Origin of the sequence: Oceanicaulis sp. UBA2681, assembly GCF_002354675.1 — a bacterium.
Classification (GTDB): domain Bacteria; phylum Pseudomonadota; class Alphaproteobacteria; order Caulobacterales; family Maricaulaceae; genus Oceanicaulis; species Oceanicaulis alexandrii.
The window spans coordinates 408,360-454,217 of the sequence record NZ_DEMB01000003.1; the positions used below are offsets into that span (position 1 = coordinate 408,360).

At 64.3% G+C, this 45,858-nt stretch carries 43 protein-coding genes and 1 tRNA gene; 32 read left to right on the forward strand and 12 right to left on the reverse strand.

Features of this window, described 5'->3' with window-relative positions; translation table 11 throughout:
* The 20 genes from B3M53_RS02775 to B3M53_RS02870 all read left to right on the forward strand — a co-directional run.
* A partial coding sequence (locus tag B3M53_RS02775; protein ID WP_286799605.1) for a hypothetical protein occupies nucleotides 1–204 on the forward strand: 204 nt, incomplete at its 5' end.
* Between the two features lie 79 nt (nucleotides 205–283).
* Complete coding sequence (locus B3M53_RS02780) at nucleotides 284–1,183, forward strand: J domain-containing protein (protein ID WP_273019570.1); 900 nt, start codon at nucleotides 284–286, stop codon at nucleotides 1,181–1,183.
* A gap of 70 nt (nucleotides 1,184–1,253) precedes the next feature.
* A complete protein-coding gene (locus tag B3M53_RS02785; protein ID WP_156861499.1) occupies nucleotides 1,254–1,541 on the forward strand; it encodes a PepSY domain-containing protein in 288 nt (95 codons plus the stop codon).
* Between the two features lie 15 nt (nucleotides 1,542–1,556).
* A complete protein-coding gene (locus B3M53_RS02790) occupies nucleotides 1,557–2,243 on the forward strand; it encodes a response regulator transcription factor (RefSeq protein ID WP_273019572.1) in 687 nt (228 codons plus the stop codon).
* Nucleotides 2,240–3,640, forward strand: coding sequence for a sensor histidine kinase (locus B3M53_RS02795; RefSeq protein WP_273019574.1), 1,401 nt, complete (start codon nucleotides 2,240–2,242; stop codon nucleotides 3,638–3,640). The genes B3M53_RS02790 and B3M53_RS02795 overlap by 4 nt, the downstream gene beginning before the upstream one ends.
* 53 nt (nucleotides 3,641–3,693) lie before the next feature.
* Entirely contained in the window at nucleotides 3,694–5,028 is a 1,335-nt protein-coding gene (locus tag B3M53_RS02800; RefSeq protein WP_273019576.1) for a hypothetical protein, read from the forward strand.
* Between the two features lie 42 nt (nucleotides 5,029–5,070).
* Nucleotides 5,071–5,721 (forward strand): DUF938 domain-containing protein, encoded by a 651-nt coding sequence (locus tag B3M53_RS02805; protein WP_022701832.1) that lies wholly within the window; start codon nucleotides 5,071–5,073, stop codon nucleotides 5,719–5,721.
* Nucleotides 5,718–6,677 (forward strand): tetratricopeptide repeat protein, encoded by a 960-nt coding sequence (locus tag B3M53_RS02810; RefSeq protein ID WP_273019578.1) that lies wholly within the window; start codon nucleotides 5,718–5,720, stop codon nucleotides 6,675–6,677. The genes B3M53_RS02805 and B3M53_RS02810 overlap by 4 nt, the downstream gene beginning before the upstream one ends.
* Entirely contained in the window at nucleotides 6,674–7,174 is a 501-nt protein-coding gene (ccmE, locus tag B3M53_RS02815; protein ID WP_273019580.1) for a cytochrome c maturation protein CcmE, read from the forward strand. Before B3M53_RS02810 ends, ccmE begins: the two co-directional genes overlap by 4 nt.
* On the forward strand, nucleotides 7,171–9,138 hold the full coding sequence (locus B3M53_RS02820) for a heme lyase CcmF/NrfE family subunit (RefSeq protein WP_273019582.1): 1,968 nt from the start codon (nucleotides 7,171–7,173) through the stop codon (nucleotides 9,136–9,138). The genes ccmE and B3M53_RS02820 overlap by 4 nt, the downstream gene beginning before the upstream one ends.
* A complete protein-coding gene (locus B3M53_RS02825) occupies nucleotides 9,135–9,506 on the forward strand; it encodes a cytochrome c-type biogenesis protein (RefSeq protein ID WP_022701836.1) in 372 nt (123 codons plus the stop codon). Before B3M53_RS02820 ends, B3M53_RS02825 begins: the two co-directional genes overlap by 4 nt.
* Nucleotides 9,507–9,577: 71 nt before the next feature.
* Nucleotides 9,578–10,783: a bifunctional alpha/beta hydrolase/OsmC family protein gene (locus B3M53_RS02830; RefSeq protein ID WP_273019584.1), complete on the forward strand. Its 1,206-nt coding sequence runs from the start codon at nucleotides 9,578–9,580 to the stop codon at nucleotides 10,781–10,783.
* 136 nt (nucleotides 10,784–10,919) lie between these two features.
* Nucleotides 10,920–12,398 carry a Do family serine endopeptidase gene (locus B3M53_RS02835; protein ID WP_022701838.1) on the forward strand — a complete coding sequence of 493 codons (1,479 nt, stop codon included), beginning with the start codon at nucleotides 10,920–10,922 and terminating at the stop codon, nucleotides 12,396–12,398.
* Between the two features lie 61 nt (nucleotides 12,399–12,459).
* The gene (locus tag B3M53_RS02840) at nucleotides 12,460–13,131 is read left to right on the forward strand and encodes a response regulator transcription factor (protein WP_022701839.1); all 672 of its coding nucleotides are present in this window, start codon (nucleotides 12,460–12,462) and stop codon (nucleotides 13,129–13,131) included.
* 62 nt (nucleotides 13,132–13,193) lie between these two features.
* A complete protein-coding gene (locus B3M53_RS02845; protein ID WP_273019587.1) occupies nucleotides 13,194–14,588 on the forward strand; it encodes a sensor histidine kinase in 1,395 nt (464 codons plus the stop codon).
* Nucleotides 14,589–14,633: 45 nt separating this feature from the next.
* Nucleotides 14,634–17,516 carry a bifunctional [glutamine synthetase] adenylyltransferase/[glutamine synthetase]-adenylyl-L-tyrosine phosphorylase gene (locus tag B3M53_RS02850; protein ID WP_273019589.1) on the forward strand — a complete coding sequence of 961 codons (2,883 nt, stop codon included), beginning with the start codon at nucleotides 14,634–14,636 and terminating at the stop codon, nucleotides 17,514–17,516.
* Nucleotides 17,517–17,601: 85 nt separating this feature from the next.
* On the forward strand, nucleotides 17,602–18,153 hold the full coding sequence (locus B3M53_RS02855; protein ID WP_286799608.1) for an EF-hand domain-containing protein: 552 nt from the start codon (nucleotides 17,602–17,604) through the stop codon (nucleotides 18,151–18,153).
* Between the two features lie 25 nt (nucleotides 18,154–18,178).
* Complete coding sequence (locus B3M53_RS02860) at nucleotides 18,179–18,832, forward strand: RNA polymerase sigma factor (RefSeq protein ID WP_273019593.1); 654 nt, start codon at nucleotides 18,179–18,181, stop codon at nucleotides 18,830–18,832.
* On the forward strand, nucleotides 18,829–19,248 hold the full coding sequence (locus B3M53_RS02865; protein WP_273019595.1) for a hypothetical protein: 420 nt from the start codon (nucleotides 18,829–18,831) through the stop codon (nucleotides 19,246–19,248). Before B3M53_RS02860 ends, B3M53_RS02865 begins: the two co-directional genes overlap by 4 nt.
* Entirely contained in the window at nucleotides 19,245–19,823 is a 579-nt protein-coding gene (locus tag B3M53_RS02870) for a periplasmic heavy metal sensor (protein WP_273019597.1), read from the forward strand. The genes B3M53_RS02865 and B3M53_RS02870 overlap by 4 nt, the downstream gene beginning before the upstream one ends.
* 22 nt (nucleotides 19,824–19,845) lie before the next feature.
* Here the strand turns inward: B3M53_RS02870 and B3M53_RS02875 are convergent, their stop codons facing one another.
* The 3 genes from B3M53_RS02875 to B3M53_RS02885 form a co-directional block, all read right to left on the reverse strand.
* Nucleotides 19,846–22,386 carry a PAS domain-containing sensor histidine kinase gene (locus B3M53_RS02875; RefSeq protein WP_022701846.1) on the reverse strand — a complete coding sequence of 847 codons (2,541 nt, stop codon included), beginning with the start codon at nucleotides 22,384–22,386 and terminating at the stop codon, nucleotides 19,846–19,848.
* A gap of 75 nt (nucleotides 22,387–22,461) precedes the next feature.
* A complete protein-coding gene (locus B3M53_RS02880) occupies nucleotides 22,462–23,034 on the reverse strand; it encodes a response regulator (protein ID WP_022701847.1) in 573 nt (190 codons plus the stop codon).
* Between the two features lie 73 nt (nucleotides 23,035–23,107).
* Complete coding sequence (locus B3M53_RS02885) at nucleotides 23,108–23,656, reverse strand: hypothetical protein (RefSeq protein WP_022701848.1); 549 nt, start codon at nucleotides 23,654–23,656, stop codon at nucleotides 23,108–23,110.
* A gap of 148 nt (nucleotides 23,657–23,804) precedes the next feature.
* Between B3M53_RS02885 and B3M53_RS02890 the strand changes: the two genes are divergently transcribed.
* A complete protein-coding gene (locus B3M53_RS02890) occupies nucleotides 23,805–26,411 on the forward strand; it encodes a cation-translocating P-type ATPase (protein WP_273019600.1) in 2,607 nt (868 codons plus the stop codon).
* 40 nt (nucleotides 26,412–26,451) lie between these two features.
* A complete protein-coding gene (gene pyrC / locus B3M53_RS02895) occupies nucleotides 26,452–27,495 on the forward strand; it encodes a dihydroorotase (protein ID WP_273019602.1) in 1,044 nt (347 codons plus the stop codon).
* An 84-nt stretch (nucleotides 27,496–27,579) separates the two neighbouring features.
* On the opposite strand, the gene B3M53_RS02900 is transcribed toward pyrC, so the two are convergent.
* Together B3M53_RS02900 and B3M53_RS02905 are read right to left on the reverse strand one after the other, a co-directional pair.
* Nucleotides 27,580–28,635 carry an NAD(P)-dependent alcohol dehydrogenase gene (locus B3M53_RS02900; protein WP_273019604.1) on the reverse strand — a complete coding sequence of 352 codons (1,056 nt, stop codon included), beginning with the start codon at nucleotides 28,633–28,635 and terminating at the stop codon, nucleotides 27,580–27,582.
* Nucleotides 28,636–28,758: 123 nt separating this feature from the next.
* Nucleotides 28,759–30,225, reverse strand: a complete 1,467-nt coding sequence (locus tag B3M53_RS02905) for an aldehyde dehydrogenase family protein (RefSeq protein WP_286799612.1) — start codon at nucleotides 30,223–30,225, stop codon at nucleotides 28,759–28,761.
* Nucleotides 30,226–30,426: 201 nt separating this feature from the next.
* Between B3M53_RS02905 and dusA the strand changes: the two genes are divergently transcribed.
* Complete coding sequence (gene dusA, locus B3M53_RS02910) at nucleotides 30,427–31,425, forward strand: tRNA dihydrouridine(20/20a) synthase DusA (protein ID WP_273019608.1); 999 nt, start codon at nucleotides 30,427–30,429, stop codon at nucleotides 31,423–31,425.
* An 84-nt stretch (nucleotides 31,426–31,509) separates the two neighbouring features.
* The gene (locus tag B3M53_RS02915; RefSeq protein ID WP_273019610.1) at nucleotides 31,510–32,328 is read left to right on the forward strand and encodes a sulfite exporter TauE/SafE family protein; all 819 of its coding nucleotides are present in this window, start codon (nucleotides 31,510–31,512) and stop codon (nucleotides 32,326–32,328) included.
* A 12-nt stretch (nucleotides 32,329–32,340) separates the two neighbouring features.
* Here the strand turns inward: B3M53_RS02915 and B3M53_RS02920 are convergent, their stop codons facing one another.
* Nucleotides 32,341–32,538, reverse strand: a complete 198-nt coding sequence (locus B3M53_RS02920) for a DUF1289 domain-containing protein (protein ID WP_273019612.1) — start codon at nucleotides 32,536–32,538, stop codon at nucleotides 32,341–32,343.
* A gap of 130 nt (nucleotides 32,539–32,668) precedes the next feature.
* On the opposite strand from B3M53_RS02920, the gene B3M53_RS02925 reads away from it, so the two are divergent.
* Complete coding sequence (locus tag B3M53_RS02925) at nucleotides 32,669–33,949, forward strand: NupC/NupG family nucleoside CNT transporter (RefSeq protein WP_273019614.1); 1,281 nt, start codon at nucleotides 32,669–32,671, stop codon at nucleotides 33,947–33,949.
* 313 nt (nucleotides 33,950–34,262) lie between these two features.
* On the opposite strand, the gene B3M53_RS02930 is transcribed toward B3M53_RS02925, so the two are convergent.
* Nucleotides 34,263–34,985, reverse strand: a complete 723-nt coding sequence (locus tag B3M53_RS02930) for an acyltransferase (RefSeq protein ID WP_273019616.1) — start codon at nucleotides 34,983–34,985, stop codon at nucleotides 34,263–34,265.
* A 23-nt stretch (nucleotides 34,986–35,008) separates the two neighbouring features.
* Here B3M53_RS02930 and B3M53_RS02935 point away from each other — a divergent pair, with 23 nt between their 5' ends.
* The 4 genes from B3M53_RS02935 (at nucleotide 35,009) to B3M53_RS02950 (ending at nucleotide 38,830) form a co-directional block, all read left to right on the forward strand.
* The gene (locus tag B3M53_RS02935) at nucleotides 35,009–35,281 is read left to right on the forward strand and encodes a DUF3253 domain-containing protein (protein WP_160091996.1); all 273 of its coding nucleotides are present in this window, start codon (nucleotides 35,009–35,011) and stop codon (nucleotides 35,279–35,281) included.
* A complete protein-coding gene (locus tag B3M53_RS02940) occupies nucleotides 35,274–35,870 on the forward strand; it encodes a uracil-DNA glycosylase family protein (RefSeq protein WP_160091995.1) in 597 nt (198 codons plus the stop codon). The genes B3M53_RS02935 and B3M53_RS02940 overlap by 8 nt, the downstream gene beginning before the upstream one ends.
* A gap of 162 nt (nucleotides 35,871–36,032) precedes the next feature.
* Entirely contained in the window at nucleotides 36,033–37,100 is a 1,068-nt protein-coding gene (locus B3M53_RS02945) for a Leu/Phe/Val dehydrogenase (protein ID WP_160091994.1), read from the forward strand.
* A gap of 140 nt (nucleotides 37,101–37,240) precedes the next feature.
* Nucleotides 37,241–38,830, forward strand: a complete 1,590-nt coding sequence (locus B3M53_RS02950; protein WP_273019620.1) for an ABC-F family ATP-binding cassette domain-containing protein — start codon at nucleotides 37,241–37,243, stop codon at nucleotides 38,828–38,830.
* Here the strand turns inward: B3M53_RS02950 and B3M53_RS02955 are convergent.
* The 3 genes from B3M53_RS02955 to B3M53_RS02965 are packed head-to-tail and all read right to left on the reverse strand — an operon-like array spanning nucleotide 38,805 to nucleotide 42,531.
* The gene (locus tag B3M53_RS02955; protein ID WP_273019622.1) at nucleotides 38,805–39,899 is read right to left on the reverse strand and encodes an ABC transporter ATP-binding protein; all 1,095 of its coding nucleotides are present in this window, start codon (nucleotides 39,897–39,899) and stop codon (nucleotides 38,805–38,807) included. The two genes, B3M53_RS02950 and B3M53_RS02955, sit on opposite strands and share 26 nt — an antisense overlap.
* Nucleotides 39,896–41,485, reverse strand: coding sequence for an ABC transporter permease (locus B3M53_RS02960; RefSeq protein ID WP_273019623.1), 1,590 nt, complete (start codon nucleotides 41,483–41,485; stop codon nucleotides 39,896–39,898). The genes B3M53_RS02955 and B3M53_RS02960 overlap by 4 nt, the downstream gene beginning before the upstream one ends.
* Nucleotides 41,482–42,531 (reverse strand): extracellular solute-binding protein, encoded by a 1,050-nt coding sequence (locus tag B3M53_RS02965; protein WP_273019625.1) that lies wholly within the window; start codon nucleotides 42,529–42,531, stop codon nucleotides 41,482–41,484. Before B3M53_RS02965 ends, B3M53_RS02960 begins: the two co-directional genes overlap by 4 nt.
* A 289-nt stretch (nucleotides 42,532–42,820) precedes the next feature.
* Here B3M53_RS02965 and B3M53_RS02970 point away from each other — a divergent pair, with 289 nt between their 5' ends.
* Nucleotides 42,821–43,495: a DUF4386 domain-containing protein gene (locus B3M53_RS02970; protein WP_273019627.1), complete on the forward strand. Its 675-nt coding sequence runs from the start codon at nucleotides 42,821–42,823 to the stop codon at nucleotides 43,493–43,495.
* A gap of 58 nt (nucleotides 43,496–43,553) precedes the next feature.
* Here the strand turns inward: B3M53_RS02970 and B3M53_RS02975 are convergent.
* Nucleotides 43,554–43,628, reverse strand: a tRNA-Val gene (locus B3M53_RS02975).
* 293 nt (nucleotides 43,629–43,921) lie between these two features.
* On the opposite strand from B3M53_RS02975, the gene B3M53_RS02980 reads away from it, so the two are divergent.
* The gene (locus tag B3M53_RS02980) at nucleotides 43,922–44,140 is read left to right on the forward strand and encodes a phosphoglycolate phosphatase (RefSeq protein WP_022701867.1); all 219 of its coding nucleotides are present in this window, start codon (nucleotides 43,922–43,924) and stop codon (nucleotides 44,138–44,140) included.
* Here the strand turns inward: B3M53_RS02980 and B3M53_RS02985 are convergent.
* Nucleotides 44,137–44,832 (reverse strand): HAD hydrolase-like protein, encoded by a 696-nt coding sequence (locus B3M53_RS02985; protein WP_022701868.1) that lies wholly within the window; start codon nucleotides 44,830–44,832, stop codon nucleotides 44,137–44,139. The two genes, B3M53_RS02980 and B3M53_RS02985, sit on opposite strands and share 4 nt — an antisense overlap.
* Before the next feature lie 130 nt (nucleotides 44,833–44,962).
* Between B3M53_RS02985 and B3M53_RS02990 the strand changes: the two genes are divergently transcribed.
* Nucleotides 44,963–45,858: NTP transferase domain-containing protein (locus tag B3M53_RS02990; protein ID WP_286799618.1), on the forward strand; the 896-nt coding region annotated here is incomplete at its 3' end.

Sequence of the window (45,858 nt, forward strand, 5' to 3'; positions counted from 1 at the left end):
GTGCCGCTGGGCGAGGCGTGGGAAGCCTATGAGGTGGAGTTGCGTGACCTGAACGGCGCTGTCATCGCGCGTTGGTCGACGGCTTCGCCGCAGCTTGTTCTCTCCCTGTCCGAGCTGCCGGCGGATCTGAGCGGTTGCAGCTTCAGCGTCCGGCAAGTGTCGGAGCGGTATGGCGCTGGGCTGGCGTCGGTCTTGCAGGTCTGAGGCGGAACGCACAGATGTGACCCGTACGGGTGCGGCCCGGTGCTCGCCCGACCTGCAAGAGACTGCTATCACAACGGCCATGATAACTGACCCCTATGCGATTCTGGGCGTGTCCCGCACTGCGAGCGCCGACGAGATCCGGCGCGCCTACCGCAAGCTGGCGAAGGCCTTGCACCCTGACGCACGTCCGAATGACAAGGTGTCCGAAGACAAGTTCAAGCAGGTCACCCAGGCCTTCAAGCTGTTGTCAGACCCTGAACAGCGCGCCCGGTTTGACCAGGGCGAGATTGATGCGGCGGGGCAGGAACGCCCGGCCTATCATTTCCGCTCGCGCCCCGGCGGCGCCCCTGGCGAGCGTGGTCCCAGCGGCCGGTTCGAGGATCTGGGCGATATGTTCTCTGATCTGTTCACCGATTTTGGCGCCTCCCGTTCCCGCGGGCAGCCCATGCGCGGCGCAGAAATCAAGGCGCGCCTGAATGTCAGCTTTGAAGACGCCATGCGCGGCGCGAAAAAGCGCGTTACGCTATCCAATGGCAAGTCCCTGGAAGTGGGAGTCCCGGCAGGTGTGGAGAGCGGCAAGGTTCTGCGCCTGCGCGGCCAGGGACATCCCGGTCGCGATGGCGGCCCGGCGGGGGATGCGCTGATCGAGATCGTGATTCAGGAGCATCCCTGGTTCCGGCGTGAGGGCGACAATATCCGGCTCGATCTGCCGATTTCCCTGAAAGAAGCGTTGTTCGGCGGCGCGGTGCGCGCGCCCACAATCGACGGCATGGTCGAGGTCCGCGTGCCTGCGGGCGCCAATTCAGGCGCCCAGTTGCGGCTGCGCGGCAAGGGCGCGCCCAAGGGAGAGGGCGAGCGCGGCGACCAGATTATTCGTCTGGTCATCGACGTGCCGCTTAACGATCCTGACCTTGAAGCCTTTATCGAGGACTGGACGCCTCCGAAGGATTATCATCCGCGAAAGCGTTTCATGTCATGATGTCTCTCTCATGCGCGTTTCTGAATACCGTTCAGCGTGCGTTCAGCCCGGATCCGTCATTAAGCATGTCATGACACGAATTCTCACACTTCTCCTGACGCTTGTTTGCGCGGCTTCCCTGATGGGGGCGCCCGCCCATGCTGCGGTCCACAAGGATCAGGCCTATAGCGAGGCGCAAGCCATCGTGCCCATGTCGGTGGCGGTCTCCGCCGTGCGTCAGGCTTATCCGGGCGCCGAGGTTTTGTCCGGCCGGCTCGTGAATGGTGAGAACCCCTATTACATGATCCGGATACTGACCCGTGAGGGCAGGCGGCTTGATGTGCGTGTGGATGCGCGATCAGGCCGTGTGCGCCGATAACGGGAGGAGGCAGACATGCGAGCGCTTATCGTTGAAGACGATCCTGACCTGCGTCGGCAACTGGCTGATGTGCTGACCCATTCGGGCTATGCGGTGGATACCGCAGCGGATGGCGAAGACGGCCTGTTTCTGGGCGAGACCGAGCCCTATGACGCTATTGTGCTTGATCTAGGCCTGCCCAAGCTTGATGGCGTGACGGTGCTGGAGCGCTGGCGTGAGGCGGGCATGTCCTCGCCGGTGCTGATCCTGACGGCGCGCGATCGCTGGAGCGAGAAAGTCGCCGGGTTTGACGCCGGGGCGGATGATTATCTCACCAAGCCCTTCCATCCCGAAGAATTGCTGGCGCGCCTGCGCGCTCTGACCCGCCGGGCGGCGGGACACGCCACCTCCACCCTGATGTGCGGCGATCTGAGCCTGGACACCCGCGGCTCGCGGGTCTTCCTGGGCGACCAACTCATCAAGCTGACCTCGCACGAGTTTCGGATGCTGAGCTATCTGATGCATCACCGTGACCGGGTGATTTCCCGCACCGAGCTTGTGGAGCATATCTACGATCAGGACTTTGATCGGGACTCCAACACGATTGAGGTTTTTGTCGGTCGCCTTCGCAAGAAGATCGGCTCCAATCGCATCGAAACCGTGCGCGGGCTGGGCTACCGGCTGGTGGATCCTGGCGAAGCCAAGAGCTCGGCGGCTGAGTGAGCGAAGACGCTTCAGCGCCGCGCCTTGTCACCCAGGGCTCCATGGTGCGTCGTCTGGTTCTGACGGCGCTGGGCTGGGCGCTTGTGCTTCTGGTGCTGGGCGCTGTGTCGCTGACGGCTTTGTTCCGACAGACGGTTCTGAGCGATCTTGAAGATCGTTTGTCGGGCGTGGCGGACGCGCTGATTGCTTATGTGGAGGTCAGCGACTCTCTGAGCTTGCGTCTCGATGAAGAGCTGATCGACCCACGGTTCTCCCAGACTTTTTCAGGCCGTTACTGGCAGGTGTCGCTGGACGCCGCTGGGGATGTGGCGCCCTTGCGCTCGCAGTCTCTGGCGGATGCGTTGCTGATGGCGCCGGATAAGGCTCGCGCCGAAGCGCTCGCCAATCCCGGTCGTCCGGTCAGCGCCGCGAGCAAGGGGCCTGATGGCGAGCCGTTGCGTCTGGTGATCCGGGCCATTTTGATCGACGACGTGCAAGCCCCTTTGCTTGTAATCGCCGCTGAAGACCAAAGGCCCGCGAATGCGCGCATCATGCGCTTCGGCCTGGCGTCAGCGGGACTGTTTCTCCTGTTCGCCGTCGCGCTTGGGCTCGGCGTTTTCGTACAGGTTCGAGTAGGCCTCGCGCCTGTCTTGCGCATGGGACGCGCCGTGGCTGATGTGCGCGACGGGCGCAGCGAACGTGTCAGCGGCATTTATCCCGCCGAGCTAATCGCGCTGGGCGGAGAGCTGAACAAGCTGCTCGACCATTCCCAGGAAGTGGTGGAGCGCGCGCGGACCCATGTGGGCAATCTGGCGCATGCGCTGAAAACCCCGATCACTGTGTTGTCAAACGAGGCGCGCGATCAGGACGGGGCGCTCGCCCGACAGGTGGACCGGCAGACGCGGCTGATGTCTGAGCAGGTGGAGCACCATCTGCGGCGTGCACGCGCCGCCGCTCATGCCCGCACGATCGGCGCCCGGGCGCCGGTGGAGCGAACGCTCGACGATCTGGGCCGCACCTTGCAGAAAATCTACGGGCGGCAAGGGATTGCGCTGGACTGGCGCTGCGAGGGCAGAATCGTCTTTCGCGGCGAGAAGCAGGACCTTGAGGAATTGCTCGGCAATCTGATCGACAATGCCTGCAAATGGGCCGCCAGCAAGGTCAGCATCATCGCCAGCGTTCGTGACGGCCAGCTCTATCTCTGTGTTGAGGATGACGGTCCCGGACTGACGCCTGAGCAAAGCCAGACCGTGCTGGCGCGCGGCGTGCGCCTGGATGAACAGGCGCCCGGAACCGGGCTTGGCCTGGCCATTGTGGCGGACCTGGCGCGTGCTTATGACGGCGCGCTAGAGCTCGAAAGGTCCAACATGGGCGGGCTCAAGGCGTGTTTGTGGTTGCCAGCGCTTGTGGAAAGCTGACATTAACCGCGTTCAGTTATTTCTGCAGTCACAGTTTTTGCCTTGGTGATGACATGGGGCCGCTCTCCGCGGGGAAAGTCGAGAAATTATCCATTCTGCTTGCCCACATGCCTGTGGAGCGGGTGGAAGGTCTTGTCGACCTTGCTCAGGAAATTGATCCGGGCATGGCGCGCATGCTCGAATTCTGCCGATATGGCGCTGACGGCGCCGCCAGTCGGCTCTTCTTCCTGCCCCTGCAGGATGTCATCGGCGACAGCACGATCGTCGAGCCTTCAAAGGCGCTGATCCCCGAAAGTCTGCTGGTGCCGTTGTGGAACTGGATCAGCGATCTGGACCCCGAAGCGGCGAAGGCCGCCATGGATGCTGCGTCGTCCTTTACGGACAAGCCAGTCGATGAGCCCTTGGATGAAACGCGCGCGCGCGTCGCCGCCGCGATGCTGAGGACGCTGGACGAAGTCGAGCATGAGCCGAGGGAAAGCAAACGCCTGCGCCAGCAATTGGGCGTGACCCGTTTTGACGAAGTGCGAAACATTGCTGGCATGCTCAACAGCATCCCGGCCTTGCGTGACGCCTTGGACGGTCTGCCCGACGAGATCGAGGAAATGGGGGATGAGGTTTGTGCGGAGTTGCGAGATCGCTATGAGCAAGCCATTGAGGAAAAACCTGAATCCGGCGTCTGGGTGCTCTTGATGATTATGGCCAAGGTCTACAAGCCTTGGCGCATGCTGCGTGTTTTCGAGCGGATTGCCCGGCGGGAAGACGATTTCCTGCTGACCCATACGGACATGTCCAGTATTGGCGACGCCCTGCTCGGCGATGCAGAGTTTCATCTGAAAGGATTTCAATCCGCGCCTCGGACTCCTGAGGCGGTGGAGAGCGCCGTGAAAGCGGTGACGCAATTTGCTGCCGTGACTGTCGGCATGACCCGCGAAATCGGCATTCGCAAGGACGGCGCCTGGGGGAGGCGGCTTTTTGAATTGAGAAACGCCGCCAGCCAGCAGATGGAGCGTATTCATGAAGAAGCCCGACGTCTGTTCGAACGGGCCTTGCCCGAGACAGGCCCGAGGCGTCGCTATAAGGACATTCCGCACCCTGGTGAGCCCGCCTTTGACGAAGCGGAAGCTGTATGTGCGTTCCTGTATCGCGTGAAAGACGACGCCGCGCGCGCGGCGGTGGGCAATGCTCACGCCTTGTTGTTGGAAGAGTTCAAGGACGCCACTGAAAAACTGGGTGAAGGCATTCTCGCCAGACTGCGGCGCAATGTCTCTGATGACGAAGAAGCGGACCTGGTAAGGCTGCGCGAAGTCACGCGTATTCTGGATATTCTGGGCATGAGATCGGTCGGTGAAGTCCTCCTGCGCCGAGCCGCCGCAGCCCAAGCGGCCTAATGCGCCTTCAAAGCGGGCGGGGGACAGTCTATCTACCCCTGCATGACCGATAAAACTGCTCCCATCGCATTGGAAGATCGTGGCCAGGTTGGCGCGCGCTTGAGCTCGCCGAGCGCCGCACGCAATCGTGGTCCGATCATGACAGCGCTTAGCGCACGCTTGCCTCAGGGCGCGCGTGTTCTCGAGATCGCCAGCGGCACGGGCGAACATGCTCTGGCCCTGGTGACCCACCGCCCCGATCTGAGCTGGACGCCAAGCGACCCGGATCCGCAATCGCGCGCCAGCGCTGACGCCTGGGCCGAAGACGCTGATGGCCGGATGCAGCCTGCGCTGGCCCTTGATGTTTGCGCCACCGGCTGGTGGGACAGGCTCGAGACTGTGGACGCCATCTATTGCGCCAACATGATCCATATTGCGCCCTGGGACGCCGCGCGTGGGCTTTTCTCCGGCGCCGCACACCTTTTGTCGGACGCGGGCGCGCTTTATCTGTACGGGCCTTACCAGGAAGGGGAGGCGACCGCCCCCTCCAATCTCGACTTCGACGCCAGCTTGAAACAGCGCGACCCGCGATGGGGCGTCCGGCCGCTGGCGGATGTGGACGCCCTGGCGGGCGAACATGGGTATGTCAGGGTTGAGCGCGTTGAAATGCCGTCCAACAATCTTCTGCTGACCTTCCGGCGAGGCGTCGCATGATCGGTTTCATTCTGATCAGCGCCCTGATCGGCGCGCTTGCGGCCTGGCGCCTCGCCATGCCGTTTTTCAACGCGTCCGGGACCGAGGGGAGCAATCGAATCCTCGCTCTGGCGGCGGTACCTGTCGTGCTTTTGGGGGCGCTGGGGCTTTATTTCATCAATGGCGAACCCGAAACGCCCGGAGCGCCCTATAGCGAAGTCGCTGCGCGCTTGAATGCGACGGACCCCACACAGCTGACGCCCGATGAACAGGAAGCGCGTTTGCGGGCGATTTTGCGAGAAGATCGCGATGATCTTCAGGCGCTGACCTTGCTGGGCCGGTTTCTGGCGCGCACCGAACGCGAGCTGGAAGCGGTGACGTTTTTCACGCGGGCGCTGCAAATTGAAGAGGATCCCCGCATTCTCTCTGATCTTGGCCAGGCGCTGGTGGTGCTCAATGACGGTCAGGTCACGCCCGAAGCCGAACGCGCCTTTGATGCGGCTTACGCGCTTGACCCGACATTGCCCGAGCCTCCCTTCTTCTTGGGCGCAGCCTATTACGCTCGCGGAGATCGCAACGAAGCGGCCCGGATCTGGTCTGACATCATTGCACGGCTGGATGCAGGCGATCCGTTCCGCGCCGCCATTGCAGCCCGCGCCGCCGATCTTCTATCTCGGCCTCAGGGGGGACCGGGCTCTGGCGGCGCTGCGCCCTTTGCGGACGCCATCGCGGCAGGCGCAGCGCCTGAAGATCTGGCGAACATGATGGTGGACCGGCTCGAAATGCGTCTGGAAGATGATCCTGACGATCTGTCAGGCTGGCTGACGCTGGCGCGAGCGCGCTGGATGCAGGACGACCCTGAAGCAGGGGCTGCGGCGCTGGAAAGCGCGCGCGCCCGGTTTGAGAACAATCCCGGCGCGCTGGCCCTGATTTCAGCCATGCAAAGCGCATTTTCCCGTGAGGAGAACGACGGATGAGAAAAGCCCAGCGACGATTGATGATCACCCTTGCAGCCGGCGTGGTTTTGGTGGGGGCGGCGGCGCTGGCGATGACCGCGATGCGCGACGCCATGGTGTTTTTCTATTCGCCCGCCATGGTCGCTGAAAACCCGCCGCAAGCCGGCCAGCGTGTCCGTGTCGGCGGTTTGGTGCTCGACGGATCGGTAGAGCGTCCCGCTCGCGGCGGCGCGAACTTCACCATTACTGACGGCGCCGGCGAAATTCGCATCGCCTATGGCGGCTCGCTGCCTGACCTGTTCCGTGAGGGGCAGGGCATTGTCGCCGAAGGCGCGTTCAGCCCTGAAGGTCAGTTCACCGCCGACACCGTGCTCGCCAAGCATGATGAATCCTACATGCCGCCTGAAGTCGCCGCCGCCTTGCGCGAGTCGGGCATGTGGCACGAAGAGACCGGTGACCATTCCGGCTATGGCGGCGCGAGCGGCTATGGTGACGCTGAGACGGAGCAGCCCTCATGATCGCGGAACTCGGCCGTTATCTCATCGCGTTGGCGCTGCTGGCGAGTCTGGTTCAGATGATCACCGCCTGGCGCGGCGCGGATCAAGGTGGACGCGGCGCCTTTGCTGAAGCCGGACGCGCCGCTGCGGAAATCGGCATGCTGGCTGCGGGCGCAGCGATGGTTCTGCTGATCGCAAGCTTTTTGCGGTCTGATTTCTCGATCGCGTATGTGGCGGCCAATTCTTCGGTCGACAAACCGCTCGCTTACAAGATCGCGGCCAGCTGGGGCGGTCATGAAGGCTCGATGCTGCTGTGGTGCCTGATCTTGACGGTGTTCGGCTATGGCCTGGCGCGACGCGGCCCTCAAGAGCCGGGATTGCGATCTCGCGCGGTCAGCTTTCAGGGCCTGTTGCAAACCCTGTTCTACAGCTTTCTCGCTTTCGCCTCTAACCCGTTTGAGCGCGTGTCCCCGGTCCCGCTTCAGGGCGCAGAGCTGAACCCGATCCTGCAAGACCCGTTGCTCGTGATTCATCCGCCCATGCTCTATGTGGGCTATGTGGGTCTCTCTACGGCTTTCGCCATCGCGGCGGCGGGCCTGATGCAGAAAACGCCAGGCCGGGCTCTGGCGACGGCGATCCGCCCCTGGGCGCTGGGCGCCTGGACCGCGTTGACGGCCGGCATCGCGCTGGGCGCTTTCTGGGCATATTACGAGCTCGGTTGGGGCGGCTGGTGGTTCTGGGATCCGGTCGAGAACGCCAGCTTCATGCCCTGGCTTCTGGGCGCGGCGTTGATCCATTCCTCCATCGCTACAGAGAAGCGTGGCGCGTTTCCGGGCTGGACGGTCTTTCTGGCGCTACTGGCGTATATCCTCTCCATTCTGGGCGCGTTTTTGGTGCGTTCGGGCGTGATCACCTCGGTGCACGCCTTTGCGCTCGATCCCGAACGCGGGGTCTGGATTCTGGGCATGCTGGGCGTGTCGGCCGTGGCCGGGTTCCTGCTGTTCGCATTGCGGGCCGGATCGCTCGGTGAGGGCGACGGGTTTGAACCCACCAGCAAGGAAGCGCTGATCGGCGCCAATAACCTGCTGCTCGCCGCCACCTCCGGTGTGGTCCTGGTGGGCACGTTGTATCCCATGCTGCTGGAGATGCTGGGCGGGGCGACCATCTCGGTCGGCGCGCCGTATTTCAACGCTGCGGCGACGCCGCTCTTGTTGATCGCGGCTTTGCTGATGCCCATCGCGCCTTTCCTGCCCTGGGCCAATGGCGGGTTGAAGAACGCCGTGTCGCAAATGCGTGCGGCGCTGATGCTGATCCCGGTCGCGGCCGTGATCGTGGCGCTGCTGATGGCGGGCGCCAGCCCGCTGGCGATTGTGGGCGGCGCCATTGGCGTCTGGGCGATTTCCGGCGCCGTGATGGATCTGGGCCAATCGCTGCCGGTGGCTATGGCGCGGGGTCAGAAACTGATGGTGACGGGCCGGGTTCTGGCTCATGCCGGGGTGGGGTTCATTGCGCTGGGCGCTGCGGCGGACGCCTCGCGTCCGCCCGACCAGAATCTGGCGCTGGCGCCGGGGGAAAGCGTCGAGATCGCCGGGCGTACCCTGACGCTGGACGGCGTCCGCCGGGCGGACGGGCCGAACTATATGGCGGATCGGGCGCGTCTCGTGATTGATGACGGCGAAGGCGGCGTTATGGAGCCCGAGCGCCGTTTTTACGCCGGCGCCAACCAGACCACGCGCGAAGTGGCGCTCAAATCCTCTATTGCGGGCGACCTCTACGCCTCCGTGGGAGAGGCGCGCATGCGTGAAGACGGCACGACCGCTTTTGAGACCCGCATCGCCTTCCACCCGCTGGTCTGGGCGCTTTCGCTGGGCGCCATCTTCATCGTCCTGGGTGGCGCGCTGTCTCTCAGCGGGCGTTTGCGCGCCAGGTCGGTGCTGCCCGGCACTGAGCGTACCGCCCAACCCGCGATGGAGGCGTCGTCATGAAAGCGCTGATCCTGGCCGCAGCGCTGGCGGCGCAAACGGCCGCCACGGGCCTTCCTGCAGACGAAGAGGCACGCGCCCAGGCTTTGATGCGCGAAGTGCGCTGCATGGTCTGCGCGGGGGAGTCCATTTTGGATTCCAACGCCGGTCAGGCGCAGGACATGCGCCGTTTCGTGCGTGAGCAGGTCGCCCTGGGCGCAGATGACGATCAGGTGCGCGAAGCGCTGGTGGGGCGTTTCGGCTATGCAGTCCTGATGCGGCCGCCTGTGGATTCCAGCACCGCGATCCTGTGGGCGACGCCGGTATTGCTATTGGTGCTGGGCGGCGGCCTGCTGGTCACATCCATGCGAAAGCGGCGCTCGAAATCGTGAGCAGCGCCGCCTTGATCACATCAGGGAAAGACGCCACCTCTTCATGACCCGGATCGCTGAACGAGGCAGGCATGGCGCAGTCAGAAAAAATCACGTTTGAAGGCGCCTATGGCGACACGCTGGCCGCTCGTCTGGAGCGACCGAATGGCCCGGTACGGGCTTATGCCTTGTTCGCGCACTGCTTTTCCTGCTCCAAGGATGTTCACGCGGCTCAGCGCATCGCCCGGCGGCTGACCACTCATGGCTATGCGGTGTTACGGTTTGACTTTACCGGGCTGGGGCAGTCTGAAGGCGATTTCGCCAACACCAATTTCAGCTCCAATGTCGAGGATCTGGTGAAGGCGGCGGACTTTCTGCGAGAGCAGTATGAGGCGCCGAGCCTTCTGATCGGGCACTCCCTGGGCGGCGCCGCCGTGATCGCAGCGACCCCGCAAATTCCTGAAGCCAAAGCCGTGGCGACGCTCAATGCGCCAGCGGACGCCGATCATGTGCGTCACCATTTCACGGCTGATGATGTGGATGAAATCGAGGCGAATGGCTCTGCGACAGTGGCGCTGGCCGGTCGCTCTTTCACGATCAAGAAGCAATTCCTGGACGATATCGGCGAGCACAAACTCGAAGATATTGTCGGGCAGATGAAGGCCGCTCTGCTGATCGCGCATTCCCCGGTCGACGAAACGGTCGGCATCGAAAACGCGACCCGTCTGTTTGTCGCGGCGCGGCACCCCAAAAGCTTTGTCAGCCTGGATGACGCCGATCATCTGCTCAGCCGGGAAGCGGACGCCAATTACGCAGCAGACATGATCGCCGGATGGGCCAGCCGTTATGCGCCGCCGGCCAGGGTCAGCACGCCGCCGCGCCTTTCAGGCGATGAAACGGCGGTGGTGGAAGAGACGGGCCTGGGTGGGTTTCACAGCTGGGCCGTGACCGGCGACCATACCTTTATCGTCGATGAGCCTGAGGCGATGGGCGGCCTGAATGGCGGCCCTGCGCCCTATGACATGCTGTCCGCCGCGCTTGCGGCCTGCACCACGATGACCTTGCGGATGTACGCCAACCACAAAAAAATCGAGCTGGGCCGCATTTGCACCCGGGTGCGGCACAGCAAGGTGAAGTCTGACGGGCCCGCCGATCTGTTTGAACGCGAGATCGTTGTGCAGGGGCTCAAGGATGAGGCCCTGCAACTGAAACTCCTGGAAATCGCGAACAAATGCCCGGTTCACCGGACGCTGGAGCGCGGCGCTCAGGTTGAAAGTCGCTATAAATCAGGCGCCTGAGCTTGCCCGCTGAAAAATTACGGAACCGTAAGGTTGCCGTAATGGTCTGGTCAGCCGCACCCTGTCATCAAATTCTTGTTCCTATGGATCGGCGCATGCCGGTTCTGACACGCGTAAAGGACTGTGATTGTCTGCCATGAAACTCACCAAACGTTTGATCCTGTCCGCCACTGTCGCCGCTTTGTCGCTGGGCGCCGCCACGACGGCGGTCGTCAGCGCCCAGGAGGCGCCGTCCGCCTATACTTATGGTGCGCCCAACGGCGCCCCGATGAGCTTCGCCAGCCTGATCGAACGGGTCAGCCCGGCCGTGGTCTCCATTGAGGCAGAGGGCAGCGTGGATGCGGGCGACGCGCCGGACATGTCCCAGCTGCCGCCGCAGTTTCGCGAATTCTTCGAGCGCTTTGGCGGCATGCCCGATCAGCCGCGCGAACGCCGCGCGCAAGGCTCGGGCTTTTTCATCTCCGCAGACGGCTATGTGGTCACCAACAACCATGTGATTGACGGCGCGGACACCATCCGTGTCGTGCTGACCGATGGCCGGTCTCTGGTCGCAGAAGTGGTGGGCACCGATGTGCCGACTGACCTGGCCTTGCTGCGTGTTGAGGAAGAAGACGAGCCCTTCGCCTTTGTGGAGCTGGACCGTGATCTGGAAATCCGCGTGGGCGACTGGGTTGTCGCGGTCGGCAATCCGTTCGGTCTGGGCGGCACCGCCACAGCAGGCATCATCTCCGCCACCGGGCGTCAGATGGGCGCCAGCCAAGCCTATACCGATTTCCTGCAGATCGACGCGCCGATCAACCGGGGCAATTCGGGCGGTCCGGCCTTTGATCTTGACGGTCAGGTCGTGGGCGTGAACTCCGCCATTATCAGCCCGACCGGCGGCAATGTGGGCATCGGCTTCGCCATCCCCTCTGACCTCGCCGCGACTGTGATCGACCAGCTGATTGAAAACGGCGAAGTGCGCCGCGGTTATCTGGGCATCTCCCCGGCGGTTCTGACCGCTGATCTCAAGGACGCGATGGGCCTGGACGCCGATCTGGAAGGCGTTTTGATCAATCAGGTGCTCGATGACACGCCTGCGCAAGCCGCCGGTCTTGAGAACGGCGACATCATTTTGCAGATCAATGGCGAAGCGGTGGACGATCCGCGTGAGCTGACGCGCGTCGTCGGCGCCTTTGCGCCGGGCGAACGTGTGGCCTTCCGCATTTTGCGCGATGAGCGCGAGCGCACCATACGCGTCGAGTTGACCGAGCGCCCTGAAAGCGCCGCCCCGCAAGAACGCGCGCAACGTGAAGCGGGCGCTGCGGCCCAGTTTGGTCTGGCGCTGAGCGCCCCGACTGAAGCCGAATCCGAGCAGTTGGAGCTCGAGGGCCGCGGCCTTCTGGTTCAGGGCGTGCGCCCGGGCTCGGAAGCGGCGGAAAAGGGTTTGCGTCCCGGTGACGTGATCCTGGAAGCAGGCGGACGCGATCTGGTCGGTCTGTCCGATTTTGAAGCGGCTGTCGAAGACGCGCGGGCGCGTGATCGTCGGGCGCTTCTGGTTTTTGTGGTTTCCCAGAACGGTCAGCGGCGTTACGCCGCCCTCGAGATGCCGTCTGACGAGACCGAAGAAGAATAATAACAACAACAGGCGCCGGGTCGGGAAGCCCGGCGCCTGATCTGGTTCGGGAGAGTGAGACATGCGAATTCTGATCGTGGAAGACGACCGCGAGGTCGCGGGCAACATCGCTAAAATGTTGCGCGAATCCGGGCATGTGGTCGATGCGGCCCATGACGGCGAGGATGGCCTGGCCATGGCGCGTGACGGCGCGTTTGACGTGCTGATCGTGGACCGGATGATGCCGCGCCGCGATGGATTGTCGATGATCTCCATCCTGCGTGAGGAAGGCGACAAGACGCCGGCGCTGGTCTTGTCGGCCATGGGTGAAGTGGATGATCGCGTGGCGGGCCTGACGGCGGGCGGCGATGATTATCTGGTCAAACCCTACGCGCCCTCCGAACTCAAGGCGCGTGTGGATGCGCTGGCGCGCCGCCGCGATCCTGACGCGCTGAAGACGCGGCTTCAGGTGGGTGATCTGGAGATGGACCTGCTGGCGCGTACTGTGAAGCGCGGCGAGGAAGCGATCCAGCTTCAGCCACGCGAGTTTCGCCTGCTTGAGTTCTTGATGCGCCACGCCGACCAGGTCGTGACCCGCACCATGCTGCTCGAAAAGGTCTGGGATTATCATTTCGACCCCCAGACCAATGTCATCGACGTGCACATTTCTCGTCTGCGGTCGAAAATCGACAAGCCTTTTGACACCTCGATGCTGCACACCGTGCGCGGAGCAGGCTATCGTCTGTCGAGCTGAGACAGACAGGCGGACGAACACTGACTATCAAGCTCAATAAAGGCTGGCGGGCGCCCGCATTCTTGCGGACGACCGCCTTTCGCCTGACGCTGCTGTCTGCGGCGCTTTTTGCGTTGTCGAGCTTTGTCATCCTGGCGCTGGTCTATGCGGCGTCCGTCAGCGCGGCCTTGCGCCGGGCGGATGCGTCAGTGACTGCCGAGGTCACTGAGATCCAGCAGCTCTATCAAGAGCGCGGCTATCAGGGCGCCTATCGCTATCTGGTGCAGCGGTCCGTGGGCGGCGGCGAATTCTTCTACATGTTGCTCGATCCCAACGGCCAGCAGCTGGTGGGCAATATCTACGGCCTGCCGGAAGCGCCCACTGATCCGCAAGGGCGGGTGCGCTTCACCTATGACCGTCAGCCCGTGGAAGGGGTGAACGACCGCGCCGAGGAAGGCCGCGACGCCCGCGGCCAGATCGTCGAGCTGGGCGACGGGTATCAGCTCTTTGTCGGCCTCGACGTGGAAGAAGAAAGCCGCTTCGTCGCCAACACCCTCAACTCGGTTCTGATCGCCTCGGGGCTGTCGCTGGCGCTGGGGATCGTGTCCGGCGCCGTGGTCAGCCGGCGGTTCGCCCGGCGCCTGGACGGCATCAACGCCGCCGCGCGCGCCGTGATGACCGGGCGGCTCGAAACCCGCGCGCCGCGGACCTATTCCGGTGATGAGCTCGATGAGCTGTCGCAAAACTTCAACGACATGCTCGACCGGGTGGAAAACCTGATGCACCGCATGCGCACGGCGGGCGATTCCATCGCCCACGATCTGCGCCTGCCGCTGACCCGCATGCGCGGCCGCATTGAATCCGCGCTTGTGGAGGAAGGCGATGTGGAGGCGCGCGAAGCGGCGCTGATCCAGGCCGTCAGCGATGTGGATGAACTTCTGAAGACCTTCAACGCCGTTCTGTCGCTCTCGCGGCTTCAGACCGGCGAGCGCCGCCGCGCCTTTGACCCCGTCGATCTCAGCGTGCTCATGGAAGACATGTGCGAGCTTTACGAACCTGTCTGTGAAGATGCGGGCACCGATTTCAAATGCGAATGCGAGCCCGGCCTGACCGTGATGGGCGACCGCGAGCTGATCGCCCAGTCCATGGCGAACCTGATCGATAACGCCATCAAATATACGCCTGATGGCGGCGCCATTGCGCTGCGCGGCCGAAAGACCGGCGAGGGGCGGGTCGAAATCTCCGTCACTGACACAGGGCCCGGCATCCCGGCGGAAGACCGCGAGCGGGTGCTGGAGCGCTTTGTGCGTCTGGATCGCTCCCGCAATCAACCCGGCGTCGGGCTGGGCCTGTCGCTGGTGAACGCCATCGCGGAAGTGCATGGCGGCGTGCTGAGTCTCGATGACGGCCCCGGCGCCGTGGACGGGTCCGGCCCCGGCCTCAGGATCGCCCTGACCTTTCCGAAGCGGAAGGCCTAACCTCGAGCGCTTGCCCTAAACTGCGGCGCGCCTCATTTTCACTAAATGACCGCGCCCCTTATCGACCGCCTCGCCAAGACCCTGCCCAACATCGCGCCGGACCGGTCCCGGCGCGCCCGAGAGCGCATCGGCGCGTCAGCGTTTGACGCTTGGGGCGAGGAGGGGGCGGATTTCCTCGACAGCGTGTTCGCCGCTGCGCCCTATCTGGCGCGCACGGCGGCGCGGCGGCCTGACACGCTGCGCCAGCTCGCCACGACCCCTCCTGAAACCCTGATCGAGCGCTTGTGCGAGACCGCGCGCGATGCCGCAGCGCTTGAAGACGAAGCCGAGGTGAGGGCGGTGTTGCGCCGGGCCAAGCTTGATCTGCATCTGGTCACGGCGCTGGCGGATCTGTCGGGCGCGTTCAGCCTGAAGCAGGTGATGGGCGCGCTGACGGACTTCGCCGACGCCGCCGTGCAGGCGAGCCTCGCCTCAGCCGCGCGCAGTTATGGCGTCGCGGTCAGCGATCCGCTCAATCCCTTGCCGGGCTATTTCGTGCTGACCCTGGGCAAGCATGGCACGCGCAGCCTGAACTTCTCCTCCGACATTGATCTTGTGATCGCCTATGAGCCCGAGATCATCACCGCGCCCGAGGGTAAGGACCCGCTGAAACTGTTCTCGCGCATCGCCCAGAAGCTCAGCGCGATCATGCAGGACGTCACCGCGGACGGGTATGTCTTCCGCGTCGATCTGCGGCTGCGCCCCGATCCGGGCTCAACGCCGGTGGCGGTCAGTGCGGACATGGCGCGCTATTATTTTGAAGCGCTGGGTCAGAACTGGGAGCGGGCGGCCTACGCCAAGGCACGGGTCTGCGCCGGCGACCGGGCCGCGGGCGAGGGGTTCTTGAAAGACCTCACCCCCTTCATCTGGCGACGGACCATGGATTTCGCCGCGGTCGAGGATATTCGCTCCATCGCCAAGCAGATCCAGGCCGTGGGAAAGCGCGCCGAAGTGCGCGCGGCGGGGCATGACGTGAAGCTGGGACGTGGCGGCATTCGCGAGATCGAGTTCTACGCTCAGTGCCTGCAGCTGGTCTTTGGCGGCCGCATGCCCGCCGTGCGCGCGCCCGCCACGGTGGACGCTTTATCGGCGCTCGCCGCCCATGATCTGATGGACGCTGACGAGGCGGACGCCCTGATCGTCTATTATGGGGCGCTGCGCGATGTGGAGCACCGCATCCAGATGCTCGAAGACGAACAGACCCAGACTCTGCCGATACAGGCCGAGACTCGGCGCGCTGTAGCGGCGCTGTCGGGCACGGATGATCTGTCAGAGTTTGACGCGCGCATGACCGCGCTGATCGGCGCCGTGCATACGGCCTTCTCCGCTCAGTTTGATGATGGCGACAGCCTTGCGACGGAGGCGGGCAGTCTGGTCCTGACCGGAGTCGAGCCGACGCCGGACACGGTCGAGACTTTGGACCGGCTTGGTTTTTCTCAGCCCGACCGGGTGTGGGAGCGGCTGGCCGGCTGGGCGGCGGGGCGGGCGCGCGCGGCGCGCACCGAACGCGCCCGGCGCTTGTTCTCGCGTTTTGCGCCGCGCTTGATCGAGGCGCTGGCGGCCACCGGCGATCCCGACGCCGCCTTCACCCGGTTCTCGACATTCTTTGAAGGGCTACCCAGCGGGGTGCAGCCGCTGTCATTGCTGGTCAACCAGCCCGAGCTTGCACGGGAGCTGATCGCCATGCTGGGGCTGGCGCCACGCCTTGCAGAGGTCCTGGCGCGGCGACCTGCGCTTATGGACAGCCTGCTCGACCCGGCTTTCGCCCGGCCTTTGAGCGAGGACCCGCCCGCCTACCGCATTGAGCGGTTTTCAGGGCTGGAGGGGCTCGATTACGAGCAGGCGCTGAACGCGGCCCGACGGCTGGCGCGTGAAGAGAAGCTGCGGATCGGCGGTCAGCTCCTTCTGGGGCGCGCGCGGGCGCAGGACGCCGGTCAGGCTTATGCCGATCTGGCGGATGCGTCTTTGGGGGCGATGGCGCAGGCGGCGCTATCGCAAATGAGCCAGCGTCACGGCCCGCCGCCCGGCGACTGGGCGGTGCTGGGGCTGGGCAAGCTGGGCGGGCGAGAGCTGTCGGCGACGTCTGATCTTGATATCATGCTGGTGTTCGAGCCAACCGCTGAAGCCTCGGACGGGCCGCGTCCGCTGGGCGCGCAAACCTGGTTCATCCGTTTCACCCAGCGGCTTGTCTCCGCACTCTCTGCGCCTACCGAGGAGGGTGAGCTGTATGACGTGGATCTGGCCTTGCGGCCTTCGGGCTCGGCTGGGCCCGCGGCGGTCAGCCTGTCCCGCTTTGAAGAGTATTATCAGACGTCTGAAGCCTGGACCTGGGAGCGCATGGCGCTGACCCGTAGCCGAATGGTCGTCGAGGGCGGTCTGGCGGCGCGGCTGGATCGCGCCGTCACGAACGTCATCAAGGCGGCGGGCCCGCCAGACAGGCTGAAAAGCGACGCCGCCGACATGCGCGCCCGACTGGAGCGTGATCGGCCCGCTCGCTCCCCCTGGGACACCAAGCTGCGCGCAGGCGGGCTGATCGATATCGAGTTCATCGCCCAGATCGGCCAGCTGGTGCTGGGCGAGCGGCTGGGCGCTGACACCCAGGGCGCGCTGGATCGGCTGGTGGAGGCCGGCTGGTTGCGCGATGAAGACGGTGAAACGCTCAAAACCGCCCACGAGCTCTACGCTGACCTGACCCAGATCCTGCGCGCCGCTCACGGCGCTGACTTTGACCCGGACAAGGCGAGCGAGCCTTTTGCTCAACGCTTGTGTCAGGCGGCGCATTGCGATGATCTGGACTGCACGGCGGATGCGCTGAACATCGCCGCAGCGCGCGTGCGCACTCTTTTCGAGCGTTATATCGGCGAGGTGACATTCGCCGCGACGGAATAAAGCCATGCCATGCGTACCACAGGTATCAGCGAGGGAGAGAACAAGCCCCGCATCGACACAGGAGATTGGTACGATGAAGAGATTGATGAGCGCCGCAGCCGCAGTGCTGGTTCTGGGATCTGGCGCGGCCCTGGCTCAACCCATGGGGTATGACGGTCCGGGCGCGCGGGGCGCCGAGCATCATGAGCGCGGACGCCATGGGCGGGGTTCCGGGGGGCATGGCATGCGCGGCATGATGATGCTGCAAGCGGCGGACCTGAACGGCGACAACACTGTCACTCGCGCAGAAATTGAACAATTGCAGACTGAAGAGTTTGCATTCCGGGACCGCAATTCGGACGGCTTCCTGGATCAGGCGGACGCCTCTCCCATGCGCCAGCGGATGATGGCGTTGCGTGAAGACCGCCCCCGCCGACGGGAAGGGCGTGGTGGTGACCACGAAGGTATGATGCATGGCGCGGACCTGGATGACGATGGCCGCATCTCGCGCGAGGAATTCATGACGCGCCCTCAGGCGATGTTTGATCGACTGGACGCAAACTCGGATGGCGCCATTACGCCTGATGAACTGGACGCGCATATGCAAGACCGGGCGGAACGGCGAGAAGAACGTCGTGCACCCTGGTGGCGCGACTAGTCGTCCAGTCGAGAAAGCCGCGCGCGTGTCCCGCCCTGTCCTGAAAGTGATTGAAGGTCCCCCCCGCCGGACGGGCGGAGGCGAGGAGGCGCGCGCGGCTGATGCGGCTTTGGCCCAGGGCGTCGCACAAGGCGACGCCGCCGCAATTCGGGCGTTGACCCAACGTTGCCTGCCCAGGGTGCATGCCGTGGCGGCGCGCTTGCTGGGCGATCGGGCTGAGGCGGAGGACGTCGCGCAGGAGACCTTCTTGAAGGTCTGGCGCAAGATCGCGCTCTATGATCCCGAGCGCGCCCGGCTTGAAACCTGGGTGACCCGGATCGCCATGAATGCGAGCTATGACCGGTTGCGAAAAAAGCGTGAGAGCCAGATCAGCGACGATGCGCCAGAACAGGTTGATGACGCTGTCAGCGCTGATGCCCGACTGACGGGTGAGGACGCCTTGAGCCGGGTTCGGGCTGCCGTCGGGGCCTTGCCGGAGCGTCAGAAACTGGCTCTGGAATTGTGCCATTTTCAGGAACGGACCAATATCGAGGCCGCCCTGATCATGGACGTCAGCGTCGAGGCGATGGAATCCCTGCTGGCGCGCGCCCGCAGAGCTTTGAAAAAGACATTGGCGCGAGATCGCGACGAGCTGATCAAGGACGCTGCGGGCTTACACGGATCGGGAAGAGAGCTATGAGCACAGACACAAGTATGACCCCGGACCAGTTTGCAGAGCTTGCTGACGCCTATGGCGGAACGCTGGAGCGCTGGCCCAGCGAGGTGCAAGCTGCGGCCCGCATGTTCTGCGACGCTGAGCCCGACTTCGCGCAGGCGTGCCTGGAAGAGGCGTCCGCGCTCGATCAGCTTCTTGATCTGGACGTCGCCGCGCCGCCTGCGTCCGCGCTGTTTGAGACGATCACGGCCTCCGGCCTGCGCCGCGCCTATGCGCCGCCGCGCTGGGCCGGGATTGCAGCCGCCATCGCGCTGATGTTCGGAGCGGGCGCGGGATGGACCGGCGCCCAGATGAACGCCCAGCCCGAAGACGATGTCATGTACGCCAACGCGTTCTCTGTCCTGTCAGAGACGCAAACCCTGTTTGAGGACGCCTCATGAGCCGGATCAATATCTGGATCGCCCTGCTGCTGGTCTCCGTTCTTGTGAACGGGGTGTTGATCGGGGCGGGCGCGCATCGCTGGCTAAGCGATGACGGCGCGGCGCGCACCTCCATCCGCGCTGACGCTTCGGATGTGGCCCGCATGCGAGGCTTTGAACCGCGCAGGTTTTTCCGTGCGCTACCGGACGAGTATCGCAGGTCCATGTTTGAACAGATGGAAGGCTCACGCGAAGAGGTGTTCGCCCTGATGCGTGATTTGGGGGAGAAGCGTCGCGCCGTGCGTATGGTTCTGACTTCCGATCCGTTTGACCCGGACGCCGCCGCCCAGGCCTTGCGCGAGGCGCGCGAGGCGCGGGCGCGGCTTGAACAGCGCACGGAAGCCTTGATCCTGGACGCCGCCGACAGCTTGCCGGCGGATGTGCGCCGGGCGGCCTTCGAACGCGCTCTGACCCGGCATGGCGACCGCGATCATGATCGGCGACATGGCCGTCATGATGCAGAGCGAGGCGACAGGGATGATGATCGGCGCGGCCCGAACGGACCGCCGCCTGGCGATAGACCCGAGTTCCACTAGACCAGCTCTTGCCTGACGACGCTCAGGCCTCGGCGGTTACGGTCGCGTCTGCATCGGCCGCGTCATCGCCCGGCGTGTTGTGGTCATGATCGGCGGCATGCGCTGGCAGGGTGAAGGAGACTGTGGTGCCTTCGCCAAGTTTGGAATCGATCCGCAAGGCGCCGCCATGCAATTCAATCAGGGATTTGGACAGGGCCAGTCCCAGGCCCGAGCCCTGGTGTTTTTTGGAGTGCTGGCTCTCGATCTGCTCGAACGGGCGACCCACGCGTTGCAGATCGTCTTCTCCAATGCCGATGCCCGTATCTGACACTTGCATCACCACCCCGTCCGCCGCGTGGAAGCCGCGAATCTGCACCTTGCCGCCTTCCGGGGTGAACTTCACCGCATTGGACATCAGGTTGAGAATGACCTGTTTGAGCGCGCGCGGGTCGGCGGAAATTTCCGGCAGTTCGTCGCCCTCGACGGTCAGTTGAATGGACTTCTCTTCAGCGCGGGCGCGCATGATCCGCACACACTGTTCGATGACTTCTGACGGCAGGAGCGGTTCGGGTTGAAGCTGCATCTTGCCGGCTTCGATCTTGGACATGTCCAGAATGTCGTTGATCAGGGAGAGCAGATGCTGACCAGAGCTGAGGATGTCGCCCACATAATCTTGGTAGCGTTCGTGGCCCAGAGGCCCGAACATTTCGCCGGCCATGATCTCTGAGAAGCCGTTGATGGCGTTGAGCGGCGTGCGCAATTCGTGGCTCATATTCGCCAGGAATTCGGACTTTGAGCGGTTGGCTTCCTCGGCGCGGATTTTCTCTTGCTCGTAATTGGCGGCCAGCTCCTGCACGCGCTCCTGGGAGCGACGCAGGTTTTCGACCGTACGGCGCATCTCCCGATCATTTTCCTTCAGCGCGCTTTGTTGTGCTTTCAGCGCCGTGATGTCGGCGCCGACGCTGACGAGGCCTCCATCGGCGGTGCGCCGTTCGGCATAGTGGATCCAGCGGCGGTCGTGCAGCTCAAGGTCATAGTCATTCTGGCCGTCATCTGAGGCGTGCGCCATCTTGATGGCGGGCGCCGCGGCGGCCTCAACCTGCTCATAACTGGCTCCGATACGCAGATCGCCTTCGGAAAACCCGAAAAAGTCGCGAAATTTGCGGTTCCAGAGCACCAGGCGTCCGCGCGCGTCCCAAAGCACGAAGCTCTCGCTCATGGATTCCAGCGCAGCGCGCAGACGTGATTCCGCTGCTGCGACCCGCGCCTGGGCGCCTTTGCGCTCGGTGATGTCGATGGCGACGCCGATGATGCGCCGGGTCTGAGGCAATAAGCGTCCGCGTAATTGCAACCAGACCGGCAGGCCGGCGGCGCGGACTTCCAGGTCCACATCCTGCGCATTGGCGGCGCCGCGGAGCGCGGCGCGCACTTTCGGGCGGTCTTCCTTGCCCAACAGCAGAAGAAGTTCGGGACCTGACATGGATTCGCCCCGCGCGCGGCCGATCAGCTGGGCGAAGGAATCGGTCAGAACGACCTCGTCTGTATCCAGATCCCAATCCCACACGCCGCAGCGCGCCCCCTCGATAGCGAGATGGAGACGGCCTTCGGAATCGGTGAGTTTCGCCTGCGTATCCCCAAGCCGTCCCATCTGATTGCGCAGAACAATCGACAAGGCGATCGCGGTGCCCAGGGGCGCCAGGAACAGCAGCAGATGGAACAACAAGGTGCTATTCCAGGCGCTTCGATTGATGCCGTCCGGACCCAGGCTCAACGCATGCAGAGGCGCGCCGGTGATGGCCGCCGCTCCCAGAATGCGGGCCTCGTCGCCCAGCTGGGCGCCGCGCATGGCGCCGCCATTTCGCGCCATGGCCGAGACGGACACGGGATCCAGGCCCAGCCGTTCGGCGGCGAAAGGCGCGCCGGAAAAGGGAGTCGCCGGGTTCAGCGCCAGCAGTCGCCCTTCGGCGTCCGTCAGCATGGCCACGTCATCGCGGTTCCAGCGCGGCAGCAAGGCCTGTGGCGTAAGGCTGGCGACCAAAGCGCCCACTGACCCGTCAGACAAGGGCGCGGGAGCCGTCAGGACAAGCGGCGGGGTTTGCCCCGGTCTCGCAGCAAGTCCGCTTGACGCCAGCAAGGCCGCGTTGGCGGCGTCGCGCAACATGTCAGGGTCCGCAGCGCCTGCTGCGATCAGGCGGCCGTCCGGGGTCAAGAGCGCCGCAGCGTCCACCCACGGCGCCTCGATCAGATTGTCGAGCCCGGCCTGGGCGCCGGCGTCAAGACTGGCCGGGCTCATCACCTCAAGCTGGGAGGCGGCCATGGCGAGCGCCCCGCGCACTTCAGACAGTCGACCTGAGACACGCTCGGCGATGAAAGCGGCCGTGCGCGCCTGAGACGCCTCAGCCTCGGCGCGCGCCGCTGTCCACTCTTGATGCAACTTCACCAGGATGACGCAGCCAAACACCAGGGAGAAGGCGATGACGGCCAGAGTTGTGGGCCATAACGTGCCTTTCGCTTCAGCGTCGGCCGAAGCGGTGGAGCGGTCGCGATTTGCGCCGCGCGCGGAGTGTTGGCCGACACGAATCATCCTTAGCAAACTAAGGTGTTCCGCGGGCGTTCGTCCAGCGCCGTAAATGGCAGGTTAAGAGGGGCGCCTGAGCGCTTAGGCCATCAGCTGGTCAATGGCGCCCTGATCGTTTTCATCACCGGTTTCGGAGACGTCAACCCCTTCACCGGCATCAGGATTTGCTGAGGCGACAGACCGGCGCTCGGGGCCGGTATAGTCTTCGTGCTTGCGGCGGCGGTCCGGTCCCAGATAGTTCGCGGTCTTCACGAAGGGCCGGGGATTGTTGACCACCGCCACGATCTTTTCCCACATCTGCCGCGCAGTGACCGGCTTGGCGCAGATCTCGGTGACGCCGGCGTCTCGGGCCGCCATGATGCGAGAGCGTTCGGTATGCGCGGTCAGCAAGATGATCGGCACGAAGGGGTTTTTCATATCCGCGCCGCGACGGACCATCTGGATGAACTCCAGCCCATCCAGAAGCGGCATCTGATAGTCCACGATGATCAGGTCGATGGGCTCATGACGCGCAATCTCGAACGCCTCCACGGCGTCGCGTGATTCATGGGTGCGGGAAATGCCGAAACCAAGCAGCATCGAGCGGACAATGCTGATCATGTGAGCATTGTCGTCGATGATCAGGGTGTTCACATTGCCCATGCGGGGCGTCATGGCCGCAGCTCCGTTGGTTCAGCGCGTCTGTCTGAATCCTCTTCAACCTAGGGCGTATGCTGTTGCCGTGTGGTTAATCCACTGACAAATCACCCGGCTGACCTGTATCCGGTCTGGCGTTTACGGCGCGGATCAACTCCGCCGCCGTTTTGGCGAGCGCTATGGTCTGGCTGGAGGCGTCCGGATCGTCCTGAGCCGAGCGCACCAGGCGCTCTGCAAGCGCAAACAGGCTGGGGGCGTGAACGATCAGACGCGCCTGGTGCTCGATACGGCCCGGATCGCGATCATATTCAGCGCCCGGCACCCGCCAGCCGCCCCAGTTCTGGGCGTCTGTCACCACCACGGGATAGCTGCCTGGCTGGGGATGGTGCGCGCATTCCTCGACCGATTGCCATTTGTTGCGCGCCCGCATCAGCCGCCAATTGCCGACCTGGGAATCCTCAACCGCTTCAGCGCTCAACTCATCGGTTGTGAAATCACGTCCAAGTCCGCAATCATAAAGAACTTTCACGGGTTCTTCGACGTCGCGCACCCAATGGGGTTTGACCTTCTCGATCACCGCCCATGTGCCCACCGGTTTGACGTAAACCCGCTGGTGTTTGTGAAACTCAGCTTTCGCCATGTCATGCTCCCTATGGGGTCAAGATGGCATGCCGGTCTCAAAGCCGGGTTAAACACTTTGGTTAATCGCTCTACGCCGTCTGCGCCTGCGACAATTGGAGTAAACCACGCCAGTGGCGGGGCGGCGGGTGAAGTGAAACACTGCGCCCATGACCCGGCTTGAGACGGACCCTTCTCACTGCAGTACAGAGTCGCCTGACGAGGTCGTGCGCCGTTTGGGCGGCGACGCCTCAGACGGATTGGACGAGGCGGAAGCGCGCAAACGTCTGGCTGAAGGCGGCGGCAATGTCATTGACGTGCAGGAAGGGTTTTCGCCGCTGAAGGCGCTGGCGCATCAACTCATCGACCCTTTGGTGATCTTGCTAGCGGTTGCGTCTGGTTTGGCGGCGCTTCTGGGCGAAGTGCTGGACGCGGTGATGATCAGCATCGTGGTGGCGCTGAATGTGGGCTTGAGCTTTTTTCAGGAATGGCGCGCAGAACGCGCCCTCGCTGCGATTGCGGGGCTGATGACGCCCCATAGCACTGTGATCCGGTCGGGGCGCCGCCAGCGCATAAACGCGCTGGATCTGGTTCCCGGTGATCTGGTCGAGATCCGGCGCGGCGACCGCACGCCCGCCGATCTGAAATTGATCACAGCGGAAACGCTGTTGATGGACGAGTCGCCCCTGACCGGCGAATCCCGTGGCGTGCGCAAGGCGCCGGGCGCAGACGCTGAAGGCGCGCCGGTTCATGATCGCGCCTCGATGGCGTTTGCCGGGGCTCTCGTGCTGGATGGACATGCGACGGGGCTGGTCGTCGCAACGGGAGTGCGCACCGAGTTTGGGCGTATCGCGGCGCTGGCGGGCTCGGTCCAGCGTCTGGCTACTCCCTTGCAGCGCAGGCTGGGGCGGTTGAGCGCCATGCTGGGCGGGCTGGCGATCCTGGCGGCGCTCGGCATCATGCTGATCGGGGTCGCGACCGGGCGTCCGCTGCTGGAGATGGTGTTCACCGGCGTCTCGCTGGCGGTGGCGGCGGTGCCCGAAGGCTTGCCGGCAGTGGTGGCGTTGACGCTGGCTTTGGGCGTGCGCGCCATGGCGCGGCGCAATGCACTGGTCCGGCGGTTGCGGGCGGCGGAGACGTTGGGATCGGCCACGGTCATCTGCACGGACAAGACCGGCACGCTGACCACCGGCGAGATGACGGTGGTGGAGACGCTCACCGCTCAAGGCCGGTGGGAGGTGGGGGCCGGAGAGCCTGATGCGCTGGCGCATGCGGCGCTTTATTCCGCCGGTGTCTGCAACAACGCCGAGCTGTGTCCGGACGGAGCCGTGCAGGGCGAGCCGACCGAGCGGGCCTTGATGCTCGCTGCGCTGGAGCACACCACGCTCGATGGGGATGCTCCGCCGGACCGTCTGGCGGAACAGCCGTTCAGCGCGGAACGCAAACGCATGTTGGTGCAGGTGCGCGATGGCGACGCCGCGATGATCCATGTGAAGGGCGCGCCAGATTTCGTGTTGCCGCTGTGCGCGCATTTGGCGACGCAAACCGGCGTCGCCAAAATGGATGAGGCGGCGCGACGCGACTGGACCGAACGGGCGGAGGCCATGGGGCGCCGCGGCCTGCGGGTGCTCGCCATTGCGCGCAAACCCCATGACGAGGCTGACCTGGTCGAGCATGATCTGACCTTTCAGGGGCTGGTGGGATTGATGGATCCGCCGCGGCCGCGCGCGCGCGCCGCCCTGGACGCCGCCCGCAGCGCCGGGCTTCAGGTGATCATGATCACAGGCGATGCGGCGGGGACGGCGGAAGCCATCGCCCAGGCGGTGGGGTTCGCCCCCGGCCGGGTGCTCAGCGGCGCCGAGATTGACGCGCTTGATGATGCAGGCCTCGATCAGGCGCTGAAAACCGCGAACGTGCTCAGCCGCACCACGCCCGAACACAAGCTTCGGGTGGTGCGACATCTTCAGGGCGCCGGTGAGGTCGTGGCCATGACCGGCGATGGCGTCAACGACGCCCCCGCGCTCAAGCAGGCGGATATCGGCGTAGCCATGGGAATCCGCGGCTCGGACGCGGCGAAGGCGGCGGCGGATCTGGTGCTGCTTGATGATGACTTCAGCACCATCATCGACGCGGTGCGTGAAGGCCGGCGGCAGGAGGCGGCGATCCGCAATTTCACCTGTTTCCTGCTGGCCACCAATCTGGGCGAAGTGCTGGCGGTGGGGCTGAACATCGCGTCCGCTGCGCCGCTGATCCTGACGCCCTTGCAACTCTTGTGGGTCAATCTTCTGACAGATGGCCCCATCGCCCTGGTCCTGGGCGCCGAACGGGCGGCGCCCGATCTGATGGCGCGCCCGCCGCGCCGCCCTGAGGCGCCGGTTGTGGACAAGACCGCGCTTGGCGTGATCGCCATGTTCGGCGCCGCGTCAGCCGCGGCGACGCTGGCGGCGTTTCAGGCCTCTCTGGCGTTGGGCGAGGAGGCCGCGAATGCGGCGGCTTTCAGCGCTGTGGTGATCTTGAGCGCCAGCATCGTCTTCAGCTTTCGCTCCCAAACCCTGCCGTTGGCGCGGCTGGGGTGGCGCGGCAATGTCTGGCTGCCGGTCGCAGCGCTGGCGGCGGTTCTGACCCAGCTGGCCCTGGTGTTCGCGCCGCCCTTGCAGGCCTTGATGGGGCTGGCGCCGCCCAGCGCTCTGTCCTGGCAGATTATCGCTGGCGCGGCGCTTGTTCTGCTTCTCGTTCCCGAGACGATCAAATATCTCCTGCAGGCGCGTCGGCGCTGATGATTGCGCTTTTCGCGGCGGCGGCCTAAATCCGTGGTCCATGACCCAGAACACGCTGACCCTTCGAAAGCCCGACGACTGGCATGTGCATTTGCGCGACGGCGCGATGCTCGACCTGGTCGCCGATTTCACCGCCCGCCAATTCGCCCGCGCGATCGTGATGCCGAACCTGACCCCGCCCGTGACGACGGTGGATCAGGCGCGCGCCTATCGCGACCGGATCAATGCGGCGGTTCCGCTCGAGCGCGGTTTCACGCCGTTGATGACGGCGTATCTGACCGACACGATTGAAGCGGACGAGATCGAGCGCGGCTTCAAGGCGGGCGTCTTCACAGCGGCCAAGCTCTACCCGCAGAACGCCACCACCAATTCCGCTCATGGCGTCAGCGACATCGCCAATATCCGCCCGGTGCTCGAGCGGATGGAAAAGCTGGGCATGCCGCTTCTGGTCCATGGCGAGGTGGTGAGCCCCGATATCGACATTTTCGATCGAGAGGCGGTCTTCCTCGACACGGTTCTGGGGCCGCTGATCAAAGCCATGCCCGGCCTGCGCGTGGTGCTCGAGCACATCACCACCGAGCAGTCCGTCGACTTCGTGAAGGCGGGCGGAGACAACATCGCCGCGACCATCACCGCGCACCATCTGCGTATTGACCGCAATGACATGCTGGTGGGCGGCATGCGTCCCCACGCGTATTGCCTGCCGGTGGCCAAACGCCGCCTGCACAAGCTCGCCCTGCGCAAGGCGGCGGTGTCCGGGGATCCGAAATTCTTCCTGGGCACCGATACCGCGCCCCATGAGCGCCACGCCAAGGAAAGCGCCTGCGGTTGCGCGGGGATTTTCAGCGCGCCGGTGGCGATTGAAAGCTATGCGCAGACGTTTGAAGAAGAGGGCGCTCTGGACAAGCTGGAAGGCTTCGCCAGCGAGTTTGGCCCGGCCTTCTACCGTCTGCCGCTCAATGAGGGGACGATCACGCTGGAGCGCCAGCCCACCGAAATCCCCGCGACGATTGACGCGGGCGACATCAAGGTCGTCCCGTTCCACGCCGGGGAAGTGATGAACTGGCGGCTGGTCGAGGACTGACCTTACAGCTCCAAGCCGATCTGAATGCAAAAACGCCGCCCTGCGAAATGCAAGGCGGCGTTTTCAATGGCGCGGGGGCGTCGCCTAGGCGGCGGGCGCGTCAACGCTGCTCATGTCGATCACGAAGCGATAGCGCACATCAGCCTTCTCCATGCGGTCAAAGGCGGTGTTGATCTCGTCCATCTTGATCATTTCGCACTCGGGCAGGATGTTCATGCGGCCGCAGAAATCGAGCATTTCCTGGGTTTCCGCGATGCCGCCGATCAGGGATGCGGCGATGCGGCGGCGGCCCATCAGCATGGGCGGCGTGGCGAACTCCTCCATCGGGCCGACCTGGCCGACGAGCGTCAGCGTGCCGTCCACGTCCAGAAGCGGGATGTAGGGGTTCACATCATGTTTGACTGGAACGGTGTCGATAATCAGGTCCAGAGAGCCGCGGGCGGCTTTCATGGCGGCCTTGTCGGTGGAGATCAGCACGGTGTCTGCGCCCAGCTCCAGCGCGTCCTTTTCCTTGCTGGGCGAGCGGCTGAGCACGGTCACGTGCGCGCCCATGGCGACGGCCAGCTTGATGGCCATATGGCCGAGCCCGCCCATGCCCACGACGCCGACCCGGCTGCCCGGACCCACATTCCAGGTGCGCAGCGGCGAATAGGTGGTGATGCCGGCGCACAGCAGCGGCGCCGCCCGTGACAGGTCGAGCCCGTCCGGCATGGCCAGCACGAACTCTTCACGCACTACGATATGCTTGGAATAGCCGCCCTGGGTGGGCTCGCCGGTGATCCGGTCCTTTGAATCATAGGTGGCGGTCATGCCATTGCGGCAGAACTGTTCTTCGCCATGACCGCACTGGTCGCACTCCTGGCAGCTGTCGACCATGCAGCCCACGGCCACATCGTCGCCGACTGCGTAGTGCTCGACATCCGGGCCGACGGCGATGACCTTGCCGACGATTTCATGGCCGGGGACGACGGGGTAATCCACCTTGCCCCAATCGCCGCGCGCCGTGTGAAGGTCGGAGTGACACACGCCGCAATAAGTGATCTCGATGGCGACATCATTGCCGCGCAGCTCACGGCGTTCGAAATCATAAGGCGCGAGCGGCTTGTCGGCGGAATAGGCGGCGTATCCGGTGGTTTTCACGGATGTCTCCTCAGACTGGCTTCACTGGGTCTGCCACAGATGTAGGGCCAAGCACTTATATCGCAAGCGATATAAAGTAACGCTTGGCCCTGCGTCTGCAGTCGTCGAGCGGGACGCTCCGCCTCAGAAGGGCAGGGGACGCTCTGCGTGTTGCACCGTGATCCAGTGGTCGGTGGTGAATTCCTCGATGGCCCAATCGCCGTTGAAGCGGCCGAGCCCGGAGTTCTTCTCGCCGCCGAAGGGAGCGTTGGCGTCATCATTGACCGAATGGTCGTTGATATGGGTCATGCCCGTATCCATGCGGCGGGCGAACGCTGCGGCGCGTTCGGTGTCGCCAGAGTGCACGGCGCCGGAGAGCCCGTATTCGGTGGCGTTGGCCAGTTCGAGCGCATGCGCTTCATCGCGCGCTTTCAGGATGCCGGCGATGGGGCCGAAGATCTCGTTATACGCCAGCTCCATCTCCATGGTGACGTCCGCAAAGACATGCGGCGGCACGAGCTGGCCCTTGATGTCGCCTTCAACCAGCGGCCGGGCGCCGTCCTTTTTCGCCTGGGCGATCTTGTCTTTCAGGCCGTCCAGCTGGCTTTCATTGATGATCGGGCCGACCGCGGTGTCAGGGTCTGACGGATCGCCGTATTTCAGGCTCCGAACCCGCTCAGCGAACTTCTCGACGAAGGTGTCATACAGGCTCTCGTCGACGATGATGCGGTTCACCGCGATGCAGATCTGGCCCTGGTGCAGGAATTTGCCCGCCACCGCCGAGTTCACGGCGCGGTCGAGATCGGCGTCATCGAGCACGACAAAGGCGTTGTTGCCGCCAAGCTCCAGCGCCAGGCGTTTCAGATCGTCGCTGGCGGCGACCTTGCTCGCGATGCCCTTGCCCACCGGGGTTGAGCCCGTGAAGGAAATCAGCTTCGGGATGGAATGCTCGACAAACGCGTCGCCGATGTCAGAGCCCTTGCCGATCACCACATTCAAAAGGCCTTTCGGAAGCCCGGCTTCTTCAAAGATTTTGGCCAGCAAGAGCCCGCCGGAGACCGGCGTGTCAGACGCAGGTTTCAGAACCACGGCGTTGCCAAGCGCCAGCGCCGGCGCGACGGAGCGTTGCGCCAGGTGCAGCGGGAAATTCCACGGCGAGATGACGCCGACCACGCCCAGGGGCTTGCGATAGACGCGGCTTTCCTTGCCGGGAATATTGGACGCCAGAATGCGGCCTTCCACGCGCAGCGGGAAACTCGCCGCTTCTTCGGTGATGTTGCGGGCGTTGGACCATTCCGCCTCGGCCTTGATGCGGGTGGAGCCGCTTTCCTTGATCAGCCAGTCGACGATTTCCTCGTGCCGGTCTTCAAAGATCGACACGGCCTTGCGCAAAACGGCGGTTCGTTCGGCAGGCGCTTTCCCGGCCCAATCCTGCTGCGCCTCTCGCGCAGCGTCATAAGCGGCGTTCAGATCGTCTTCGCTGGCGGCCTCGATCTTTGTCAGCACATCGCCCGTGTACGGGTCCGTGCTCTCCATGGTTTGGCCTGCGCCGCCTGTGCGCCATTCGCCAGCGATGAATTGACGGTTCAGATCGGTATAAGCGTCGGTCATGGGAAATCCTTGAAACGGGGGAGGGCGCGCTTCGCAAGGCGTCGTCTGGTGCGGCTTGGGTGCTCTTGCGAGGAAGCGCTTCGTCAGCGTGCCCACAAGTAACGCCTGGATGGATTGGGAGTTTCATGCGAGCTGAGGTTTTCTGACTCGCGTGCGGCCCTGATTTGCGATTTTGCCCGTCTCGCCTTACATCCCCCGCCCATGACAGACAGCGCAGCACAACTGGATCGCCGTTTCACCGTGGCGCCCATGATGGACTGGACGGACCGGCACTGCCGCGCCTTCCATCGCATCCTCACGCGCCGGGCGGTGCTCTATACCGAGATGGCGGTGGATCAGGCGCTGATCCATGGCGATGTGCCGCGCCTGATCGGCTTTGACGCCTCCGAGCATCCCGTCGCCATCCAGCTGGGCGGGTCTGATCCCGAGATTCTGGCGCGCGCCTCGAAGATCGCCGAGAGCTATGGCTATGTCGAGATCAATCTCAATGTGGGCTGCCCGTCAGACCGGGTTCAATCTGGCAAGTTCGGCGCCTGTCTGATGCGTGAGCCCGAGCTGGTGCGCGACTGCCTGATCGCCATGCGCGAGGCCGTGTCGGTCCCCGTCACCGTCAAGCACCGGCTGGGCGTGGATGACCAGGACCCCGAAAAGACCCTGTTCGGCTTTGTCGAGACGGTGCGCGAGAGCGGGGTTGAGACCTTTATCGTCCATGCGCGCAAGGCCTGGCTGAAAGGGCTGAGCCCCAAGGAAAACCGCGACGTGCCGCCGCTCGATTATGATCTGGTGCGCCGGATGAAGGCCGAGCACCCCGATCTCGAAGTGCTGCTCAATGGCGGTCTTGAAAGCCTTGAGCATGGCCTTGCCGAGATCCATGGCACGGACGGGATCATGTTGGGGCGCGCTGCCTATCACACGCCCTGGACGCTGGCTGAAGTGGATGCCCGCGTCTATGGCGCGGCGTCCGACCCATGCGCGACGCCGTTTGACGCGGTCGAGGCCTATCGCCCCTATGTGGAGGCTCAGCTTGAGCGCGGCGTGAAACTTCACGCCATCACCCGGCACATGCTGGGCCTGTTCGCAGGCCGTCCCGGCGCGCGCAAATGGCGTCAGGTATTGTCTGAGCGCGCTAACCGGCCCGGCGCCGGCTGGGAGGTTCTGGAAGATGCGCTGGCTGCAGTGCGCCCGGCGGCGGCGGAATAACGCCAGTCTTCAGCCGTGTTGCAGCGCGACACGAAACCGGGCCATGTTGGGCCAAGTCACTGGTCCTTCTGAAAGGCTCGCCCCATGGACGCCTCGCTGATTCCCTTCATCCTGACCTTGCTGGCCGTGGGCGCGTTCGCCGGCCTGATCGCGGGGTTGTTCGGCATTGGCGGGGGCATCGTGATGGTGCCGGCGCTGTATTATGTGCTGACCGCGCTGGGGTATGAAGCCCACGCCATGCATGCGGCGGTGGGCACCTCGCTCATGGTGATCGTCACCACCTCCTTGCGTTCGGTCGCCGCCCACGCCCAGAAAGGGGCGGTGGATTTCGCGGTGCTCAAGGGCTGGACGCCCTTCATCGTCATTGGCGCCTTGCTCGGCTCCGCCGTGGCGGATCTTGCGCCGGGGCGGGCGCTGACGGGATTGTTTGGCGCCGTGGCGCTTTTGCTGTCTGCGCAATTCTTCTTCGGGCGCCCGGACTGGAAGCTCGCGGACCAGCTCCCCGGTCATCCCTGGAAGGCGCTGCTGGGCGGCGTCATCGGCGTGTTGTCATCCCTGATGGGAATCGGCGGCGGCGTGTTCGGCGTCACCCTGATGACCATATTCGGCAAATCCATGCATACCGCCGTGGCGACCGCCGCCGGTTTCGGCGTCGCGATCGGCCTGCCCGGCGCCATCGGCTTCATGGTAGCGGGGCTGGATGAGCCGGGCCGCGCGCCGTTTTCCCTGGGCTATGTGAACATGGCCGCCTTTGTGACGCTGGCGGCGTCGGCGGTGTTCCTCGCGCCGGTAGGGGCCAATCTCGCCCATCGCCTGAACGCCAAGCGCCTCAAGCAGATTTTCGCCATCGGCCTTCTGGTCATGGCGTTGAACATGCTGCGTGAAGCGATTTTTGTCGGCTGAATCAGGACCTGATCAGCGCGCGGACTTGCGCGCCTGCCGATAGGCCGCCTCGCGGGCTTTCAGCTCGGGCTTGATGGCGAGCCGTTCGGCCTGGCTCATCAGGGTCCAGCGTCCCAGCTCATCCATGGTGCGAAAACAGCCCACGCAGATCGCCTGGTTCGGGTCGACCACGCACACGCGCTTGCAGGGGCTCCAGATTGGGTCTGTCATGGGGCGCAAACTGGCGCGTTAAGGCTTCTGCTGCAAGCGCACTAGTGTTTCTTTAAGAAAACGGTATTTTGGCGAACCTGTGACAAACGCCCGGCGCGGCGTGAGCCGTCATTAGGGGATATCATCAGATATGATTGAAGATCTGGGTCTGCAGCTGCGCAGCCTCATCGGCGTGTTCGTGTTTCTGGCGATCGCCTGGGTGTTGGGGCCGCGCAAGACGCCGCCTGTGGTGCTGATTATTGGCGGTGTGGCGGTGCAGTTCGCCATCGCCATTTTGCTGTTCAGCTTTGCGCCGACGCGCGCTTTCCTGTCCTCGCTGACGACCGTAGTGGAGGTGCTGCAAGCAGCCACCACCCAAGGCACCAGCTTTGTGTTCGGGTATCTGGGCGGCGGTGAGAACCCCTATATGATCCACGAAGGGATGGAGGGGCTGACCTTCACCTTCGCCTTCCAGGCCCTGCCCATGGTGATCGTGCTGTCCGCGATCTCGGCGGTGTTGTGGCGCTGGCGCATTCTTGAATTCGCCGTGCGCGGCTTCGCCAGCCTGTTCCGCCGCATCCTCAACCTGTCCGGCGCCGCCTCGCTGGGCGCGGCGGCCAACATTTTCCTCGGGATGACTGAAAGCCCGGTGCTGATCCGTCCGCGCCTGCCGGCGATCTCGCGGTCCGACCTGTTCCTGATCATGACGGTGGGCTTCTCCACGGTCGCAGGCTCGGTGATGGCGATCTATGTCAGCCAGTTGAACGCCGTGCTCGATGACGCCGCCGGTCACATCCTGACCGCCTCGCTGATCTCGGTGCCCGCCGCCGCCGTTCTGGCGCGCCTGATGCATCCGCAGGACGAAACCGCCGAACAGGCCGAGAAAGAACGCATCCCTGTCCAGCTCTATCACTCCACCATGGACGCCCTGACCACGGGCGTGTCTGACGGCGTGAAGCTGTTTGTGAACATCATCGCCATGCTCTTGGTGTTCACCGCCATTGTGGCGCTGATCAACTTCATGCTGGGCGGTCTGCCAGACTTCATGGGCGAGCCGATCACCGTTCAGCGCGTTCTGGGCTTCATCTTCTCTCCGCTGGTCTGGATCGCCGGACTGCCGTGGAGCGAGGCGCAAGCCGGCGGCACCGTGATGGGCTTCAAGACGGCCCTGAACGAGATCTTCGCTTATGACGCGCTGGCTGCGAACGCCGACCAGCTCAGCCCGCGCTCGCGCCTGATCATGACCTATGCGGCGTGCGGCTTTGCGAACTTCTCCTCGGTGGGCATTCTGGTGGGCGGCCTGATCGCCGTAGCCCCGAGCCGCCGCGAGGATATTCTCCAGCTCGCCCCGCGCGCGCTCATCTCGGGCACCCTCGCCACGCTGATGACCGGCGCCGTGATCGGCGCCCTGCCGATGAGCCTGTTCAGCTAGGCTTTTGAGAGGCAGACACGAAAACGGCCCCGGAAAACCGGGGCCGTTTTTGTTTGGGGCGATTCAATCTCTTTTTTCCTCTTCCCCGGCGAAGGCCGGGGCCCAGAGCCGGATGCGCGGCGCTTGATGATCTCTGGATCCCGGCCTCCGCCGGGAAAGAGAAGGGTATTTTCAACGCTCTCAGACTGTCATCGGACGGCTTGTCCGGCCGATCCATGCCGGTTGGTTTGATGACAGGTTCCGGCATGGATTCACCGGATAAACCGGTGAATGACAAGATTAGGATTGAAGGGTCAAGCGAACACGCAGGCCCCTAATCACCCCGCCTTGGAAAGAACTTGCTGCGCAGCCATCCCAGCGTGGAATTACCCGAAAGCTGCTCGCGGTAGGCGGCTTTCATGAATCGGTCGAGGCCGTCAGCGTCGCCCAACATCTCCATGCGCGTTTTGAACGGGCCGTCAGGGTCCAGCGTCTTGACGGTTCTGGCCGGAGCGCCGGCGACGACGGTGTTGGCGGGCACATCCTTGGTGACCACAGAACGCGCGCCGATGACGGCGTTGTCGCCAATGGTCACGCCCTTTCCCACAAACGCCCCGTCGCCGATCCAGACATTCTTGCCGATGACCACCGGGGCGCTGGGCGGGCGCGGGGTGATGCGGTCATAGATGTCGTGCCAGTCACTATCCGTGATGGTGACGGACTTGGCGATCAGGGCGCCGTCTCCGATGGCGATCTTCTCCGCCGCCAGAATGCGCACGCCGCCCGCGAAGAAGCAGCAATCGCCGATCACGATTTCGCCAGGCGCATCCCGGGGCGACCAGACGGTGAAGCTGACGGGCTGGTCGCTTCGGCTGACCACATGGATGGCTTGCCCTGCATGCACATTGGGGCCGAACACTTCCACATTCCACGGGCGCACGATCTTGGCGTTCTGGCCCAGACTTTCGAAATGCGGCTCCAGAAAGCGCCGGACCCACCAGTTTTCATACTGCTCCCAAAGATCGTGCATCCAGTAAGGGCGGTGGTCATGACGCATGGTTTTGGAGTATCCAGCCAAGAATGAGCGAAGACGTTATCGAAACCGCGATTCTGTCCCTGGTCGAGGCGCGAGGGCCGGATAAAAGCATCTGCCCGTCCGAGGCGGCCCGTGAAGTCTTTCCTGAAGACTTCCGCAAACGCATGCGCCATGTGCGCAATGCGGCGATCCATCTGGCCCGCCAGGGCAAGGTGGTGATCCTGCGCAAGGGCAAGCCGGTCGACCCTGAAAACTTCAAGGGCGTCTACCGCCTGGCCAAGGCGCCGGACGCGCCGGCGCCTGAAAGCGATGGCTGAGGATTTCGACCAGCTGAAAGCGCAGATCCGCGCCTGCCGGGTCTGCCAGCCCCATCTTGATCATCCCGTGCGCCCTGTGGTGCGCGGAGAGGCGAGCGCGGTCATCCGCATCATCGGACAGGCGCCAGGCACGCGGGTTCAGCTGAGCGGCATGCCCTTCACCGATCCCAGCGGGGATCGTCTGCGCGACTGGATGGGGGTGAGCGAGGCCGAGTTCTATGACGAGCGCGCCATCGCCATCACGCCCATGGGCTTCTGCTTTCCCGGTCTCGACGCCAAGGGCGGAGACAAGCCGCCGCGTCGTGAGTGTCCGCCGCTCTGGCAGGATCGGGCGAGCACGGCGTTACCCCATGTGAAGCTGACCTTGCTGGTGGGCGCCCACGCCCAGCGCTGGCATCTGGGCGAGGCGGCGGCGAAAACCCTGACTGAAACCGTAAAGCAGTGGCGACTGCACTTGCCTGATTATGTTGCGCTGCCGCATCCCAGCTGGAGAAACACGGGCTGGTTGAAACGTAACCCTTGGTTTGAGAACGAGGTTTTGCCCGAGCTAAAAGCTCGCGTCCGCAAAATGCTGAACAGTCTAAATTGACCGTACATTTACCCAAGTAAAACGGGCACTTGCACACGATTGTCACAGGGAGTATCGAGGCGTCGCACACGCTGGACCCTGGGTGTTTGCGACCGCCAACGAAGCGGCGCCGCTCCACCAGCGGATTTTTATTCGTATCGCGACAGGAAGGACTCCCCGCTCATGAGCCTGTTCGAGCACAAAGCGTTTGATAATCACGAGAAAGTTCTGTTCGCCACGGACCCGGCGACGGGGCTGAAGGCTATCCTGGCGGTGCACTCCACCGCACGCGGCCCGGCCGTGGGCGGTTGCCGCATGTGGTCTTATCCGTCCTCTGCCGAGGCGGTGACCGACGTGCTGCGTCTGTCCCAGGGCATGAGCTACAAGAACATCATGGCGGACCTGCCCATTGGCGGCGGTAAATCCGTAATCATGCGCCCTGAAGGCGATTTTGACCGCCAGGCGTTGTTTGAAGCCTTTGGTCGTGCGCTGGAAAGCCTCAATGGCCAGTACATTTCTGCTGAAGATGTGGGCGTGTCGCCGGACGACATGGTCGCTGCGCGCCGCACCACCCGCCATGTTGTGGGCCTGCCTGACGGCACGGGCGATCCGTCGCCGGTCACCGCCAAGGGCGTGTTCATGGGCATTCAGGCCGCCGCAGCTCGCGGTCTGGGCTCTGAAGACCTCAATGGCGTGAAGATCGCCGTGCAGGGCGCGACCGGCCATGTGGGCGCCTATCTGTGCCGTCATCTGGCCGAAGCCGGCGCCGAACTGCATCTGGCAGACATTCGCGCCGCCGAGCTGCATGCGCTCGCCAAGGAGCTGGGCGCGACCGTGGTTGAAGATCCCAACGCCATCTACGACGTGGATGCGGACATCTTCACCCCGTGCGCTCTGGGCGCGATCATCAACCCTGAGACCATTGACCGCCTGAAGGTCAAAGTGGTCGCGGGCGCCGCCAACAACCAGCTGGAGACCCGCGACATGGGCGCCGAGCTGCAAAAGCGCGGCATCTTCTACGCCCCTGATTACGTCATCAACGCCGGCGGCATCATCAATGTTATGGGCGAGCTGGACGCGCGCTTCGACGCCAAATGGGTTGAAGGCAAGCTGGTCACCCTGAAAGCCACGCTGGGCGAGATCATGGACACCGCGGCGCGTGAAGCGCGTCCGGCGAACATTGTCGCTGACGAACTGGCGCGCCAGCGTCTCGCGGACGCTGCCGAGCAGAAAGCGCTCGCGGCCGAATAAGCGCGCTTTCTGACTTGAAAGACACTTGAATTGTGAAACGGCGGCCTGTACTCAGGCCGCCGTTTTTGCATTGAAGGACTTGAGGCCCATGAAGCTACAGACCCGTTCCGCCCCTCGCGCAACCTTGTCTGGAGTCCGTCATGTCCGCCTTGTTATCTGCAAACTCGCTTACCCTTCGCACCCCTGATCATCACGTCCTGCTTGAGGACTTCACCCTCAATTTCGGCTGTGAGGTCACCGGTGTGGTCGGCCCGAACGGGGCAGGGAAATCAACCTTGCTCAAGGCGCTCGCCGGCGCGCTGACTCCTGCGAGCGGTCAGGTGCTGTGTCAGGGCCGCATCGGCTGGATGGAGCAATCCGGTCCTGACGCGACAGGCGATGTGGCGTCGGGTCTGGGCGTCAGCGAGGCTCTGGCCCGTCTGTCCCGCATTCTGGCGGGCGAGGGGGGTGAGGCCGACTTTGATCATGCAGACTGGACGCTGGAAGCGCGTGTGGAGGCGTCGCTTGAGCAAATGGGGCTGAGCGGCCTTGCGCTCACTGCGCCGCTCTCATCGCTTTCTGGCGGGCAGCGCGCGCGACTGGCTCTGGCCCAGGCGATGCTGGACGCGCCGGACATTCTGATGATGGACGAACCGACCAACAATCTCGACGCCGAGGGTCGGGACGCGGTGCACCAGATAATGGCGGACTGGCCAGGCGGGCTGGTGATCGTCAGCCATGATCGCGCGCTCCTGGAGCGTGTGGACCGGATTATCGCCCTTGAAGGGCCGGGCTGGTCCGTGTTTGGCGGCGGCTGGACTGAGTATGTGACGCAGCGAGATGCGGCGCGGGCGCGCGCCGAAGCCGAGCATGATCGGCTGGAGGCGGACGCGCGTCAGATCAAACGCGCTGCGAAAGAGGCTCATGCGCGACTGGAGCGACGCGCGCAATCGGGGAAGCGCCAACGTGCTGATGGCAGCAACGCCAAGGTCTTGCTCGACGCCATGAAAGCGCGCAGCGAGAGCACTGCCGCGCGGCTGGCCGGCGTGCGGGACAAACGGGTTTCGGACGCCGAAGCGAAGCTGGAGGCGGCGAGCGATCAGCGTCATCGCGGACCCAGGCTCTCTATCCGGGCTCAGGGCGCGGATAGTCCGTCAGGCCGTACGGTTCTGGCGTTTGACGCTGTGAGCTTCAGCTATGGCGAGACGGCGCTCATTGATCGCTTGAGCTTTGCGATCACGGGCGGGATACGTCTGGCGTTGGCTGGTCCCAATGGCGCCGGCAAGACGACCGTGTTGAAACTGGCGCAAGGGCTGTTGACGCCGCGCTCTGGCGAGATCCGGCGGACGGTGGGCCGCATCGCGCGGCTGGACCAGACGGTGAGTGATCTCGATCCGGATTTGACCGTGGTCGAGGCGCTGCGCGTCCGTGATCCGAACCTCTCCATAAACGCCGCCTATGCCGCTTTGGCGCAATTTGATCTGCGGAACGCGCAAGCCGAGAAGCGTGTGGGCGTTTTAAGCGGCGGGGAAAGACTGCGCGCCGGGCTGGCGGGCGTTCTGGGCGGCGAGCCGCCAGAGTTGATCTTGCTGGACGAACCCACCAATCACCTCGATATCGAGGCTGTAGAGGCTTTGGAGGACGCGCTGAACGGCTTTGGCGGCGCGATCCTGGCGGTCAGCCATGACCAGGCGTTTCTTAACGCCATCAGGCTTGACCAGACGCTCAGCCTTGATCGGGCTCGGCTCTGACCAGATGGGCGAAGGCGGGCTCTACGTTGAGACGAACGGCGTCGCCGACCCGGTGGTTTTCTTTCAGGCTGGCTCGCGCTTCCAGTATCTGACCGGTCTCAAGTCGACAGATCAGGCGCGCATAGCCTGAACTGACCCGCCGCTGGGTGATCATCGCCAAGGCGCCCTCCGCATCGGCGCGTCCCAGCTTTACGCCTTCCGGGCGGACCAGCAGCAGGGCTGTGTCGCCGTCAGTAAAGTTTTGCGCCGGGTACTGCCCCAGAAGGGTGTGCGCGGCGCCGTCGCGGATATCGGCGTCAAACGCGCCCACATCGCCCAAGAGTCGCGCAGCGGTCAGCGAATTGGGCTTCATGTACAAGGTGTCCGGCGCGCCGGTCTGAATGATCCGGCCTTCATTCATCAGCGCAATGGAATCAGCCAGCTCCAGCGCCTCTTCGGCGTCATGGGTGACGATCAGGGTCGCCGCTTCCGACTGCCGCAGGACATCGGCGGTGGCGCCGCGCAGTTCAGAGCGCAGACGGCGGTCGAGCCCGGAGAACGGCTCGTCCAGCAACATCACATCGGGTTTGATCGCCAGCGCCCGCGCCAGCGCCACACGCTGCTGCTCGCCGCCCGACAGCTCATGTGGGTAGGCTTTGGCGCGATGGCCCAGCTCGACGGCTTCCAGGCGGGCGAGGGCGGTCTGGCGACGCTGGTCCTTGGAGCCCTCACGCAGGCCGAACGCCACATTGTCGAGCGCGGTCAAATGCGGAAACAGCGCATAATCCTGAAACACCACGCCGCAGCGCCGGTCTTCAGGCGGTTTGTGAAGGCCTGGCGCGCTCCAGAGATGGTTTTCAAACCGGATCTCACCGGCGTCCAGCGGCTCCAGACCGGCGATGGCGCGCAGCAAGGTCGACTTGCCTGAGCCAGAGGGGCCCAACAGCGCCGTCACCCGCCCGCAGGTCAAGGTCAGCTCCACCCCGTCCACGGCGGGCCGACCCGGGGCGAACCTCACCAGGGCGCCGGAGACTTCCAGCAGGCGGTCATCAAGTTTGACGGCGGTCATGTCAGGCGGGCTCACAGTCATCGGGCGGCTTCCTGCCGGGTGATGCGGCGGGCGATCCAGATCATGGGCGGCAAGGCGATCAAGGTGATCAATAGCGCAGGCAGGGCCGCTTCGCCCAGCCGTTCGTCAGAGGCGTAATTGTTCGCGATCACCGCCAGCGTGTCATAATTGAACGGACGCAGGATCATCGTGGCGGGCAATTCCTTGAGCACCTCGACAAACACCAGAAGCGCTGCGAGCAGGGAGCCTGACATCACCAGCGGACGGTGCACGCGCCAGGCCGTCTCGCCCGGCCCCGCGCCCAAAGTGCGTGCGGCCATGTCCAGCGTCGGCGTGACCCGTTGCAACGCGCTTTCAGACGGACCGATGGCGGCGGCGGCGAAGCGCGATTGATAGGCGAAGATCAGCGCGATCACCCCGCCCGAGACCAGGATCGGAAACTGCGCGCCGGTCATCGCCGTCCACGCCCCGTCGAGGCCGGTCTGCAGTCCGCCCAGAAGCACGAGAACGCCCAGCGCCGCGACCGATCCGGGAACGGCGTAGCCCAGGCCCGCCAGACGCGCCGCGGCGACGGCGGCGGGTTTGCGGCTGCGCAGCGCGTAGGCGCAGGCCAGTCCCAGAACCGCCGCGGCCAGCCCGGACAGAACAGCCAGGGTCAGCGAGTGTGTCGCGGCCTGGATCAGGTCGCGCGCGACCGGCGCGTGCAAGGCGCGATAGCCCAGACGCGCCAGCGGAATGATCAGGCCAATGAGGACCGGGCTCAGACAGGCCAGTATGGCCAGTGCGGCCCGCGCTGGGTCGAGATCCATGCGCCGGGGCGGACGGCGTCGGCCCGAGGCGCTGGTCTGGCGGGCGCGCTGGCGCTGGCTGCGCTCAAGCGCGAATAGGACAAAGGCGATCATCACAAGGATCAGCGCCAGGCGCGCGGCGTCGGCGATGGCGCCTTCGCCCGCCCAGGCGCGGATCAGGCCCACTGACAATGTAGGCGCGCCCAGATGGACGACAGCGCCATAGTCAGCGAGGCTTTCCATCACCACCAGCGCCAGCCCGGCGGCAATGGCGGGGCGGGCCATGGGAATGGCGGCGCGGACAAACGCCTCGCGCGGCTTGGCGCCCAGCGTGCGGGCGGCTTCATAAGCGTCAGCGGACTGACCGGCGAAGGCCTCACGCGCCAGAAGGTAGACATAGGGGTAGAGCGCAAACCCGAAGATAAGCCCCGCGCCGATCGGGCCGCGCACCGTGGGCAGCCAGTCCGCCGGGCCGCCGGGCTGTGTCAGGTCATACCAGGCATAGGCCGAGGCATAGGCGGGCGCCGCCAGCGGCAAGGCCAGAAGCCATTCAAAGACAGAGCGCGCAAAGAACCGGTACCGCGCCACCAGCCAGGCCAGCGGCACGCCGATCAGGCCCGCGCTGATCGCGGCGACGCCGGTGACCAGCGCCGTATGGCCCAGATAGGCGGGCAGGCGGGTGCGCGCGATATGCGCCATGTAATCTGTCCAGGGGCCAAAAACGCCAAGCGCCGCAACCGCCAGAAGCGGTGCGGCGCAGATCAGAGCGGCGACAAGGGCCGGCCGGACCGGATTGAACTGGGCGCGGCTTGCGATCACGGCCAGCCGACGCGGTCGAAGATGCGTTGGGCTTCGCCGGCGTTCTCGCCGAGCGCGTCCACATTCACATCATCTGACGCATAGGCGCCGAAGGCGTCCAGCACGTCATTGTCATACGTGACGTCTGCGATCACCGGATACTCGTTGGTCAGCTCGGCGAAGGCGCGCTGGGAGTCTTCGGTCAACAGATATTCTAGAAAGGCGATCGCGTTCTCGCGATGCGGCGCATTGGCGGCCAGACCGGCGCCGGACACGTTCACATGGGAGCCGCCCTCGCCAAGGCCGGCGAAGACAACGCCGATCTGGTCCGCTATCTCCTGATCGCCCGGATCCTCAGAGCGCATGATCCGCGCAAGATAGTAATGGTTGATGATGGCCACATCGCATTCGCGCGCAGCGACGGCGCGGATCTGGTCGGTGTCGCCGCCCTGGGGCGGGCGCGCCAGATTGCTGACCACGCCTTCAGCCCAGGCTTCAGCGGCGTCTGCGCCTTGCTGGGCCACCATGGCCGCCAGAAGCGACTGATTATAGACATTGTTGGACGAGCGCACGCAGATCCGGCCCGCCCATTCCGGCGCCGTCAGGTCGCTGAAATTATTGATCAGGGATGGGTCCACACGATCCTTGGCGTAGGCGATGACGCGAACCCGGCTGGCGAAGCCGAACCAGTCGCCATCGGGCTGGCGCAGATTGGCGGGCACCGCTTGCAAGGTGTCAGCAAGTTCGGGCGCGGGCTGGAACAGCCCCGCTTCATCGGCGCGCCAGAGCCGGCCTGCATCCACTGTGATCACCACGTCCGCCTGGGAGCGGTCGCCATCGGCGCGTACGCGCTCGATCAGCAAATCACCCGGCGCTTCAATGACATTGACCGCAATCCCGGTCTCCTCAGTGAAGGCGGCGTAGACCTGATCGTCAGACGCGTAATGCCGCGCCGTATAGACATTCACCACTTCGCCGTCAGGTGATCCCGACGGGCTGCAGGCGCCCAGAGCCGTCAGACCCATCAGTCCGGCGAAAAGGCTTGAGCAGGCTGAGGCGAGTTTCATGACGTGTCCTTGGTGCTGCGAGCAGGCATATAGACGCCTCTCAGGTCCGGGGAAGCCTCTCACTGCCATTTCTGAGAACGTTTCGCAAGTGCGACTGCCAGCCGCATCTTCAGTTGTTCGGCGATTGAGGGCTCTTCGAGACGGAGTGACGTTCCGGAGTCAGCGGCTGTCACCGCCAGCTGTTCCATCGTCATGGCGCTGAGCGTTTTGAGCAGGCTCGCGGCGACGCATCTGATCTCCACGGAGGGCTCCCGATCCTTTACTGTCGCCGGTGCTCTAGGAGAATCTGATGACGTCAGCGACACACCCGGCGAGCCCTGAGTTCGCATTCCGACCGACTGCGCGTTTCGCAGGCGTGCTCTATCTCGCCATCATCGTCTTGGGACTGGTCAGTGAAGTCTTGCTTCGCGGACCGGTGTTGGCTGGCGGGGCGGACGGCTTGAACCTCGCTTCGGCTCTGCCGCTCAGGCAAAGCCTGGTGGCGGACACGCTGATGGTGATGGCTGATCTGGGGGTGGCGGTTCTGCTCTACCGGTTGCTCGCTCCGTACGGCGCCGGGCTGGCGTTGGCGGCGCTGATGTTCCGCGGCGCCCAGGCGATGGTCATCAGCGCTAATCTGCTCTTCCAGGTGCGCGCCGTGCAGCTGCTCGAGGCAGGCGCGCCTTCATCCGAGGTGATCGGACTGCTGGGCGTTCAGGCGATCGGCTATGATCTGGGCCTCGCCTTTTTCGGGGTGAATTGCCTTCTGACGGCGCTTCTGCTGATCCGGGCCCGTGCGCTGCCGGTCTGGCTGGCGGGGCTGATCGGCGTGTCAGGGCTCGTCTATCTGACTGGAACCGGGCTGCGTCTACTGGCGCCAGAGGCTTATGACAGCTTCACCCTGGCCTATCTGGTCCCCGTGGCGGGGGAGAGCCTGTTTGCGCTTTATCTGCTGATTGCGGGCGGGCGCTGGGTCAGGCCCTGAGTCGGATAGCAAAAACCCCGGCTCGGTTGAGCCGGGGTTCGCGCCTCTTCAGGCATATTGGTGGGCGATACAAGGATCGAACTTGTGACCCCTTCGGTGTGAACGAAGTGCTCTACCGCTGAGCTAATCGCCCTCAAGAGGCGCGGGTTTTATGCCGGGGACTCAATAGGGTCAAGCGGGCGGGCGCAGGAAACGCAGACTCGATGCAGATCGGGCGCAGCCGGGCTTCTGCTAAGTGACAGAAATTCCTCGGTTGCATAATTTTTTTTCGAAAAAGTGGCCCGTCATACTTTCGTCAAGAAGAAATATCACTTATAGACCCGCGTCTCGCTACAGGGCTGTCTCAGTCTGTAGCTAACAAATCCAAATGATAATGAACCCTACGCACGCGAGCTGCTGCGCGTGTTTGAAGGAGGTTTCTCCCCCATGGCCACCAACGACTTCTGCACCCGTGAAGGTGCGCTCCGCCTCAAAGAACGTATCGAAGCATACTGGAAAGAGCGCGGCTACGACGTGAACATTGAACTGACCGAAGCCGGCTTCATGCCGGCCATGCGTTCGGCGCGCACCGATGTGCGCTCCAACATGGTCAACGGCATGCCGCGCCCGGCGAACGACCGTTCTTCCGAGCGCCGCAGCGCCTAAGCGCTTTTGCGTGTGACGATCAGCTCGGCCAACAGGTCGGGCAACACGCCATACGCCGCAAAAAGCCGGTCCGCACCCAGCGTGCGGGCCGGCTTTTCGCTATAACCGCCCTCGAATATCACTGACCCGGCGCCCGCCGCTTTCGCCGCCAGGGCATCGGGTTCTGAATCCCCTACCAGAACGCACGCATGGTCGATGGGCTCTCCGCCCACAGCGACCAACAGGTGCGAGGCGTCCGGTTTCTTGGCTGGCGCATCTTCCGGTCCGATCACCCGTTCGAATCGGTGGCGCATGTTCAGCGCGTCCAGCAAGGGAATCGCCAGCTGAGTCGGTTTGTTGGTGCAGACCGACAACCGCGCCCCCGCCGCCGCCAGCGAATCGAGCGCCGCCTCAACGCCCGCAAACGGTCGTGAATGGCGGGCGATGTCTGCGCGATAGGCGTCCAGAAACACCGTCAGCCTGTCGGTCACCAGCTCCGCGTCCGGCGACGGGCGTCCCTCACGCTCGAAAGCGCGCTCGATCAGGGCGCGGGCGCCGCGGCCCACCATGGCGCGCACATCCTCAAGCGGCACCGGATCGAACCCCAAAGGCCCGACGCTTTCATTGAGCGCCCGCACCAGATCGGGCGCCGTGTCCACCAGCGTGCCGTCAAGGTCAAAGGCGATCCGGGCGCCGTTCAGATTGGTATGCATGGGCTCTCACATTGGGTTTCAGAGGCATCAGAGAATGTGACGCGTCTGTGCGGTCGCGTCTTCTGTCTTGATAGGCTATAGCGCTCAGGCGTGAAAAACGCTGCAGATTCCTCACTACGGAGCCCGGCTCATGTCCTCTCGCCCCCGCGCCGCAATCATCCTCGCCGCCGGCCATGGCAAGCGTATGAAATCGGCGATGGCCAAGCCGCTCCACGCGATTGCGGGCCGCTCCATGCTCGACTGGTCGCTGGCGCTGGCGGACGCGGTGAAGGCGGACCGGAAAGTGGTGGTCTGGGGCGCGCATGCGCCGGAGGTCAAAAATCAGGCTGAGGCGGCAGGCGCGGAGACCGCTGTGCAGGACCCGCCCCAGGGCACCGGTCATGCCGTGCAGCAGGCGCAAGGCGCGCTGTCCGGCTTTGAGGGCGATGTGATCGTGCTCTACGCCGATACGCCGCTGATCCAGCCCGAAACCGTTGAGCGCGTGTTTGACGCGCTTGGAGAGGGCGCGGCAGTTTCCGTTTTGGGCTTCGAGCCGGACGCGCCGGGCGGCTATGGCCGTCTGATCGAGAACGCCGAGGGCGGGCTTGAGGCGATTGTCGAGGCCAAGGACGCCAGCGCGGACGAGCTGAAGGTCCGCTTGTGCAATTCCGGCGTTCTGGCCATGCCCGCCGAACTCATGTTCGAGTTGTTGGGCGAGGTGACCAATGAGAACGCCAGCGGCGAATATTATCTCACCGATCTTGTGGGGCTGGCGCGCGGACGCGGCCTGCCCGCAAAAGCGGTGAAGGCGGATGCGGATGAGGTGCTGGGCGTGAACTCGCGCGTGGACCTCGCCGACGCTGAAGCGGCGTTTCAGGCCCGTGCCCGACACAGCGCGATGGTGGAGGGGGTGACCCTGATCGCGCCCGAAACCGTCTTTTTCAGCCATGACACAATGATCGAGAACGATGTGGTGGTCGAACCCCATGTGGTGTTCGGGCCGGGCGTGGTGGTGAAATCCGGCGCCCGCATTCGCGCCTATTCCCA

Bases quoted from the DNA above. Each gene is read 5' to 3' on its own strand.
- B3M53_RS02925 (WP_273019614.1), top strand. From the start codon at position 32,669: ATGATTGAAGATCTGGGTCTGCAGCTGCGCAGCCTCATCGGCGTGTTC.
- dusA (WP_273019608.1), top strand. From the start codon at position 30,427: ATGACAGACAGCGCAGCACAACTGGATCGCCGTTTCACCGTGGCGCCC.
- B3M53_RS02970 (WP_273019627.1), top strand. From the start codon at position 42,821: ATGACGTCAGCGACACACCCGGCGAGCCCTGAGTTCGCATTCCGACCG.
- B3M53_RS02985 (WP_022701868.1), bottom strand. From the start codon at position 44,832: ATGCATACCAATCTGAACGGCGCCCGGATCGCCTTTGACCTTGACGGC.
- B3M53_RS02785 (WP_156861499.1), top strand. From the start codon at position 1,254: ATGACACGAATTCTCACACTTCTCCTGACGCTTGTTTGCGCGGCTTCC.
- B3M53_RS02965 (WP_273019625.1), bottom strand. From the start codon at position 42,531: ATGAAACTCGCCTCAGCCTGCTCAAGCCTTTTCGCCGGACTGATGGGT.
- B3M53_RS02935 (WP_160091996.1), top strand. From the start codon at position 35,009: ATGAGCGAAGACGTTATCGAAACCGCGATTCTGTCCCTGGTCGAGGCG.
- B3M53_RS02810 (WP_273019578.1), top strand. From the start codon at position 5,718: ATGATCGGTTTCATTCTGATCAGCGCCCTGATCGGCGCGCTTGCGGCC.
- B3M53_RS02840 (WP_022701839.1), top strand. From the start codon at position 12,460: ATGCGAATTCTGATCGTGGAAGACGACCGCGAGGTCGCGGGCAACATC.
- B3M53_RS02940 (WP_160091995.1), top strand. From the start codon at position 35,274: ATGGCTGAGGATTTCGACCAGCTGAAAGCGCAGATCCGCGCCTGCCGG.
- ccmE (WP_273019580.1), top strand. From the start codon at position 6,674: ATGAGAAAAGCCCAGCGACGATTGATGATCACCCTTGCAGCCGGCGTG.
- B3M53_RS02930 (WP_273019616.1), bottom strand. From the start codon at position 34,985: ATGCGTCATGACCACCGCCCTTACTGGATGCACGATCTTTGGGAGCAG.
- B3M53_RS02915 (WP_273019610.1), top strand. From the start codon at position 31,510: ATGGACGCCTCGCTGATTCCCTTCATCCTGACCTTGCTGGCCGTGGGC.
- B3M53_RS02850 (WP_273019589.1), top strand. From the start codon at position 14,634: ATGACCGCGCCCCTTATCGACCGCCTCGCCAAGACCCTGCCCAACATC.
- B3M53_RS02890 (WP_273019600.1), top strand. From the start codon at position 23,805: ATGACCCGGCTTGAGACGGACCCTTCTCACTGCAGTACAGAGTCGCCT.
- B3M53_RS02950 (WP_273019620.1), top strand. From the start codon at position 37,241: ATGTCCGCCTTGTTATCTGCAAACTCGCTTACCCTTCGCACCCCTGAT.
- B3M53_RS02835 (WP_022701838.1), top strand. From the start codon at position 10,920: ATGAAACTCACCAAACGTTTGATCCTGTCCGCCACTGTCGCCGCTTTG.
- B3M53_RS02875 (WP_022701846.1), bottom strand. From the start codon at position 22,386: ATGATTCGTGTCGGCCAACACTCCGCGCGCGGCGCAAATCGCGACCGC.
- B3M53_RS02870 (WP_273019597.1), top strand. From the start codon at position 19,245: ATGAGCCGGATCAATATCTGGATCGCCCTGCTGCTGGTCTCCGTTCTT.
- B3M53_RS02825 (WP_022701836.1), top strand. From the start codon at position 9,135: ATGAAAGCGCTGATCCTGGCCGCAGCGCTGGCGGCGCAAACGGCCGCC.
- B3M53_RS02880 (WP_022701847.1), bottom strand. From the start codon at position 23,034: ATGACGCCCCGCATGGGCAATGTGAACACCCTGATCATCGACGACAAT.
- B3M53_RS02790 (WP_273019572.1), top strand. From the start codon at position 1,557: ATGCGAGCGCTTATCGTTGAAGACGATCCTGACCTGCGTCGGCAACTG.
- B3M53_RS02905 (WP_286799612.1), bottom strand. From the start codon at position 30,225: ATGACCGACGCTTATACCGATCTGAACCGTCAATTCATCGCTGGCGAA.
- B3M53_RS02955 (WP_273019622.1), bottom strand. From the start codon at position 39,899: ATGACTGTGAGCCCGCCTGACATGACCGCCGTCAAACTTGATGACCGC.
- B3M53_RS02805 (WP_022701832.1), top strand. From the start codon at position 5,071: ATGACCGATAAAACTGCTCCCATCGCATTGGAAGATCGTGGCCAGGTT.
- B3M53_RS02920 (WP_273019612.1), bottom strand. From the start codon at position 32,538: ATGACAGACCCAATCTGGAGCCCCTGCAAGCGCGTGTGCGTGGTCGAC.
- pyrC (WP_273019602.1), top strand. From the start codon at position 26,452: ATGACCCAGAACACGCTGACCCTTCGAAAGCCCGACGACTGGCATGTG.
- B3M53_RS02855 (WP_286799608.1), top strand. From the start codon at position 17,602: ATGAGCGCCGCAGCCGCAGTGCTGGTTCTGGGATCTGGCGCGGCCCTG.
- B3M53_RS02820 (WP_273019582.1), top strand. From the start codon at position 7,171: ATGATCGCGGAACTCGGCCGTTATCTCATCGCGTTGGCGCTGCTGGCG.
- B3M53_RS02980 (WP_022701867.1), top strand. From the start codon at position 43,922: ATGGCCACCAACGACTTCTGCACCCGTGAAGGTGCGCTCCGCCTCAAA.
- B3M53_RS02830 (WP_273019584.1), top strand. From the start codon at position 9,578: ATGGCGCAGTCAGAAAAAATCACGTTTGAAGGCGCCTATGGCGACACG.
- B3M53_RS02865 (WP_273019595.1), top strand. From the start codon at position 18,829: ATGAGCACAGACACAAGTATGACCCCGGACCAGTTTGCAGAGCTTGCT.
- B3M53_RS02885 (WP_022701848.1), bottom strand. From the start codon at position 23,656: ATGGCGAAAGCTGAGTTTCACAAACACCAGCGGGTTTACGTCAAACCG.
- B3M53_RS02945 (WP_160091994.1), top strand. From the start codon at position 36,033: ATGAGCCTGTTCGAGCACAAAGCGTTTGATAATCACGAGAAAGTTCTG.
- B3M53_RS02800 (WP_273019576.1), top strand. From the start codon at position 3,694: ATGGGGCCGCTCTCCGCGGGGAAAGTCGAGAAATTATCCATTCTGCTT.
- B3M53_RS02780 (WP_273019570.1), top strand. From the start codon at position 284: ATGATAACTGACCCCTATGCGATTCTGGGCGTGTCCCGCACTGCGAGC.